General features: G+C 48.9%; 52 protein-coding genes and 1 pseudogene (3 of these 53 only partly in view). 18 read left to right on the top strand and 35 right to left on the bottom strand.

Annotated elements, in window-relative coordinates; all coding sequences use genetic code 11:
* Positions 1 to 4 carry the 5' portion of an NTP transferase domain-containing protein gene (locus B5M13_RS11855; protein WP_080055871.1) on the bottom strand. The gene continues 575 nt to the left of window position 1, outside the view, so 4 of the gene's 579 nt are visible here — the first part of the coding sequence; it begins with the start codon at positions 2 to 4; its stop codon lies beyond the left edge, outside the window.
* Positions 1 to 479 carry the 5' portion of a cyclic pyranopterin monophosphate synthase MoaC gene (gene moaC, locus B5M13_RS11850; RefSeq protein ID WP_080055870.1) on the bottom strand. It extends 4 nt beyond the left edge of the window, so only the first 479 of its 483 coding nucleotides appear in the window; the start codon lies at positions 477 to 479; the stop codon falls past the left edge of the window. The genes B5M13_RS11855 and moaC overlap by 8 nt, the downstream gene beginning before the upstream one ends.
* A gap of 126 nt (positions 480 to 605) precedes the next feature.
* Between moaC and B5M13_RS11845 the strand changes: the two genes are divergently transcribed.
* The gene (locus B5M13_RS11845) at positions 606 to 1,820 is read left to right on the top strand and encodes a molybdopterin molybdotransferase MoeA (protein WP_080055869.1); all 1,215 of its coding nucleotides are present in this window, start codon (positions 606 to 608) and stop codon (positions 1,818 to 1,820) included.
* A 48-nt stretch (positions 1,821 to 1,868) separates the two neighbouring features.
* Here B5M13_RS11845 and B5M13_RS11840 read toward each other — a convergent pair whose 3' ends face one another.
* The 4 genes from B5M13_RS11840 to B5M13_RS11825 form a co-directional block, all read right to left on the bottom strand.
* Entirely contained in the window at positions 1,869 to 3,149 is a 1,281-nt protein-coding gene (locus B5M13_RS11840) for a Pycsar system effector family protein (protein WP_080055868.1), read from the bottom strand.
* A 23-nt stretch (positions 3,150 to 3,172) separates the two neighbouring features.
* Positions 3,173 to 6,853: a BamA/TamA family outer membrane protein gene (locus B5M13_RS11835; RefSeq protein ID WP_080055867.1), complete on the bottom strand. Its 3,681-nt coding sequence runs from the start codon at positions 6,851 to 6,853 to the stop codon at positions 3,173 to 3,175.
* 15 nt (positions 6,854 to 6,868) lie between these two features.
* Entirely contained in the window at positions 6,869 to 9,196 is a 2,328-nt protein-coding gene (locus B5M13_RS11830) for a GAF domain-containing protein (protein WP_080055866.1), read from the bottom strand.
* A gap of 148 nt (positions 9,197 to 9,344) precedes the next feature.
* On the bottom strand, positions 9,345 to 9,968 hold the full coding sequence (locus B5M13_RS11825; RefSeq protein ID WP_080055865.1) for a TetR/AcrR family transcriptional regulator: 624 nt from the start codon (positions 9,966 to 9,968) through the stop codon (positions 9,345 to 9,347).
* A gap of 267 nt (positions 9,969 to 10,235) precedes the next feature.
* Here B5M13_RS11825 and B5M13_RS11820 point away from each other — a divergent pair, with 267 nt between their 5' ends.
* Positions 10,236 to 10,838 carry a DUF4254 domain-containing protein gene (locus tag B5M13_RS11820; protein WP_080055864.1) on the top strand — a complete coding sequence of 201 codons (603 nt, stop codon included), beginning with the start codon at positions 10,236 to 10,238 and terminating at the stop codon, positions 10,836 to 10,838.
* Between the two features lie 111 nt (positions 10,839 to 10,949).
* Positions 10,950 to 12,011 carry a glycosyltransferase family 9 protein gene (locus B5M13_RS11815; RefSeq protein WP_080055863.1) on the top strand — a complete coding sequence of 354 codons (1,062 nt, stop codon included), beginning with the start codon at positions 10,950 to 10,952 and terminating at the stop codon, positions 12,009 to 12,011.
* Positions 12,012 to 12,021: 10 nt separating this feature from the next.
* Here the strand turns inward: B5M13_RS11815 and B5M13_RS11810 are convergent, their stop codons facing one another.
* The 4 genes from B5M13_RS11810 to B5M13_RS11795 all read right to left on the bottom strand — a co-directional run bounded on the left by B5M13_RS11810 (position 12,022) and on the right by B5M13_RS11795 (position 18,529).
* Positions 12,022 to 13,014 (bottom strand): glycosyltransferase family 9 protein, encoded by a 993-nt coding sequence (locus tag B5M13_RS11810; protein ID WP_080055862.1) that lies wholly within the window; start codon positions 13,012 to 13,014, stop codon positions 12,022 to 12,024.
* Between the two features lie 72 nt (positions 13,015 to 13,086).
* On the bottom strand, positions 13,087 to 14,250 hold the full coding sequence (locus B5M13_RS11805; RefSeq protein ID WP_080055861.1) for a DUF4249 domain-containing protein: 1,164 nt from the start codon (positions 14,248 to 14,250) through the stop codon (positions 13,087 to 13,089).
* Complete coding sequence (locus B5M13_RS11800) at positions 14,250 to 16,658, bottom strand: TonB-dependent receptor (RefSeq protein ID WP_080055860.1); 2,409 nt, start codon at positions 16,656 to 16,658, stop codon at positions 14,250 to 14,252. The genes B5M13_RS11805 and B5M13_RS11800 overlap by 1 nt, the downstream gene beginning before the upstream one ends.
* Positions 16,659 to 16,798: 140 nt before the next feature.
* Positions 16,799 to 18,529 carry a helix-hairpin-helix domain-containing protein gene (locus B5M13_RS11795; RefSeq protein ID WP_080055859.1) on the bottom strand — a complete coding sequence of 577 codons (1,731 nt, stop codon included), beginning with the start codon at positions 18,527 to 18,529 and terminating at the stop codon, positions 16,799 to 16,801.
* Positions 18,530 to 18,655: 126 nt separating this feature from the next.
* On the opposite strand from B5M13_RS11795, the gene B5M13_RS11790 reads away from it, so the two are divergent.
* Positions 18,656 to 18,967, top strand: a complete 312-nt coding sequence (locus B5M13_RS11790; protein ID WP_245859960.1) for a 2TM domain-containing protein — start codon at positions 18,656 to 18,658, stop codon at positions 18,965 to 18,967.
* A 110-nt stretch (positions 18,968 to 19,077) separates the two neighbouring features.
* Here the strand turns inward: B5M13_RS11790 and B5M13_RS11785 are convergent, their stop codons facing one another.
* The 4 genes from B5M13_RS11785 to B5M13_RS11775 form a co-directional block, all read right to left on the bottom strand.
* Positions 19,078 to 19,644, bottom strand: coding sequence for a pentapeptide repeat-containing protein (locus tag B5M13_RS11785; protein ID WP_080055858.1), 567 nt, complete (start codon positions 19,642 to 19,644; stop codon positions 19,078 to 19,080).
* A gap of 11 nt (positions 19,645 to 19,655) precedes the next feature.
* Positions 19,656 to 20,450, bottom strand: coding sequence for a thymidylate synthase (locus B5M13_RS11780; RefSeq protein WP_080055857.1), 795 nt, complete (start codon positions 20,448 to 20,450; stop codon positions 19,656 to 19,658).
* A gap of 140 nt (positions 20,451 to 20,590) precedes the next feature.
* On the bottom strand, positions 20,591 to 20,758 hold the full coding sequence (locus tag B5M13_RS33710) for a hypothetical protein (RefSeq protein WP_170061120.1): 168 nt from the start codon (positions 20,756 to 20,758) through the stop codon (positions 20,591 to 20,593).
* An 82-nt stretch (positions 20,759 to 20,840) separates the two neighbouring features.
* Positions 20,841 to 21,302 carry an OsmC family protein gene (locus B5M13_RS11775; RefSeq protein ID WP_080055856.1) on the bottom strand — a complete coding sequence of 154 codons (462 nt, stop codon included), beginning with the start codon at positions 21,300 to 21,302 and terminating at the stop codon, positions 20,841 to 20,843.
* A 61-nt stretch (positions 21,303 to 21,363) separates the two neighbouring features.
* Here B5M13_RS11775 and B5M13_RS11770 point away from each other — a divergent pair, with 61 nt between their 5' ends.
* The gene (locus tag B5M13_RS11770) at positions 21,364 to 21,717 is read left to right on the top strand and encodes a hypothetical protein (RefSeq protein ID WP_080055855.1); all 354 of its coding nucleotides are present in this window, start codon (positions 21,364 to 21,366) and stop codon (positions 21,715 to 21,717) included.
* Between the two features lie 71 nt (positions 21,718 to 21,788).
* Here the strand turns inward: B5M13_RS11770 and B5M13_RS11765 are convergent, their stop codons facing one another.
* From B5M13_RS11765 to B5M13_RS11710, 12 genes are all read right to left on the bottom strand, one after another.
* Positions 21,789 to 23,288 (bottom strand): FGGY family carbohydrate kinase, encoded by a 1,500-nt coding sequence (locus B5M13_RS11765; protein WP_080055854.1) that lies wholly within the window; start codon positions 23,286 to 23,288, stop codon positions 21,789 to 21,791.
* Positions 23,289 to 23,383: 95 nt separating this feature from the next.
* Positions 23,384 to 24,364 carry an ABC transporter permease gene (locus B5M13_RS11760; RefSeq protein ID WP_080055853.1) on the bottom strand — a complete coding sequence of 327 codons (981 nt, stop codon included), beginning with the start codon at positions 24,362 to 24,364 and terminating at the stop codon, positions 23,384 to 23,386.
* Positions 24,365 to 24,437: 73 nt separating this feature from the next.
* Positions 24,438 to 25,961 (bottom strand): sugar ABC transporter ATP-binding protein, encoded by a 1,524-nt coding sequence (locus B5M13_RS11755; protein ID WP_080055852.1) that lies wholly within the window; start codon positions 25,959 to 25,961, stop codon positions 24,438 to 24,440.
* Entirely contained in the window at positions 25,955 to 26,719 is a 765-nt protein-coding gene (locus B5M13_RS11750; RefSeq protein ID WP_080055851.1) for a DUF2291 domain-containing protein, read from the bottom strand. Before B5M13_RS11750 ends, B5M13_RS11755 begins: the two co-directional genes overlap by 7 nt.
* A gap of 6 nt (positions 26,720 to 26,725) precedes the next feature.
* The gene (locus B5M13_RS11745; RefSeq protein WP_080059890.1) at positions 26,726 to 27,694 is read right to left on the bottom strand and encodes a D-ribose ABC transporter substrate-binding protein; all 969 of its coding nucleotides are present in this window, start codon (positions 27,692 to 27,694) and stop codon (positions 26,726 to 26,728) included.
* 97 nt (positions 27,695 to 27,791) lie between these two features.
* A complete protein-coding gene (locus tag B5M13_RS11740) occupies positions 27,792 to 29,204 on the bottom strand; it encodes a DUF1593 domain-containing protein (RefSeq protein ID WP_080055850.1) in 1,413 nt (470 codons plus the stop codon).
* Between the two features lie 25 nt (positions 29,205 to 29,229).
* Positions 29,230 to 30,669 carry a DUF1593 domain-containing protein gene (locus tag B5M13_RS11735; protein ID WP_080055849.1) on the bottom strand — a complete coding sequence of 480 codons (1,440 nt, stop codon included), beginning with the start codon at positions 30,667 to 30,669 and terminating at the stop codon, positions 29,230 to 29,232.
* Positions 30,670 to 30,760: 91 nt separating this feature from the next.
* Positions 30,761 to 31,741: a transketolase family protein gene (locus tag B5M13_RS11730; protein ID WP_080055848.1), complete on the bottom strand. Its 981-nt coding sequence runs from the start codon at positions 31,739 to 31,741 to the stop codon at positions 30,761 to 30,763.
* A gap of 111 nt (positions 31,742 to 31,852) precedes the next feature.
* Positions 31,853 to 32,878, bottom strand: a complete 1,026-nt coding sequence (locus B5M13_RS11725; RefSeq protein WP_155297237.1) for a nucleoside hydrolase — start codon at positions 32,876 to 32,878, stop codon at positions 31,853 to 31,855.
* Positions 32,879 to 33,077: 199 nt separating this feature from the next.
* Positions 33,078 to 33,887: a transketolase gene (locus B5M13_RS11720; RefSeq protein ID WP_080055846.1), complete on the bottom strand. Its 810-nt coding sequence runs from the start codon at positions 33,885 to 33,887 to the stop codon at positions 33,078 to 33,080.
* A gap of 71 nt (positions 33,888 to 33,958) precedes the next feature.
* Entirely contained in the window at positions 33,959 to 35,134 is a 1,176-nt protein-coding gene (locus B5M13_RS11715) for an esterase (protein ID WP_080055845.1), read from the bottom strand.
* A 39-nt stretch (positions 35,135 to 35,173) separates the two neighbouring features.
* Positions 35,174 to 36,592 (bottom strand): L-fucose/L-arabinose isomerase family protein, encoded by a 1,419-nt coding sequence (locus tag B5M13_RS11710; RefSeq protein WP_080055844.1) that lies wholly within the window; start codon positions 36,590 to 36,592, stop codon positions 35,174 to 35,176.
* Between the two features lie 581 nt (positions 36,593 to 37,173).
* Between B5M13_RS11710 and B5M13_RS11700 the strand changes: the two genes are divergently transcribed.
* Together B5M13_RS11700 and B5M13_RS11695 are read left to right on the top strand one after the other, a co-directional pair.
* Complete coding sequence (locus B5M13_RS11700; RefSeq protein WP_080055842.1) at positions 37,174 to 38,484, top strand: hypothetical protein; 1,311 nt, start codon at positions 37,174 to 37,176, stop codon at positions 38,482 to 38,484.
* Between the two features lie 345 nt (positions 38,485 to 38,829).
* Complete coding sequence (locus B5M13_RS11695) at positions 38,830 to 39,327, top strand: GrpB family protein (protein WP_080055841.1); 498 nt, start codon at positions 38,830 to 38,832, stop codon at positions 39,325 to 39,327.
* A 222-nt stretch (positions 39,328 to 39,549) separates the two neighbouring features.
* Here the strand turns inward: B5M13_RS11695 and B5M13_RS11690 are convergent, their stop codons facing one another.
* Complete coding sequence (locus tag B5M13_RS11690) at positions 39,550 to 40,500, bottom strand: helix-turn-helix transcriptional regulator (RefSeq protein WP_080055840.1); 951 nt, start codon at positions 40,498 to 40,500, stop codon at positions 39,550 to 39,552.
* A gap of 88 nt (positions 40,501 to 40,588) precedes the next feature.
* Here B5M13_RS11690 and B5M13_RS11685 point away from each other — a divergent pair, with 88 nt between their 5' ends.
* The 9 genes and pseudogenes from B5M13_RS11685 to B5M13_RS11645 all read left to right on the top strand — a co-directional run bounded on the left by B5M13_RS11685 (position 40,589) and on the right by B5M13_RS11645 (position 48,951).
* Positions 40,589 to 41,689, top strand: coding sequence for an FAD-dependent monooxygenase (locus B5M13_RS11685; RefSeq protein WP_080055839.1), 1,101 nt, complete (start codon positions 40,589 to 40,591; stop codon positions 41,687 to 41,689).
* 138 nt (positions 41,690 to 41,827) lie between these two features.
* On the top strand, positions 41,828 to 42,172 hold the full coding sequence (locus tag B5M13_RS11680) for a cupin domain-containing protein (protein WP_080055838.1): 345 nt from the start codon (positions 41,828 to 41,830) through the stop codon (positions 42,170 to 42,172).
* A 143-nt stretch (positions 42,173 to 42,315) separates the two neighbouring features.
* On the top strand, positions 42,316 to 43,218 hold the full coding sequence (locus tag B5M13_RS11675; protein ID WP_080055837.1) for an SDR family oxidoreductase: 903 nt from the start codon (positions 42,316 to 42,318) through the stop codon (positions 43,216 to 43,218).
* 164 nt (positions 43,219 to 43,382) lie between these two features.
* Positions 43,383 to 44,306, top strand: coding sequence for a helix-turn-helix domain-containing protein (locus tag B5M13_RS11670; protein WP_080055836.1), 924 nt, complete (start codon positions 43,383 to 43,385; stop codon positions 44,304 to 44,306).
* Between the two features lie 585 nt (positions 44,307 to 44,891).
* Positions 44,892 to 45,671, top strand: coding sequence for an SDR family oxidoreductase (locus B5M13_RS11665; RefSeq protein ID WP_080055835.1), 780 nt, complete (start codon positions 44,892 to 44,894; stop codon positions 45,669 to 45,671).
* 2 nt (positions 45,672 to 45,673) lie between these two features.
* A complete protein-coding gene (locus B5M13_RS11660; protein ID WP_080055834.1) occupies positions 45,674 to 46,033 on the top strand; it encodes a hypothetical protein in 360 nt (119 codons plus the stop codon).
* 6 nt (positions 46,034 to 46,039) lie between these two features.
* Positions 46,040 to 46,948 (top strand): annotated as a pseudogene (locus B5M13_RS11655) (helix-turn-helix domain-containing protein).
* Between the two features lie 132 nt (positions 46,949 to 47,080).
* A complete protein-coding gene (locus B5M13_RS11650) occupies positions 47,081 to 47,941 on the top strand; it encodes an SDR family NAD(P)-dependent oxidoreductase (protein ID WP_080055833.1) in 861 nt (286 codons plus the stop codon).
* Between the two features lie 71 nt (positions 47,942 to 48,012).
* The gene (locus tag B5M13_RS11645) at positions 48,013 to 48,951 is read left to right on the top strand and encodes a helix-turn-helix domain-containing protein (protein ID WP_080055832.1); all 939 of its coding nucleotides are present in this window, start codon (positions 48,013 to 48,015) and stop codon (positions 48,949 to 48,951) included.
* 275 nt (positions 48,952 to 49,226) lie between these two features.
* On the opposite strand, the gene B5M13_RS11640 is transcribed toward B5M13_RS11645, so the two are convergent.
* The 8 genes from B5M13_RS11640 to B5M13_RS11605 all read right to left on the bottom strand — a co-directional run bounded on the left by B5M13_RS11640 (position 49,227) and on the right by B5M13_RS11605 (position 55,764).
* On the bottom strand, positions 49,227 to 49,784 hold the full coding sequence (locus B5M13_RS11640) for a DUF4136 domain-containing protein (protein ID WP_080055831.1): 558 nt from the start codon (positions 49,782 to 49,784) through the stop codon (positions 49,227 to 49,229).
* Positions 49,785 to 50,065: 281 nt separating this feature from the next.
* A complete protein-coding gene (locus B5M13_RS11635; RefSeq protein WP_245859959.1) occupies positions 50,066 to 50,272 on the bottom strand; it encodes a hypothetical protein in 207 nt (68 codons plus the stop codon).
* Positions 50,273 to 50,365: 93 nt separating this feature from the next.
* On the bottom strand, positions 50,366 to 50,767 hold the full coding sequence (locus B5M13_RS11630) for a hypothetical protein (protein ID WP_080055830.1): 402 nt from the start codon (positions 50,765 to 50,767) through the stop codon (positions 50,366 to 50,368).
* A 38-nt stretch (positions 50,768 to 50,805) separates the two neighbouring features.
* Positions 50,806 to 51,849, bottom strand: coding sequence for an AI-2E family transporter (locus B5M13_RS11625; RefSeq protein ID WP_080055829.1), 1,044 nt, complete (start codon positions 51,847 to 51,849; stop codon positions 50,806 to 50,808).
* A 197-nt stretch (positions 51,850 to 52,046) separates the two neighbouring features.
* A complete protein-coding gene (locus B5M13_RS11620) occupies positions 52,047 to 52,607 on the bottom strand; it encodes a hypothetical protein (protein WP_080055828.1) in 561 nt (186 codons plus the stop codon).
* A 199-nt stretch (positions 52,608 to 52,806) separates the two neighbouring features.
* Positions 52,807 to 54,138 (bottom strand): DUF2254 domain-containing protein, encoded by a 1,332-nt coding sequence (locus tag B5M13_RS11615; protein WP_080055827.1) that lies wholly within the window; start codon positions 54,136 to 54,138, stop codon positions 52,807 to 52,809.
* A 201-nt stretch (positions 54,139 to 54,339) separates the two neighbouring features.
* Entirely contained in the window at positions 54,340 to 54,927 is a 588-nt protein-coding gene (locus B5M13_RS11610) for a TetR/AcrR family transcriptional regulator (RefSeq protein ID WP_080055826.1), read from the bottom strand.
* A 78-nt stretch (positions 54,928 to 55,005) separates the two neighbouring features.
* Positions 55,006 to 55,764 carry a glucose 1-dehydrogenase gene (locus B5M13_RS11605; protein ID WP_080055825.1) on the bottom strand — a complete coding sequence of 253 codons (759 nt, stop codon included), beginning with the start codon at positions 55,762 to 55,764 and terminating at the stop codon, positions 55,006 to 55,008.
* 336 nt (positions 55,765 to 56,100) lie between these two features.
* Between B5M13_RS11605 and B5M13_RS11600 the strand changes: the two genes are divergently transcribed.
* Together B5M13_RS11600 and ppsA are read left to right on the top strand one after the other, a co-directional pair.
* Positions 56,101 to 56,553, top strand: coding sequence for a MarR family winged helix-turn-helix transcriptional regulator (locus tag B5M13_RS11600; protein ID WP_080055824.1), 453 nt, complete (start codon positions 56,101 to 56,103; stop codon positions 56,551 to 56,553).
* Between the two features lie 74 nt (positions 56,554 to 56,627).
* Positions 56,628 to 57,671: the 5' portion of a phosphoenolpyruvate synthase gene (ppsA, locus tag B5M13_RS11595; RefSeq protein ID WP_080055823.1), read on the top strand. Its footprint extends 1,584 nt past the window's final position; only the first 1,044 of its 2,628 coding nucleotides appear in the window; the start codon lies at positions 56,628 to 56,630; the stop codon falls past the right edge of the window.

The following is a 57,671-nucleotide window of genomic DNA, read 5'->3' as shown; positions in this document are numbered from 1 at the left end:
TCACGTCGAAAGTCTCGTTTACCGCCCGTTTTTTCCATGAGCCTGGTTTCCTTGATCACAATGTCGTGCGAGAAGGCTTTACACATATCATAGATTGTCAAAGCCGCTACCGATGCCCCAACCAGCGCTTCCATCTCAACTCCGGTTTTTCCCTCGGTCGACACCAGACAGTCCACAATGGCATCAGTCCCTTCGGTGGTTATGGTTATCTGGCAGTTATCGAGCCCCAGTGAATGACAGAGCGGGATTAGCACATCTGTCCGTTTAGCGGCCATCGTCCCAGCAATAATCGCCGTTTGAAAAACGGGGCCTTTTTTGGTTGTAATCTCTGTTCCGGTCGATCCTGACGGAGCTAGATGCTGCATAATATCAGGTCCAAGCACCACAATACTGCGAGCACGGGCCGTTCGACGCGAGACGGTTTTACCGCCCACATCAACCATAGCGGGATTTCCTTCGGCGTTAAGGTGCGAAAACATAACTAAATGGATAATGTGACAATGAGTAATGGGTCATGTAAAGGTACAAATAGAGGAACCGTATTAGGCATTTTCATTGTACATTGTCCAATATTCATAGTTCATTCTCCATTATTCATTGCCCCCATGCTTTCTGTTGCCGAAGCCTTTGCCGTTACTCAACAACACCTGCTTACGCTGCCTACCGAGGCTGTTTCGCTAAACGATTCGTTAGGGCGCGTACTGCGCGAACCGGTGTATGTCGACCGTGACTTTCCACCATTCAATCGCGTATCGATGGATGGCATTGGGATTGCGTATGCCGCTTATGCTTCCGGTCAACGAACCTTCACGATTATCGGACAGCAATTTGCCGGTCAGCCCCAGCAAACCCTATCTGATCCAACAGCCTGCCTGGAGGTGATGACGGGAGCCATGCTACCTGCGGGAATCGATACAGTTGTTCGGTATGAAGATATAACCGTATCGAACGGTCAGGCCACGGTTACGATTGACGATGCAATCTTAGGACAACACGTCCACGTCCAGGCTGTCGACCGTCGGACGGGCGATGAATTGCTGCCTGTAGGAACTCGGCTGAGTCCATCCGCCATTGCCGTAGCCGCTTCGGTTGGAAAAGCAACGATTGTCGTTTCTACGCTTCCCCGCGTGGCACTCATTTCAACCGGCGATGAACTGGTCGATGTGGGAGCCACACCCCTCCCCCATCAGATACGCCGGTCGAATACCTACATGCTGCGGGCGGCTCTTACTTCGCTCGGCATTTCGGCTACCCTACATCACATTATCGATGATGAATACCAATTACAGACGGCCATTCAGGCGTTATTGGCGAACAATGACGTTCTGATTCTGAGCGGGGGTGTATCGGCCGGGAAAGCCGATTTTGTACCGGATGTACTGGCGCGACTGGGTATTCAGAAGCATTTTCATAAAATTGAACAACGACCGGGCAAGCCACTCTGGTTCGGAACCTCGTCAGCCGATATGGTCTATCCGAATCGAACCGTTTTTGCTCTTCCCGGCAACCCCGTTTCGACCGTTTTATGTGCGTATCGGTATGTTATTCCCTACCTTAGGGCATCGCTTGGGCTAGGCCCGGCTCCTGTACACTATGCCCAGCTCGCTCAACCCATTGTTTTCAAACCAGCCATCACCTATTTCCTACCTGTCCGGCTTACTTCTGAACCTGACGGACGAACAATGGCTCATCCGCTACCCGGTTCTGGCTCTGCCGATTTTGCCAATCTGTTAGCCGCCGATGGTTTTATGGAACTACCTTCCGACCGATCAGAGTTTGGGGCTGGTGAAGCCTTCCAGGTATGGCCGACATCTGTATAGCAAAACTTCCCGAACGGAGTAATCTTTCGGGAAGTTTACATTTGATGCTTACTTTTTAATGAAAAACACAACCAGAAAGGCCAGAATAGAAATGATGAACCCAAACATAAATATGTTATAAGCTACCCGTAGTAGTTTGTATTTTTTAGCCAGCACCAGCCCCAGATAGTATATATCTCGGGCCATTGAGTTGTAGAGATACGAACTGTCATTCATCAATTGCTGGATACCCCATTCATACTCGCCCAGGCTCATCTGGTAAAAATTACCAAAAAATAGTAGATTTCCTTTACCCTGCTCAATGTCACTATGACTAAAGGTGCCATGACTGACGTTGGGCCGGGTAGTCAGGATGGCAAACACGATGGTTAGTACCGACGTAATTAAAAATAAGGTGGTAGGAACCATCAGGTAGGGATTCTCCTCGATCCGGCGCGGTAATACTGATACAACCACCGATACCATAATCGAATTGACCGAGATCATAATATTGGCTTTGCTGTCGGCAATTTCGCTTAGTCGCATGTGATTGGTCGATGTTGTCCGAAACATGGTTTCGATACCACGTTCTGAACGTTTGTCCTTGTCCTTATCTTTTTTCTTTTCCTTTGGTTCTTTCCAACTCAATGACTCTACTCCTGACGGCTCGTTCGTATCAGGAGTGGGCTGCTCAGCAACAACGGCAGGTTCTTTCGGGGTGTTTTTTTCATGCTTAGCCTCCTTGCCCGCAGCCTTTTCAGCTTGTTTTTCCAACAACTGACGCAGGTTCTCAGCCTGTCCGATCCCCAGTCTCTCCTGGGCATAGTCGGTGAAGTAGCGATGACTTTCGAGCAGGGAAATGTTCTGTTGTCGCCAAACTTTCCCCGGAATCTCCATACCCGTCCGGTTTTCCTGTTCTTTTCGAAGCCGTTTCTGGTAATCAGGATAATCTTCGCTACCCAGGTGAAACAGGTCGGCATCGCACAGTATTTTTTCCAGTTGACTGGAAGGTGATTGCGGCATTTTAGTGGCCTGAATGCAGGCCTGAACATTCCCGATAACCTCTGTCGAAACACCCAGCTTTGTTAAAAAATCAGCAGCTAATCCGGCACTACGCTCCTCATGCCCACTGGATGGCCCGGTCAGATTCCCCAGGTCGTGCAACCAGGCCGCTACCATTACCGTCGTATAGTCCGACTCCGACAGTTTATAAAATCGCGCCATTTGATCGACAGCCTGCACAACCTCCTGCGTATGTTCCCGATTGTGATAGGTAAAATCAGGGCTTAGGTGGTCAGCAAAAAAATGAGTAGCGTAGATTTCGGTCTGTGTTAAAAGGTCAGGAACCATCGGGTTAAAGTTTTTCGGTAAAATCAGAATCGGAAACCGAGCGACACGTAAGGTAAGGTTGATTCGTCGGAAAAACCAATGGAGGCTGTTATTGTAAGTAATTGAGCTGGATTCATATAGAGTCCTGCACCATAGCCGTCGTGCCAGCGATGCGACGACTCCCCGTTGAGCCACACCCGCCCCACATCGTTGAACGCTAGTAAGCCTACACTGGCTGGAAACAGAAAAGACCGAAAACTGAACAGCTTCAGCCGGGCTTCGATGTTATGATAGATCAGGTGATTTCCCGCAAATCGATAGGTCCGGAATCCGCGCAGATTATCCTGGCCACCCAGGTACAGCAACTGGTAAAATGCCGGATTTCCGTACGTTAACCCACCACCAATTCGGTTGGAAATGACAAGGCGGGCGGCTGGGCTGAAGCTGGTATAGACACTCAGATCCGTTCGAAATTGCAGCAGGTTATTGCTTTGTTCGTCGAATCCCTGCAGAGCCAGGATCGTCGTATTCCAGTGTAAACCCCGCGAAGGCTGTACGGGATTATTCCGGTTGTTGATCAATAGCCCAGCCTGTAGCCCTACGTAGCTCTCCTGCTGCAGAAAACGTTCCTGAGGAAGCAAATCGGCCAGGTACTTCTCAATAAATCGACCGCCATTATCGCCTCGATTGAGACTGAAATGCTGAAAAACTGGCCCCACCGACAGTTCCATATGATTGCCGGTTTCGGGCTTCAGCAAGGCAGCAACGTTAATCAGATCATAGCGGGTACGATAATAGCGAATCGAATGACTTTTATCGTAGACCGTTTCGTTGCCGGGGCCGAAAAAGTTGGTTACGTTGTCGGGGGCTTTCGAAAAGGCACTGAGCCATAGGTCATTTTTGCCAATCAGGTCCGTGAACATACCGTCGTATTTAATCGACATGGCTTCGGTAGCCAGTGAGCGAGTAATCATCAGACGATTCATAGCCGCATAGGGTGTTTTGCGAAACCCCTGTTTGATCCACTGCACACCCGCACCCAGAATCAGCCCATCGTCCGGGTTAAAGCCGATGGTTGCTAACGGGGCTACCCGATCATACTTGAAGGCATGCGGGTCGTACTGGTTGACTGTTTTGTCGGTCGAACGACGATCAACTAGTTTACCCGCTTCAGGCAGTACATTGGCTTCGGTACGTGCGTCATAGATTCGTGGTTTTCCTGGCTGTCCTGCTACGGTAAATACATCTTCGCCTTTCCCACCGATAAGCCGCACCCGAATATGAGCAGGCTGGGTACCAACAACCTCAAACCGATCATCGCCTTTACGACCGTACAACCGGACCTCGTCCGTTACGCGTCCATCAAACTCCCGACGATACAGTGGCGAATCGTCTACCCCATTTCGGGTGATTTTAAAGACGGAAACCGTCAGCTTATTGTCGGGCAGGTGTTCGATGCGAAACAATTCGGCCTTATCCGAACCGGGAATATCGACCGCTTTGGCTAAAAAGCGATAATAGGTTAACCCTTCTTTCAAAAGCCATTCCCGCCGAATTTTTAGCGTTTCCAGCAATTTCTGTCCGTTTTTTTTCTGGGATGCTTCGGGCAACTGCCGGATGGCCTGTTCCAGTACTCCGTCCGTTAAGGCATCGTGCAGTTTTTTTAGCTCCACTGTCCAATCCTGTTCGGTCAGACCGTGTAAAAACAGCCGGTCGAAATAGCGGCCATTGAACATAAATCCATTTACATTCGGCAACCTGGCTGTAAACCCCTGAAATTTAGGCTGTATCCAAGGCAGTGAACCGATTGTTGGCAGGAGTCCGTTTGCCCGAAAAAACACCTGGTCACGGTCGCGGGGAATGGGGTAATAGAGCTTGCCTTTATCCTGTTTTCGACTTCCCCAGCGCCATTGATCTTCGTGACGGTCCCAATCGCCCATGAACAAATCGAGCATTCGCGCCCGCAATACCGCCTTTTCATCGACCCGATTGTCGTTATCTTTTTCCAGTGCATCCAGCACTTTGGGTGTACTGACCGATTTATTATCCCCGGGGCTTCGCTCTTCGAACAGGTACACACTATTACCAAAATCGGCCTGATAAATCCCCAGAGCAGGGTCGTCGGGTAGATACACCACACGAGGATTAGCATGGGGTACCCCAGCCGCCTGCGCCAGAATAGGTACGGCTAAGGGAGCGAACGGGTAGCCAGCCGATATTTCATCCTGCAAGACATCTTTGGCAATGGTCTGCTGTAAGACACGAGGCAGTGCTTTGGCGGGGTCTTTCTGAATACTTCGTAATACCCATTCTCGTCCGCTAGAGTCCTCGATTCGTAGCGATTTGGTTTGGAAACCTCCCCCACGCTGTAAAATTTTGAATCCGCCCATCGTACGTCTGATATCGAAAACCGGCAACTTCACGGTCGAAGCCCACTCCGTCCGGTAATTCGTACCCAGCAACCAGCGATGAACACGCCCAACACGTTCGTATTCAGGCGCAATGGCTACCTGTACGCTATCGGGCCAGTTGGGCCGTTGCCCGTTTGCTGTTACGGTATCGACTTTCGTTGGAACTGTAAACAACGTAGCGGTATGCGCTTCATTAGCCTTTGCCTGTTCATCGACGGTATAAAAAGTAGCATTCAGCTTACCATTAGCCAGTAAGTCCAGTACAACATACCCCCAATCGCTGCTGACAAACTGAGCCAGTTTACCCCGCTTTACCCGTTCACGGTTTATACCTGATCCACTCACAATATAGTTACGCGCCCCATCCACAATGTGCTGCAAGGCATGGTCATGCCCGGCTACGAACACCACATTTGGGGCAGGCGCCATAGCCCGCTCGAATGCTTTCACCATCAGTTGATAACTGGGATTGGACAGGTCCTGAATATTACCGAACACACCCCGCACCAACGGATAAATGGAGCCGATTACGGGTAAGGGAATATACAATCCCGACGAAAACTCCGTGAGCGGAAAAATGTGCTGCTTCAGCGTATAGTAACCACCGTGAATACCATAGCTACGCATGGGATGGTGCGTTGCCAGAATGATTCCTTTGCCCTTATTCCGGTAGGCGATATCCGACAGGCGGGCCAACACTTCGTCCTCACTCTTGCAGGCGCAGTCCGACTCAACACCCGGTTTGGTATACGGATGCAGCCACCACTGCGTATCGACTACTACCAGCACCAGATTAGCCCCCAGAGGAATTTCCTCCGGTCCGGGACAACCGCCCGATGGTACCATTCGAATGTTAGGAGCCTGTAAACTATCCAGCCATTCGCCCTGTCGTTTGATGCGTTCCCAACCATCCGGCCGCCCCTTCGACCAGTCGTGATTGCCCGGAATAAAGAGTACCTTTCCAGCTTTACCCAATCCAGGCCGGGCCAATCCAGGCCGGGCCTGATACGCCAGCACAGCAACAAGTGAATCATAACCAGGACTGCCTTTCTCGGGAAGTCCGTAGGTGTACACATTATCGCCCAGATACAGCAGCGTTGTGCGGGAATCGTTCAGGTCGTAGCGGCTGGATACGGCATCCACAACTGGGTTTTTACCGTTTCGTAAACGCCCGGCATCGCCAATCAGGATCACCCGCTGCCGGATCGAATCGCCAGCCGGAGCTGTCTTTACCTGTGCGTACGTTGAGATAACACTACTACAAAGGCATAGTAGACCCACCAGCCCATACCCTGCTTTTTGTACTCGTTTCATGGTTCTGGACTGTCGTTACGCCTTGTAATTGATACCCACCCGAAGTGCTTTCAGGTTAAACACACCCTGCAGGGGTTGCAGATTGAGGAATTCTATCTCCGGTTTCAAATCGCCACTCACCTGTAACCGTTCGATTTGTGCGATGTAATCACCAATTTCAGAGATATGGCTATAGACCAGCGCGATGGTGTCGGGTTGGGTCAGCCGTTGGCCGGTCCCTTCTACCAACGCTTTGTCGATCCGCTTTTTAACGACCTCATACCGAATGCTATAGGACCCTTCCACATCGAATCGGCGTTCGTCCTGCCGGAACCCAATATCGACCGGATGGGCATGCGCCAGAATGAGTTGCGTCGTTTTCAGGGGTAAAGGGAGCTCTGGAATCAGCTTCTGCGTCAGCCGGGCCGTTTTCACCATCGACGACAATTGCCACTCGATCAACTGCCGATGAATCGGACGTGCAAACGGTTTATCGGGAGCAATAGACTGACCAATGTAGATCGTATACTCGGTGCCATCGGTACGATAGCGTTCAAAGTAGTGCGGATAGATCGTCTGTAGCTGTTTTTCCTCCTGATTAATATAATCGTTTACAGTTGTGTTGAGTTTGTCCATGGTCAGCTCATACCGTTTCAACGCCCGGTTAAACAACCCGGTCATGGGGTCGATTTGCGCAAAATAAGCTTCCAGCTCAGGCAATAATGGATGATGCTCCTGCATAAGCTGACGCAGATACGGATTGATGGTATTGACCAGAAAGAGACCTATCTCCTGCTCATCCTCAGCAGCCATTCCCTCTTGTAGCCGTTTCTGACAGGCATAGTTTTCGAGCCGGAGTTGTTCGGGTCGCTCCTGCTGTGGAGGGAAATGGGCATGCATAAAAATAGCTTCCACGGCCAGTAACTGATCGGCTAAATCCTGCCGCACCGACTTGTGCCGTTCAACCGACGAATTCCGAATATCGATGGCCCCATAGAGCGGATACACCTGTTCGAACCGTACGGGGGACAGTTGCTCCGTTGAATCGCCCGATCGGCTACGTCGTAGTTCTTCCCAGGCTTCTTTATAAAACCGCCACGCGACGGCAGGTTGCAACGACGTGAACTTCGTCCGAACCAACTGCTCAATTTCAGCCTTGAACTGATTTAGTTGATAGCGGAGCAGTTCCTGCACCAGCGGCTTAATGCGCTCGATGATCTTCAACACTTTATCGTCGAAGGCATCGGGCTGCGAACTAGCCATTTCCAGAATCCCTAACTCTTCGTTGGCCATCACGATGGGGTACACCAGCAAACTCCGAATATTCTGTTCGGTCAACGCCTTAGTCTTCGCTTCGGGCAACCCTTGTAGACCCGCAAATACATACGGCACCGGATTCTTCATTAATTTAGCTGCCAGCACTTGTGTATCCGGGTCATTAAACTCATCCATCGGATTGACCGCATTCCGCATAAAAATGCTGCGTTGCTTTCCTTCGGGGTGGTGAACAAAATGTCCGTTTATTTGCGGCAGCGGCATCAGACTAATCTGCAGATCCGGTCGTCCGCACAGGTTCCGCATCGCCGTTTCGAACCGACGGTAAATCACCGGCTCCGTATCCGACTGAAGGTGCACAAACACATCCTCCAACTGTCGGATAGTTTCCGTTTCGGTAATGTCTTCGATCCGAAAAAAAGAAAACCCTTCGAATGTAAATCGGTCCAGCGGCAGGGCGTCGTTTCCTTGCGGCAACGGCCCCAGCCCATTGGCAAAATCAACCCAGGCCGACTGTAGTGGCGGTAATTCGCCTTCGACGCGGGGTTCGAAAAACGACGCATCGACTTCCATCTGGTAGTAGCGCATCAAGCCGTCCTGCTCCTTTTCAAAATGCATGGTCGGCCCGCAGGCTTCATTGGTTTTGATTCCGTAACACCTGTCGAGAATGAGCTGGTAGAGGTAAAATTTCTTTTTCTCCCATTGAATTTGATCAGGCGCTTTATGCAGAAACTCTGGCACCTGCCGAATCAAGGCTTCAAAAGCCGATGAGTAGTAAAAAAACGTGAGCGGCAACGGGAGCCCAAACGCAAACGGGATTGGTCGAGTTTGCGAGAGTGGGAGCATCGCCATACTCACCAACTGAAATAACTCCGTCAACTGCGCTTCGCTCAATCGAAGTTCCGGAGAGTCGGTCAGCGCATCTGCTGCCATAAATCGGTCGATCAGATACGTATACAGCCGGGATAGTTCCGTAGCGGAGGAGAATTTTTGTTGCTGTGCTTTCAGAAACGCCACAAAGGGTCGAAACGAAAGCCGAAAATCAACCGGCAGATCAACAACCGGCGGAACGGTAAAAATTGCTTCCATAGAGGATGTATGGTTGCGAACCAGACGTTTGTACACACTAGCCGGGTTCGGTTCATTGACTGAGTTGGCGCTAAACCTGTCTGATCGTATACGACGACACCATTCAGCATTGGAAATTCATAGAATCGGGTGGATTAAACACTAAAAATCAGACACTTTCAAAGGCAAATAAATAGCTGGTAATCATGTCGATAACGATGTCTTTGTGCCGATTGGCAAAAGCCTCAAACGCGTCTTCGCTCATGTGCCAGATTCGGATATGCATCGCCTTACTGACAAACAGGAATTGAATATTGGCCACAATCATTACCGTAAGGTGCATGGCTTCGATAGGGCGAATGTGCCCAAGTGCCGCTTCCCGGCGAAGCTGTTCATCAAATACGGATTGCTGAAATTGCTTCCGAGCCTCTACAGCATTGGCCATACGTTCGGGATTCCGATGAATCTCGTTCATGACAAAAATGCTGAGACTGGGGTTGTTCTTCATCAGTTGAAAATCATGCTCGACTAGCTCTGCGATTTTCTCGCGCAATCCAATCGGCTTGTTCAGGATGCGGAACATTCCTTCAAAAAACAACTGGATCAGCTCATCGAAAATGCTGATAAACAGCTTTTCCTTACTGCGAAAGTAGTAGTTGGTCAGGGCGATATTGATTCCAGCGGCATCAGCAATGTCTCGTGAGGTAGTACCGTCATACCCTTTCTCCAGAAAGACCTGGCGGGCGGCTTCCCGAATTCGCTCTTCTGTATTTTTTGAGGGGCTACAACGCATTATCGTACTGGTTAATAGGTCAGGGCAAGAGAGCTAAGAATTTCAAAGTCTGTTTTAAACAAACGTTTAAATTTTAAGGAAAGGTTCATTTCTGCCAGTCGTAAGGATTGATGGTTGATTTTATCCGCAGACGGCACGTTGACTCCCCATAAGCCCACTCCTGGAGGCCATTAGTAAGTCGTTGTGACGGGTTGTTCGGTTGCACCTGTTGTCTGCTGCTGGGCATAACCCACGAAAAGCTGTATCTTTGTACTTGATTGATTGCTTATGAACGCCACTTTTGCTACTACCATTTTTCGCCAGAGTATTCAGGACTATCACCTGACCGATCAGGTCGATACGCCTATCAACAACCCCTATTCAATCAACGATGTCGCGTATCTGCTGTACCAGAAAAACTGGATCGATACCGTCCAATGGCATCTTGAAGACATTATTCGCAGCCCAACGATTAGCCCAAGCGAGTTAGTAGCGATCAAACGCCGAATCGACCAGTCGAACCAGGACCGTACGGATACAGTAGAACTGATTGATAGCTGGTTCTCAGACCTTTTTGCTGACATTACCCCCAAATCGTCGGCCCGAATGAATTCTGAAACACCGGCCTGGCTCCTTGACCGCATGTCGATCCTCCAATTGAAGCTTTACCACTTCAACGAGCAAGTCGACCGCCCGGATGTATCAGACGAACACCGCCAGAAAGCGCAACAGAAACTAGCTGTGCTCCTTGAACAGGAAACAGATCTGGCCCGCTGCTTCGACGAGCTTCTGGAAGATATTCAGAAAGGAGACCGGTATATGAAAGTGTACCGACAAATGAAAATGTACAACGACCCAACGCTGAATCCGATACTTTACGGACAAGCGTAAGTTATAGGATGTATGATATAGGGTATAAGATGTAAGTCGGATGAGCATGACTTGATACTGGTTCATACACCATACTTCATACATCCTATAACTTATAGCCTATACTACACATTGAAAAAGAGTCTGCTCCTGCTTCGGTTTTCGGCTATGGGCGATGTAGCCTTACTAACTCCTGTCATTCAGGCGTTTACATTTCGCTATCCCGACGTAGGTATTACCCTGGTAACCCGGCAGAAATTTGCCGTTTTTTTTGCCCAGTTTCCGAACGTACGTGTGGTTGGGGCTGATTTCGATGGCCGACACAAGGGATTGAAAGGTCTGGTTCAACTATTTACTGAACTCCGTGCACTAGGGCCATTCGATGCCCTGATCGATGCCCATCAGAATTTGCGTTCTGGTGTCCTAAAAGCTCTTTTCCAGGCAGTTGGCACGCCCTCAGCAACCATCGATAAAGGGCGAAGCGAAAAAAAGGAACTGACCCGAAAGGAGGGCAAAATACGTCGTCAACTTCTACATACTGTTGAACGCTACGCCCAGGTTTTCGACATGGCCGGGTTTGCTCTCCAACCTGCAAACCAATTCCGGTTCCAACCCGTAGCCTCGGCCAACGACGAACTGAACTCTTTCCTGAACCAACAATCGATTCCGTCTGGCACACGTTGGTTAGGCATTGCGCCTTTTGCGCAACATGAACAAAAGATGTGGCCATTCGAACGGTTAGCTCCTTTACTCAACCAACTGTATACAGACACACCGGTTACTGTTTTTCTGTTTGGAGGTGGCTCACAGGAAATCGTTCAACTGAAAACACTACAGCAACAATACCAACAAGCCATTCTGGTAGCAGGGAAACTCGGTCTGGCAGCTGAACTGATGCTCATCCAACGGTTGAATGGAATGCTGTGTATGGATTCGGGCAATATGCACCTGGCGGCCCTAAGCGGTGTACCTGTTCTCTCAATCTGGGGTGCTACGCATCCTGATGCAGGTTTTGGCCCCTGGGGGCAGGGGGATGAAGCCATTCTGCAAGTTTCTACCAATGTACTTCCCTGCCGACCTTGTTCTGTTTTTGGTAATAAGCCTTGCTGGCGTGGTGACTTAGCCTGCCTCCACCTGATTACAGTAGAGGCAGTCGCCGATCGGGTAAAACAGATGCTTAACCCGATCGATTAGTTAACATGCCCTAAAAATTCTTCTTTATCCGCAGTTCTTTTACCTCGAAATCGAACGAAAGGTTATTCATGCACTTGAAGTGCTTCATAGGACAAGTGCCCGAGCTAGCCGTTGTGCAGGGGCGACAGGGCAGGCCAAGCGTTTCGAGCCGAACGTGCGGAGTTTTATACGGATAATAGCCAAATTGAGGAGTAGTGCTACCCCAAATTGAATAGACTTTTTTACGAAAGGCAGCCGCTATATGCATTAGCCCAGTATCATGGCTAAATACAACCCGCGCCCGCTGAATAAGTGATGCCGATTGATTCAGGTTGTAATGGCCACAGGCGTTATAAATCTGCCGTTCACCAATCGCCTTAACGATCTGGTCACCAATTTTACGATCGTTTTTATCGCCCAGAAGCACAATGGGGTAATTGATTTTCAGGCACAACTCAATCATCCGTAACACAGGCAACCGACACGTTGGACTCTGGCCACCAATGGCATATGCAACAAAGTCGTGCTGGTGCGTTTCGGGAAGCCAATCGATTTCGACCTCATCCTTGTACGGGATAAAGTAATTCAGGCCCCGACCATCGTTCTCAACACCAAGTGGCAGAACCGTCGCCATGTACCGATCTACGATGTGCTGCTCCGTCATGGCGTTGATCTTCCATCGCACGTACAACCACTGTCGGAACGTCTGCTTTTCAACGCTAAAGGAACGACACCCTACAGCTACTTTGATCAGGCTGGTCAGAAACGTATTTTGCAGGTCGATTATATAATCGAATTGCTCAGCCCGAAGCTCCTGAATCAGCGCGTACAGGTTCCCATCGTAATAATGATGACCAGTAAGGTAGGGATTGTAATCGATAATAGCTTGATACGACTGCCTGGTACAAAAATGCAGTTCGACCTGAGAGAGCTGACGCTTCAGACAACGCACAACAGGACTCGTCAGCACAACATCGCCGATTGAAGAAAGCTGTAAAATCAATAGTTTAACCGGGCGAGTCATGCTGTTGTCATTTGCACAAAAATATCTGATTTATACGAAGTCACCAAACCGGTTGCTAAGTCAAATATGGCCTTAAAACTGCCACCAGCGCGGTTGATTAGGCGTCCGATATAAACTATTCTCGCATACTACACAGTTTGAAGGAATGGGAATATTGACCGGTGGATCGGCGTCGGGTGGCCCTTGCCCGCTGCTTCTGTCAATATTGATATACTGTTCCGAAAGTCCGGTAGCACCGAAGTACCCATACACCATGGTCGTCGGATCATTCACGCAATGCAGATTACTGGGAGCCGAGGCAGGAGCCGCATCAAACAAACCACCCGTATTATTCACCAGGCCGCGAACACTTTTCCAGAAATCATACGCTCCCTTACTCAACGACTGCTGCTGGATTTCCAGATAATACTTACTTTTTGATTTATACGGCACGCGCATAATAAACTGGCGACTGATGGACTGCCCGTTAATATTGGCATCTGAGGTTACATTAATACAATTGTAACAGCGGGTAATATCCCAGCAATTTGAGCAACAGCCTAAGCCTGTCACGGTATTCGTATTGGGCACTTCTCGCTTGTAACAGACAGCCGTGAATTCATAATGAGTCCAGTCCCACCGATAGAAGTTCCCCGCAGCTTCCGGGTCTTTCGTGTCCAGGTATACATTCCATCCCTGTCGTTTTGCCAGACTGCTCGTTCCGGGTTCAACCGTATACTCGTAATATACTTTCTGAATGGGTGGTGCAGCCGTCAATACTTCGGGCTCCGATTCGTATTTTTTTCCTGCTTTTGTTTGAATGGTTAGTTTATAACTACGCCCTACTACCCCCTTGATACCCGTCGCCGATGTCATATAGACTCCACCCGAACTCTGCTCTTTCAGCACCTCCTGATTACCCTGATTATCCGAAATGGTCACAGTAGCGCCCGTTTCGAGTAGGTTCAGGCTTTTATACGAATAATCGGCTGTCCGGGTCAGTTTAACCATATAAGGCCCTGGCTGATCGGTAATTTGCCCCTCTACCACAAGCGAAGCCGGGATACTGACCGCATCGGGCTGGAACTCTGTTACGCAGGAAGCCACGAATATCAGCCAAAAGAAAGAGCGAACGAGTGAATGAGTGAACGAGCGAAGGGCTGAAACACCCGCAAAAACCATTCGGCAGGTCTTCACGCTTTCGCTCATGTGCTCTTTCAAGGTCCGTTGCGGCACTCTTTGAAAATATCGTTTCATCAGAATTTGAAATTATAGGTCAGAGATGGAAACGCGGTGCCGAAAATGGATAGTTTATACGCATCACTTGCCGAAGCCGGGCTTAGCTTATAAAAAATGGAATACGCATTTTTATGGGCGTATACATTGTATACCGAAAATACCCAGCTACTCTGATTCCGCTTTTTCTTTTCTGGGTTTTGCTCAAACGTCATGGAGAAATCAAGGCGATGATAATCCGGTACGCGTTGCTGATTTCGGTCCAGGTAAATAGGTACCTGTGCGCCCCCAATACGGGAAATTGCTGCGGGCTGCGTAGTCGGCCTTCCGGTGCTGTACGTAAAATTGAGCGACATACTGAACCAGGTTGTCGGTCGATGCGTGGCCAGAATATTGATCGTGTGAGGCTTATCGTAATTGGCCGGATACGGATTGCCGTTGTTCACCCGTTCGCTGGCAAAAGGGCTGTCCATAGTCAGGAAGGTTCGGGCAAAGGTGTAGCTCATAAAGCCCGTCCAGCGTCCCTTATTTTTCCGTAACAGGCCTTCCAGTCCATAAGCCTGGCCACTTCCCTGCACAATCTGGGTTTCAACAGCCTGGGCCAGTTGAAGTTCAGCCCCGTCCCGATAGTCGATGGCATTAGTTAGGGTTTTGTAATACACCTCTCCCGAAACTTCGAACGCGTTGTCGGGTGTATTCCGAAAATACCCCAGTGACCATTGATCAGCAATAACGGGTTTGGTGTAGAGATCGCTCAGGTGCCAGCGCGATGTAGGCAGGGCTGCCGTAGTATTGGTTACCTGCTGAATATACTGCCGTAAACGACTGTAGCCCGCTTTAATCGATTTCCCCTCGCCTACCGACCACCGAAGTGCCAGTCGGGGCTCCAGCCCCCCCATTGTATTGTAAATTTTACCAGCTCCGTACGTCTTTGTCGACGTTACGTTTTCGTCTTGACGCGGGCCATTTTCCTGGTACGTTCGTATGGAAGCCGGTCCCCGATTCAGCAGCGTAGAATACCGCAACCCGGCAATGAGCGATACGTCGGTATTCAGTTTCCATTCATCCTGAATGTAAGCGGCCAGTTCATACGCCTGCTCCCGAGCGATGTCGATCGGCAGAATATTGGAGTATGGACCCGGAATACGCGTATTCGGCTGGATGGAATAATCGATGGCACTAACACCAACCTGCCACTGGTGGGTCTCATTCGGTGTATAGGTCAGATCGGATTTGATTTGCCGATGCCAAACGCCCGATTTTAAATCAAATGCATTGGCCGAATCAGGCACCGACAAATCGGCCTTATAATGGCTAAAAATGACTGATGTAGCCAGGTTCAATTGCTTACTCATAAAGTAATTCCAGCGAACCGAGCCAGTCATTGTCTGGTAATTGAACTTCGTCGACGACGCATTGATCTCCTGACCCGACAGCGAATCGGATGCCAGCTTGAACACATCCGTACTGACATAGCCCGTAAATGTGATCGTATTTTTCTCGCTGGGCTGGTACTTAAGCTTGGTCGTTATATCGTAAAAATTAGCCGTTGTACCGCGTAGATTGGGAGGAGCCAGTTTAAAAAGAAAGTCGTTGAATGAAGCCCGAACAGCAGCTAGAAACGACAGTTTATTCTTGACGATAGGGCCTTCTACACCCAGGCGGCTCGAAATAAGGCCAATGCCGCCATTAACTCCCCACTTCTGGGCATCAGGCTCTTTGATTCTCACATCCAGCACCGACGATGCTCTGCCTCCGTAGGCTGCCGCCACACCACCCCGATTCAGGGTTACCTCGCGCACGACGTCGGGGTTGAATACCGAGAAAAATCCCATTAGGTGCCCCGAATTGAATACCGGCGCATCATCGAACAAAATTAGATTCTGATCCGTGCTTCCTCCGCGCACGTTGAAACCGGGAGCCCCTTCGCCTACCGTTGTAACGCCAGGCAACAACAGCAGACTCCGCACAACATCGACCTCCCCCATCAGTGGCGGAATCCGTCGGATACTTCGGATGGTCAGTTGCGACACCCCCATCTCGACCTTGCGCACATTACGGTCGGGGGCTTCGCTCGTCACGACAACTTCCTCCAGGTCTTTGGAGTCATCTTCCATCATCACTTCGCGAAAAAGGGTACTGTTCAGCACGATTGTATCCTGACGCGATCGATAGCCTACATGGGAAAACCGCAAAACGTACTTGCCGGGCGAGAGTTGTACGGTGTAGAAGCCATCCTTGGCGGTTACGTAGCCTTTCGATACATTCAGTACAACGATGTTTACCCCCTGAATGGGCTTGCCGGTTTTGGCATCCTTTACATAACCCGTAGCCGAAAAGGTAGCAGAAGCATTGGTGTTTGGCCTTTGCTGGGCAAAAGCCCCGTTGAGTATACAATAGAAAACGAATAGTACAGGTAATAACCGCATAGAGCCGGGTTTAGGATGCGCAGGATAGAATCAGATTATTTATCGGGGAACCTTACAAACATAAAGAGCTAATTCGCTGAATTTACCCTCTTTACGTCCTTATTAACTGATAATTAATCCTAAACGGCCCTGCCTTTCCCCTACTTACGCAGCCGCTCCCGACGCTGTTGCAGATAGTCAGTCATTTCCTGAAGCGTCAGCGCATTAAACGTCATGGCTTTTGTCAGGCCCCCTTTCCGGCCAACAGCTACTCCGTAATGCATATCCAGTAAGCCCGCCAGATCATGTGCGTCGGGGTTGATGCTTAACATCACTCCCTGCTGCATGGCGTAGTCGATCCAGCGCCAGTCGATGTCGAGTCGGTAGGGGTTGGCGTTGATTTCAATAACAACATTATGCTCAGCGCAGGCATCGATGATGGCCCGGTGATCGATGGGGTATCCCTCACGGGCGAGCAACAAACGGCCTGTTGGGTGGCCCAGAATGGTTGTGTATGGATTTTCGATAGCCTTCAACAAACGCGTGGTGGCTTTTTCGAGCGACATGGTCAGGGTTTGGTGCACCGAAGCGACGACATAATCAAACGTAGCCAGGGTAGCGTCGTCATAATCCAGTGAGCCATCGCCCAGAATATCGGATTCGATGCCTTTGAAAATGCGAAAATCAGCCCCAAAACTGGCATTGAGCTGATCAATTTCGGCCTGCTGCTGCCGGACCCGATCAGCATCGAGGCCATTGGCATACGAAGCCGTTTTGGAATGATCGGCAATACCGAAATACGTCAGGCCCAATTCACGGCAGTAAGCGGCCATATCGGCGATTGATTGCTTTCCATCCGACCAGGTACTGTGGTTATGAAGGGTTCCGCGCAGGTCATCCCAGGTTACCAGTTCATCAACCTGATGTTTAGCCGCCCAGCGAAACGCAAAGGCATCCTCCCGCATCTCAGGGACGATATACGGCAATCCGGCACGGGCGTAAATAGCTTTCTCCAGCTCATCCGTTTCACCTGTTGCGACTTCTGATAATACGCTGGCATAGGCCACCTGCAACAGCGACGCTCCCCCCGATCCAACCTGCTGCAAATGCGATTCGGTAGCCGTTTGAATGAACAACTGTCGGTTCATCTGCTCGGCCGGATACAGGAGTAACTCAACCTGCACATCAAAACCAGCGAGCTTTCCACGCCAGACGAATGGCGACGACTCCGGCTGATTCTGCTCCAGATTGGGAAAGTTTTGCAGGGTCAGCATGGCCGAAAGTGGGTCGTTAGTTTGTACAAGCAGTTGCACCGTATCCACCTCCTGTGCTTTCCGGCGGACCTGGCCACTGATTTCAATCCGCTCAAAGTGGGTCGATAGCTGGTCGTATAATAGCTTTGCGATCAGGGCCGCTTTGTCCATACGAACCTTACCCTGTTGTTCCTGTAAGAATTCCAGAGCCGCCAGAATTTTCTCCTGCGTACTGGCCCCGAAGCCTTTGATCTTGGCGATCTCACCACTTTCACCCGCCTGTTGCAGGTCACGCAGGTTATCGATGCCCAATTCACGCCAGAGCGTTCGTACCTTCTTAACTCCCAGGCCTTTAATACGAAACATATCCAGTACCCCTTCCGGTGTTTGGGCCATCAGTTCGTCTAGCTCTGTCAGGCGGCCCGTTTCGGCAATTTCCCGAATTTTCTGAGCAACCGACTTGCCTACTCCCTGCAATTTGACCAACTCCTCAACGGGCAAATTGGCTAAATCGGCGGTCGATTTATCAAGATTGAACGCGGCTGTCTGATACGACCGGGTTTTAAATGCATCGCGGTCATGGAGTTCCATTAATCGGCCCGTCAGTTCGAGCAGATCAACGATTTCGGAATTAGTCATACAAAAAGGGCAATTTACTCCGCAAGTTAGGCAATCGGTCAGATTTCAGCAGCGCTTCGGACGTAGCCAGCCTACCTTTACCCCATCAAAACCAATTAACCGATTCAACCTTACGATATAAATAACATGATGGAACCGACTCAATCTAAATCCGAATACGATCCTTATCTGTGGAAACAAGCCAAAGCTCGTGCTGGTTTTCAGATGCACCTGCGTTCTTATTTCATCATCAATGCCGGTTTATGGCTAATCTGGATTGTCAGTAATGTTTCGATCCAGTCGTTTACGCGCTTTGGCTATCTATTTCCCTGGCCTATTTTCCCGATGCTGGGTTGGGGCATTGGCCTGGCCTCCCACTATTTCCATGTGTATCATGGTGGCAGCGAACGGTCGATGATTGAAAAAGAATACCAGAAGCTGGTACGGCAACAGGGGTAGACTTTCCCGAAAGCTCAAGAAGGTATCTGAATGAGTGAGGACAGGTTCTTAAATCTGACTCCACGATGAGAGTCGAACTGCACGTTAAGCGTTCGACTCACTTGTGTTGCTCAATGGTTAATCACGAGGCCATACTTTGTGAGCAGTCCTGGCAGATTGTGAAGCGAGAAACGTGCCTTTTTGAGTTTATTTTCTTCAGGGTCAATCACCAGATTGTATGAACTGGAAAAATCAACCTGTGTCAGATCATTACCTTCGAACTTGGTCAGTTCCAGATTACAGTTTGTAAAGATGGTTGCGGCCAATTCACAGTTTAGAAAAAAGGCTTCCCGTATCGAGCAATCGATAAACGAAGCCTTTTTTAATTTCCGGTTCAGAAAAACGGTGTAATCGAGTTGACACGCCTGAAAATCGGCATGAAAACCAAAAGGGTTGCACACCCCAAAATCAACGTGGGCAAGCTGACAATTCGAGAACCGAACATCGTAGAGCTTTGTGTTTTTCAATTGAACCCGCGTCAGGTTACAGGCTTCAAACCGACAATCAACAAAGCTGGCATGGCTGAGCATGGCCTGGGTTAAATCCAGCTTTCTGAACGTGCACTGCTCAAACTCATGCCCAGACCACTGTTCAACTACCTTCGTCAGTGGGTCAAAAATCTGATCGTAGTATTCCATTTGCCCGAATGCTAAACGGCTACCGGAGCTTTAATAGCTGGATAGGGATTGTAGTTTTCGAGCGTAAAATCGCCGTAACTGAAGTCAAAAATAGTCGTTACGGCGGGGTTCAGGCGCATGGTTGGCAACGGGCGGGGTTCACGGGAAAGTTGCGTTTCGACCTGCTCCAGATGGTTCAGGTACAGGTGTGTATCTCCGCCTGTCCAGATAAATTCGTGGGCAATATAGCCGCACTCCTGCGCGATCATCATGGTCAACAGGGCGTAGCTGGCGATATTGAACGGAACACCCAGAAAGACGTCGGCACTACGCTGATACAGTTGGCAGGATAATTTTCCATCGGCCACATAAAACTGCATCAGCAAGTGGCAGGGGGGTAAAGCCATACTCGGCACATCGGCGGGATTCCAGGCTGAAATAATCATCCGCCGGGAATCGGGCGAGTTTTTAAGTTGCTTCAGCACTTCCTGCAACTGATCGATGACTCGTCCGTCGGGAGCGGCCCAGCTTCGCCATTGTTTGCCATATACAGGCCCCAAGTCGCCGTTTTCGTCAGCCCATTCGTCCCAGATCGATACGCCATTGTCTTTCAGGTACTTGATGTTCGTATCGCCCTTAATAAACCACAGCAGTTCATGAATAATGGATTTGGTATGAACCTTTTTGGTGGTCAGGAGTGGGAAGCCATCTTCCAGATTGAAACGCATCTGATACCCAAACACGCTAAGGGTGCCGGTGCCGGTGCGGTCTGTTTTGCGCGTGCCATGCTGAAGAATATGGCGAAGGAGGTCGTGGTACTGTTGCATAATCAAAAGTCGGAAGTCGGAAGGGATAAGTCAACCGTTAGGCAAAAATAAACCCCTCAGCCAACGAAGGCGAGGGGTTTATTTTTAGGCATTGGCTGCGCGTCATTCGGTCTTTACAGTTTGTGCGAACAATCGTTAGTTTAGGCCTGTGCTTTTTTCATGCAGCAGGCATGGCTACCTTTATCGCACGATTTTTCACAGTTTTCCGATTTCGCCTTTTTGGCTTTTTTCTCTTTACGAATTTCTCCGGCGAACGAAACAGTAGTCAGGGTGGTTAGCAGGGCCAACCCGAGCAGGGCTTTTTTCATGGTCAATGTAGTTTAGCAAGGTTTAATGCGATAACGCATCTTTCTCAATTTTATGCAAAAACTACGCCATTGCGTTGAAAAATCACTCCTGAATGTCAAAAGAGTAAGTAATATCGGCAGAGGGGCGAAACTGAGCCGTTGCGGAGCAATACTTATCCATCGACAGGTCGATAGCCCGTTTTACCTTATCCGTATCGAGTTTGCCTTTCAATAAGTACGTAATATGTATTTTGCGGAATGGAGCTGGATGGGCATCTTTTTCACGCATCCCATCGACCTTCAGCCGGAAATCTTCGATCACATACTTTTGTTTTTGCAGAATCAGAATAACGTCGATAGCGGTACAGCCGGCCAGTCCCATCAGCAGCATTTCCATAGGTCGGGCTCCAGCATTATGTCCGCCGATATCAGTAGCCGCGTCTATATGCTGGGCAACTCCCGATTTGCCGATGGCTTCAAAATGGAAAGCATCATCGACACGCACCAGTTCGATCTGCATTGTGTTAAATTCCTGAGTAGCAGTAACGGGTTGTGAATCAAGCATTGTCTTTTTTGCGTTTATAAGCTAAAGTGTTTATATTCACCATCTCAAAGTAAATAAAACCATGTCCGAAAAATTCACCGACGATCTTTTCGATCTTAAAAATGACCGACGGTTAAGCGTCTACTTATACCGGGCAGGGTTCGGAGCCTGGTTGCTTTACATTGTTTCGGGCGCACGGTTTATGCAGTCGGTGAGTATGTATCGAACAGATTTCGGGGTGTTCTCGTTCTTTCTGATGGTTATGGGTTTGTCGGCATCTATGATTTATGATTACCATCACCATCGAGCCGAGTTCGATCAGAAGAAAAAATGGCTGGCCATCAGTTATTTAGTTCTGGCTGCACTGGTTTATTTTTTCATTCTTAACAACGAACCTATTAGCCTGAGCCATCTTTTCGGGAAAGGTTTATTTTAATTCTGCTTCATATAGAACACAGATTGTTATAATGATTATGATTTACACAGATCATAACAATCCGCATTCCATTATTCCTTGAGAGCAGCCTGCCAGCCTGCATACGCTTTTTCTACAGCCGACCGTTCGACATTGGGCGTTATGGAAACTTTACCCGCGTTTAATGTCTGTAAATGATCTAGGTTTTTAAACAGTCCGGTTTTCAGGCCAGCCAGATAAGCCGCTCCCAAAGCCGATACATCAGGCATGTCGCGGTTAACGACCGGCTTCCCAAGTAGATCAGTCAGGAACTGTACAACAAACTGATTGGCACTGATTCCACCGTGTACCATCAGTTCGTTCAACGTTATTCCGGTATCCTGCTCCATCGCTACTATTACATCGTTGATCTGATAGGGAATGGATTCCAGAGCCGCTCTGACTACATGATTTTTCGTTGAACCGAACGTCAGCCCGGAGATCGACGCTTTGCGGGACATTTGCCAGTGAGGAGCCCCTAATCCGCTAAATGCCGGAATGATATACACCCCACCATTGTCGGGTACAGCCATTGCCATCGCTTCTGTTTCTCGGCTTTCGGCAAATAATCCCAAGCTGTTTTTTAGCCATTCGATGGTAGCGCCACAGGTGACGATCACCCCTTCCAGGGCATAGTCTACCGAACGTCGGCCCGGCCGCTCTTCAGTGCTCCAGCAAATGGTTGTAACCATACCCTGTTGCGATGTAATAGGCTCCTCTCCGATATTCATCATGATCGAGCAGCCCGTTCCTAATGTAGCTTTTGCCGTTCCCGGTGCAAAACAACCTTCGCCAAAGGCGGCCGCGTGCGAATCGCCTATCAGGCTGGTAATGGGTAAGGTATGATCAAATAAACCATTGAAATTCGATTTTCCGAAAAAGGCCGAAGATGGTTTGGGCTCAGGCAGATTCAGCTTCGAGAGCCCAAACGCAGCGAGCAGTTCCAGATCCCAGCTTAACGTGTGCAGGTTAAAAAACAACGTTCGGGATGCGTTGGTATAATCGGTAAGGTAGTGCTGGCCGTTGGTCAGTTTGTAAAGCAGCCACGTATCGACCGTACCAAAGTACGCCTTTCCGGCATCGACGGCCTGCCGAACCTTCTCGTCATTCTCGTATAGCCAGATCAGTTTGGTTCCCGAAAAGTAAGGGTCAATAAATAGCCCGGTTTTTTCCTGAATGCGTTGCTCCAGCCCTTCTGCTTTCAATCGCTCACAGACTTGAATAGAGCGTTTACATTGCCAGACAATTGCATTATAGAGTGGAACACCTGTGTCATCCCAAACGACAAATGTTTCGCGCTGATTGGAAATACCACAGGCGCTGATAGCTTTTAGATCACCGCCTTGAGCCGCAAAACTCCCGATGCATTTTCCCACCGAAATGAGTACATTTCGGAATAAATCTTCCGGGCCCTGCTCAACGAATCCATCGGCCAAATAGTTGGTTATCAACGGCTCCGAAGCCCGCGCGACTACCTGCCCGTTCTGGTCAAACAAAAGCGTTTTGGTACTGCTGGTTCCCTGGTCAATGGCCAGAATGTAGGAATTGGTCATTTAACTTAATGAATAATGGATAATGAATAACGTAAAATGAATAATGAAGCGAATAGACGGATTCCCCAATCACATTATCCATTGTTCATTTTACATTATTCATTTTTCTCTGTTCGCTTATCGATGATTACGGCCAGCAGGATGACGAACCCTTTTACGACCTGTTGCCAGAAAGGTGATACATTCAGAAGGACCAGGCCGTTGTTCAGAACACCAATGATAATAGCGCCCTGCACCGTACCGAGTATACTACCCCGGCCACCCGAAAGGGAGGTTCCGCCAATGACGACTGCCGCTATGGAATCGAGTTCATAACTTGTTCCGGCGTTGGGCTGGGCCGAATCCAGTCGCGAGGTTACGAGTAGGCCCCCAATAGCTGCTAATCCTCCGGCAATGGTGTATACGGCTATTTTGATCCTTTCAATATTCACGCCCGACAACCGGGCTGCGCTTTCGCTCCCACCGATGGCGTAGATATAGCGCCCTAACCGGGTTTTATTGGTGACCAGCACGGCCGTGGTGACAATAAGGCCCGATAACCAGACCGGAACTGGAATACCCAAAAACCAGCCTGTTCCCAGGAACGTAAACGAGTCGCCAAGGCCCGTAATCGGAAACCCTTCCGTCCAGAGCATGGTCAGGCCACGGGCAATGGTCAGCATCGCCAGTGTGGCTACAAAGGGCGGCAATTTGAAGCGTGTAATAGCCCAGCCATTGAACCACCCCAGCGCCGAACCCGTCAGGATGCCAGCCAGTATTGCTCCCAATAAAGTAAAACCAATGTATAAATTGGCCGACTGAATGGGAATACCGTTACGCAGAAGGCCAGCCGTAATTGCCCCCGACAGAGCCAAAACGGAACCTACTGACAGGTCTATACCCGCTGTCAGCACTACCAGCGTCATGCCCGTTGATATGCATACATTGACCGAAATCTGCCGGAGTACGTTCCAGAAATTGGCTACGGTCAGGAATTTATCCGATAGAAGACTGATTCCCAGGCAAAGAATAAACAGAGCAATCAGCGATTGGAATCGCGTCAGGAAAGGTCGGTAGGTAGTTGCGGTTAGCTGCATAAGTTAAAGGGTGAAAGAGCGAAAGAGTGAAAGAGTGAAAGAGTGAAAGAGTGAATAAAGTCATTTCGCTCAATCACTCTTTCACTCTTTCACTCATTGATTTTGGTATTGCAGCCTTCAGGATTACATCTTCCGATGCATCCTGTACGGCCATGTCGGCGGTTATGACGCCTTCGCTCATGACCAGAACCCGGTCCGAAATGGCCAGGATTTCGGGCAGTTCCGACGAAACCACCAGAATCCCCATGCCTTCATCGGCCAATTGCAGAATGAGCTTGTAAATTTCGTTTTTGGCATTTACGTCGATACCCCGTGTGGGTTCGTCGAGCATCAGCAACTTTGGGTTTGTCGCCAGCCATTTCGACAGGACAATTTTCTGCTGATTACCACCACTCAGATTTTTGGCTGTCTGCCTTTCCGAAGGCGTTTTAATCCGTAAATCGGCTATGTATTTTTTGGCCAGCGTGGTTTCTTTAACCTGACTCAGCAAACCAGCCTGTTCAATTTTTTCGAGGGCGGTCAGGCTGATGTTCATTTGTACATCCATATCCAGCACCAGTCCGTCTTTTTTGCGATCTTCTGGCACTAGCGCCATGCCGAACCGAATTGCATCGACCGGAGTTTTCGGCAGAATCGACTTTCCATCGAGGTATACGGTTCCCGAACAACGCTTTGGATGAAGCCCAAAAAGAGATTCCAATAGCTCCGTTCGTCCGGCACCCATCAGCCCAAACAGCCCGACCACTTCACCCCGCCCTACGCTGAACGAGATATTTTTAAGCTGATTTTCCTGCACATGGGTTGGGTGTTTCAGGCACAGGTTTTCGACTGACAGCAACGGATCAAAAGCCTGACCCGTCGTTTTCCGGCGAATCGTATTAATGTCGCGACCCACCATCTTCCGAATAAGTGTATCGTGGTCAATGCCGTGCATACTACCCGATTCAATGGATTTACCATCACGTAGAACAACATAGTGGTCAGCAATGGTAAACAGTTCGTCCAGTTTGTGTGAGATATAAACAATAGCTTTGTTTTCCTTCCGCAGATCGTCGATAATCGTGAACAGAACCACTACCTCGCTCTCGCTGATCGCTGATGTCGGCTCATCCATAATAATCACGTCCGACTCAACGAGCAACGCTTTTGCCATTTCAACCACCTGCTGCTGACCCACTTTCAGTTCAGACACCCGTGATTCAGGATCGATTGGCAGTTTGAGTCTGGCCAGTAACTCCTGCGTTTTGATCCGCATCGCGTTCTTGTCGAGCGTACCCCAGCGCGTGGTGATTTCGCGACCCAGAAAGATGTTTTCCGTGATAGTCAGATACGGAATCAGATTCAGTTCCTGGTGGATAATAGCAATGCCACAAGCCTGCGCATCGCGAATGGAGTTGAACCGAACAAGCTCCCCCTTGAACCGAATTTGTCCTTCGTAATCCGGGTAAACGCCCGACAGAATTTTCATCAGCGTGGATTTCCCGGCTCCGTTCTCACCGATTACGGCGGTTACTGCGCCTGCCCGAAACTCCAGACAAACCCCGTCCAGCGCTGTTACACCCGCAAATCGTTTGGTGATATTTTCGGCTATTAACATGGTTTTGGATGCAGAGTGCAGGGGGCAGGATGCGTGGGGTGTGGAGCAAGGCGCAAGGAATATGGGGCGTGGAGCAGAGGGCCTATGCTGATAGACAGAGACTTTACCCCCCGCTCCTGGCTACCTGTACCCAGCTTTACCACAATCGGAATCACCTCTATAGTCTCCAGATGCAAATGCGCTTTGTTTAGTTCGATGGCACCGACGAAGTTGATTGTTGCCCCCGGTTTAGCGTTTGCTTTCAGGGGTGGCACAACCTTGTTTCGGATAATCGTATTCAGTTCGGCCGATACATTGTTGAGGTCCATTGTATTATCGAATTCCGTAATCTGGATCAGGCCGGAGGCATCGCGGGCGGCATTTCCGAAAATGTACTCCGTCGCCAGCTTAACCGATTTGCCTGAAGGCAGTAAAACGGTGATGTCGTTGTCGCCAACAGCTGTTACGTTGCCCGTTCCTTTCACCAGAAAATAGCGGATGTTGCCAATGCCCAGTGCGTGCGAGTAGGTCTCGAATGCCTTCTCCTTATCGGTTTTTAACAATGAAATAAGCACGTCGAACTCAGTAGCTTTTGCTGTTGTGGGCAGGAGCTTGTTGGTCCAGAATGTACCGGCGTAGGAAGCCGCGTCAAATGGCTGACCAGCATTGGGCCCTGTCGATGCTTTTACTTCGTCCAGTCGTTTGAAATAGACCGAGTTATAAGCTACAACCGCCAGCAGAACGAGTAGCATGGTGTATTTCAGTGCGTTTTTCGGCATCGTTGGTCAGGATTTTTTAGTGGCCGGATAATCCTTGATGTTCTCCTGGTCAATCAGCTCGACGGCCACGGGTATCTTTTTAGCGAAGTCGCGTTTACCCTTGAAGTACTCATCAGCAAACTGGGCGGCTGTTTTGGCCATCGTCTGGGGCGATTGCAGTCCGGTTGCCTTGATCTTTCCATCGCGGATGGAATTCATCACATCGTCGGCCCCGTCGAAGCCAAACACACCCACATCGTTAGCTTTGCCAGCCGCTACCAACGCCTGATACGCACCCATAGCCATCGCATCGTTTCCGCAGAAAACCGCATTGATGTCGGGATGGGCCTGAAGAATGGACTCCAGTACTTCCATTGCCTTATTCCGGTCGAAATCGGCGCTTTGCTGGGCCACCATCTTAAAATTCTTGTACTGATCAACCACGCTATGAAAGCCTTTCGAGCGGTTCCAGGTGTTGTTGTCACCCACTAATCCCAGAATCTCAACGTAGTTGATCGGTGTGTTTGCCGCTTTGGCGCGTAAGGTCTGAACGAAGTACTTGCCAATAGCCACGCAGCCCGAATAGTTGTCGGACAGAATCTGGCAGGTTGCCGCCCTGGGCGAATTGACTTCCCGGTCCATACAGAACACGGGTATACCGGCTTCAATAGCTTTGCGTGCGTTGACAATGGAGCCGTCGGAATCAGTCGGATTCAGCAGAATAGCGCTGAATCCCGACACGATGGCATTCTCAAAGTGATCGCTTTCGAGGGCCGTGTTGTTCTGCGAATCGAAGATTTTGGTTTCGTACCCTAAGGCTTTGGCTTCGGCAGCCGCTGTTTCGGCCAGTACCACAAACCACGGATTGTTGAGCGTCGACACGATGACGGCTACCTTCTTTGGGCCATTAGCGTCCGTTTTACTCGTACAGCTTCCTGCCAGCAGCAGCAGGAGTAGCAGGACGAATAAGCGACTGTATGTGAGTAAATTATTCATATAGTTTAGTTTTTTTGTCATTCCGACGATAGGAGGAATCTCAAGTCTGAGTAATAGTCAAGTTTGAGATTCCTCCTATCGTCGGAATGACAAAATGCTACGGCATTACCGTTACGATAACGCGCTGGTATCGAGTCAATGACGGTGTTCCGGTATCAGTCACGGCCAGGATAACGTGAAATGTTTCGGGCTTTGTCACGCTTGGTGCCATGATGAAGGCATTTTTTTTCAGTTTATCCTGTATCTCCAACGCCCGACTACTTTCGAACGTACCCGGTTCACGGTAATAAATCCATTCGTAAGTCAATGGATTACCATCAGGGTCCGTAGAGCCGTCTGCGCTCAGCATAACCTTTTCACCGCTTTTTGCCCGCACCTGATTTGGATGACCTAATTTGGCAATAGGCGGATGATTGGCCTCTTTGTAGGGCTTGATAGTCCAGTCGATGCGGGCAGCAAAATCGTGTTGATACGCTTTCCGCCACCGCCAGATCGTTGCTTTATTACTGGTGTACCAACCACTGTCTACACCCATCACTTCATCCTCGACATCGGACCAGAACGGGCGGGTTTCGGGCTCGTAAAACCACTTGCGCATACGGGGTGTATAGAACTCGTAACGGCCACCCCAACTGCCATAATTCGGATGTTCAGGGTCGCTTAAGCCATTGTCGATCAGAAACAAAAACGTCGGTGTATCGCCTTCCATCAGGAATTTTGTAAACGGATGTTCGGCCCCCAGCGCCCCGTGATTTTTACGGATGTTTTCGTCAAGCCAGGGGTTATCGACCAGACTAAAATCTGCCCCCTGGAACCGCCCGTGAAATTTATCGCCACTGATTCCGCTCCATGTAGCCTGATGATAGGCGCCCCCGGCATGAAAACCGGGGCTGGCAATGTAAAACAGATTCGGAAAGGTTTTCCGAAGCCAGGGGCCCGTATCGTCCTGGTCGGAAATGGTATAGACCCGGAGTTTGGCCACAAATTTCTCGACATCGTCGGGCGCACGCGTTTGCCGGACTTTCCAGAGCGCCTGCGCCAGACAGTTGGCTCCTCCCCACACCGGAATCCAGACAGGTCGATCATCGTTTTTATCGACAACCGAAATAATCCATTCCGAGCCTTCCGAATCTTTCCCCGGCCCAACGGCACCCATGCCGAAATTAGGGTAACCCGACTTGATGACACTGGTCAGGTACTGCGTTTCGGGATAGCCTTTTTCGTGCAGCAATAAATTCGACCGGACCTTCCCGTAGGCCGTTACAATCTGTCTGATCCGCTCCGGAGCCACCCGATCTTTCTGATGAACCGAGGTAGTGGCAATCAGCCCCTCTACATCCCATTGATTGGCATACGTCAGGAAACGAACCATCGACTGGGCATCATCAGGTTCATTTTCGATATCCGTCAGCACCAGCACCCGTAATTTTTGCCCGGCTTGTTGAGCCTGACTTGGCAGAGTTGGCAGTCCGAGCAGCAGGAGCCAGATAACTAGATAAGCAGCTTTCATGAGGTTTAGTCGTATTGGGTTCACGCTACGGAACAACGGTAACAATGACTCGTTTGTACCGCGTTAAGGCGGGTGTGCCTTTGTCGGTCACTTTCAGGATGAAATGAATGGTCTGCGGACTGGTTACTTTAGGAGCGATTGGGCGAGCTTCGTAGATGTTCGTGACAAAATTTTCGTATAAAATAACACCCTGGTACGTTCCCACTTCGGGATATTGCATCCAACGAAAACTCATCGAATCGCCGTCGGGGTCGGTAGAGTCGGACGCCCGCAGGTAAAACATCTCTCCCGATTTCACGGTCAGATTTTCGGGATGCGACAAACGGGGCACAGGTGGGTGATTCGCTTCCTTGTACGATTTGGTACACCAGTCCATCCGGGCGGCAAAATCATTCTGAAATTCAGTACGCCAACGCCAGATGGTAGCCATCGTGCTTTTTGCTGGCTTTGGCCCACTGGTTGAAGGAGTTGTCATAAAGGTTCTTGGGGTTAAGACCGAATCGGCCGCATTGGTCCAGATGGGTCGCGTTTCAGGCTCTTCGGCGGGTGCGCTGGCGGGCTTGTTCCGACTGGGCACTAGTCTAGGCTGTTGCAGAACATACCGTCCTCCCCAACCACCCCAGTCGGGATGCTCTGGTGCATTCAGTCCATTAGGGATCAGATTCAGAAAAGAGGGTGTATCCCCTTCCATACCAAAGGCCACGTCGGGATACATCGCGCCTAGTGGCCCATGCCCCTGTTGAATGTTTTCGGCTAACCACGCATCACTGACATACTCCGGGCGCGTGCCGGGTTCGTTGGTGTTGATACCGCGCCAGGTAGCAAATTCATAACCATAACCGGGACTGACGACATAAAACACGCTTGGAAAGGTCTTACGAATCCAGGGGCCACTATCGTCCTGATCCGAAATGGTATATACGCGAAGTTTGCGGTAAAGCTGTTCCGCCTGCTCTGGCGCTCGGCTCTTCTGAATGGTCCAGAGGGCCTGTGCCAGCGTATTGACGCCCCCCCATGCCGACACCCATAGAGGTCGACTGTCGGGCTTTTCCAGTTGCCGGATTATCCACGACGATCCTTCTGAGTCTTTACCGTCGCCCACTCCACCCATGCCATACACGGGCAATCCTTTCTTAATAAGGGCTTTCAGCGCCTGCGCCGTTGGGTAACCTGGTTCATGTTTCAGCAAATTGGGTTGCACCTTCCCGTAGGCATCCACAATCCGATGAATGGTTTCGGGAGCTACCCGTTTTTGCAGGTGAATGGAGGTTGTCGCCACCAACCCTTCAATGTCCAGTTGATTGGCATAGGTGAGCAGGCGAACCAGCGATTCCGAATCATCCGGTTCATTTTCAATGTCGGTCAGAATCAGTACCCGCTGTTTATTTTTCGGTGACTGGCCATGGCTGGACGAAGGTAAACTCGCCAACAGGCATAGAGCGATTAAGCAAAGAATATGTTTCATGTATGGTTTAGGATAATTTGTAGAGACGCGATACCTCGCGTCTCCTGACCGGATGGTTGCTGTCGCCAATGAGACGCCAGGTATGGCGTCTCTACAGATCCAACAAGATCTGTGCTTCGTTCGTAATGCCTTCTTCGGATAAACCGTAATGGTTGAAAATTTCAATCTGCGAGCCTGTAACCGTGTATTCATCAGGAATACCCATGATTCTGAACCGATTACGAAAACCATTCTGGATCAGAAAAGACGCACAGGCTTCGCCCAACCCTCCGAATACACTATGTTCTTCCACCGTCAGGATGGGACATCCTTTGGCCGCAACTGTCGCCAGTAGATCATAATCCAGTGGTTTGATAGTATGCATGCTGATTACCGTTGTCTTGATGTCGTGCAGGGCTTCCAGTTTATGAGCCGCCAGCAGAGCCGGATAGACCGTTTCGCCAGTTGCGATCAGTACCAGATCGTCGCCCTGGTTGATGATTCGCCCTTTACCAAATGCAAACGCCTGATTCGCTTCCGATAGCAAGGGCATGGGCTTTTTGCCAAATCGAATGTAAATCGGATGGTCGAGTTCGGCCGCTTGCCGGATAGCCTGTTCGGTCTCGAAATTATCGGCGGGGGCAACCACCATCAGGTTATGAACCGCCCGCAAGGCCGCAAAATCGTGTAGGCTGTGGTGGGTCGATCCCAAAGCCCCATAGCTCACCCCGGCGCTTATGCCGATCAGTTTTACCGGATTATCGGAGTAGGCCACGTCGGTTTTGATCTGCTCGAACGACCGTGCCGTCAGGAAACAAGCGGGCGAAACGGCAAATACCTTCTTACCCGTTGAAGCCAGACCAGCGGCAACTCCCACCAGGTTTTGTTCAGCAATGCCGATTTCGATGTGCTGTGCTGGGTACTTCTGTCCGAATGGCCCCAGTTTACCCGAACCCCGCGAATCGCTGGTCACCACCAGAATTTGCCGGTCGGTACTGGCCAGTTCCTGGAGCGTATTCGAAAATACATCCAGATTGGCCCGGTCCACGTCTGGAAGGGCTTTTTTATCGACTACTGTACTTACTTCTCCCATGGTTGTATTTTATTTCTCACCGCGAGGACGCAAAGAATTGATTGTTAAAGTTTTATACCCTTGCATCTTTGCGTCCTCGCGGTTCATTGAACGTAACTTAGCCTTCTGTCCCTAATGCCTATTCAATAGCTCTAGCTTGGCGAAAAAATCAGCAAACATCAGGTTCGTATCCAGTTGGGTATACACCCGAATCGGCCTACCAGCGTGGTTGTGGACATAGGTTCCTGCCTGATTGATGCGGGGTGCCTGCCGAACAACGTACTGACTCGACGAGGGGTCGGGCTCAAACGACGACTGTAGCGCTGTAAGCAGCACCAGCGGACTATCGCCCAGAATGTAGGTTTCACCAATGTTGATAAACTTCTGAATACGATCCATTAGGACCTCCAGGGTTTCACTCAGGTAAGCGCCAATTTTGCCCTGTGGCTTCACCTTCGTCAGCAATTGGGCATACGACAACAGGCACTGTCGATACACATTTCGCGGGATTTGCCACAAACGCAAGGCCGACCGGTTAAATACGACTCGTGCTGCTGCCTGATCGATGTTCAGGTTGTACTCAACTTCCGAATAACCCGGTGGCGGAAGAGCCAGATCACTGTATTCAGGGCCACCAATCCAGATGAGTGTCAGTTTGTCGGCAATCCGCGAATCGGTCAGGGCAGCCGACGCGATTTCAGTGAGTCCTGCTCCGCAAACCACGTAAAGTGGCGTTTTAGTATCGGTCCGTAAGGCTTCCTGAATGATGAAACTGACAGCTTCATTTTTAACGGGCGTACTGTCGTTCACCATCGCCGTATTCGATCCGGCAAAGACAGGAATAGCCTTCGTCACATTCATGGCCTGGAGCACTTCCTTTGCTTTTTTAGCCGCATTATCGGCCTGGGTCTTCGAACGATCAAACCCATCGTTTACATGGAGATGAGAGCCGATAATAGCCCGAATTTCTACCGAGGGCGACATCAGCAAATGAGCCAGTTGAAATAGTCCGTCAGGATCACCACTAAAATCGTTGTCAACAATGACCCGCATTCGAGGCTCCACACCCGCCAATCCTTTCGACTGCCCAAAGACAGTTAATTGGACTATCAGGCCGAGGATCAAGCTCAGGCCGGTAAGTCTTCGAAAAAAAATCATACAGTCTACTTGTTTAATGTATTTGACAAGTTTCGGTTAAACTCGTTTTTGTCATTTCGACCGTAGGGAGAAATCCCAAGCTGATTGATAATGGAAATTTGAGATTTCTCCCTACGGTCGAAATGACAAAAACACGTTAATCAAGCGTAAAACGAGAACGTTCAGCGGTCTACTGGTCGGTTTTTTATTCATCAATTGCTCATTCACTCAATTCCACCAGCGCCTGCTCGTACTGTTCTTTATTGGGTACACCGTGGTGCCACTTGAGCTGGTTTTCCATGTAGCTGACACCCTTACCTTTTATGGTATGGGCAATGATCACACTGGGCTTGCCGGGTTCGAACGGTAATTCATTAAACGCGTCGATCAGTTGGCCGAAATCATGCCCGTCAATTTCCCGGACAGCCCAGCCAAACGCATCAAATTTTTTATCGAGAGGGTCGGTGCTACACACGTCGGCAGTGGGTGCCGTGATTTGAAGGCCATTTTTATCGACGATGGCGCAGAGGTTATCGAGCTTATACTGAGCCGCCAGCAGTGCCGCTTCCCAGTTTGATCCTTCGGGTAATTCCCCATCACCCAGCAACGTAAAGACCCGAAATGGTTTTTCATCCAGTTTAGCTGAAATGGCCGTACCAACACTCAGCGATAGCCCATGCCCAAGCGATCCTGTATTCTGCTCGATACCGGCAATTTTTTTGGTTGGATGTCCGATGTAGTGCGATTTGTAGCGGCAAAGCGTTTCCAGATCCGATTCGGGGAAGAAACCCCGGTCGGCCAGCACTACGTAAAGGGCCTCAACCGTATGCCCTTTACTCTGAATGTATCGATCGCGGTCAGGCGATTTGGCGGTTTCGGGGCTAACATTCAGAACGTTGTTGTAGAGTACATTCAGGATGTCGATACAGGACAAACTCCCCCCCGTATGACCGGCATTTGCCCCTACAATATATTTCAGTATCGTTCGGCGGTATTGCACCGATTTCTGCGCTAATTCACTGATAGTCATACCTATTAAAATCACTTATTTCGTACCGTATTAATCAACCCTGATCGCTTTGGAGTTAGTAGGTAACGGGACTATTTGAAAAGCTTAGGCGCTAATTCCGTTAGATACAGCCGCCAGTTAACCCACGTATGGCCACCTTCACTTTCCCGATAGGTGTAGGGTAAGCCGATCTGATCGTACAAAGCCCGTAGCTTTGTGACGCTAGCATACAGGAAGTCATCTTTCCCGCAGCCAATCCAGTAGAGTTTGGGTTTAGCCTGTTTCAGTGCGTTGAGTTGTTTGATATGCTCCTCCTTATTGTAGTTCCGGGCATTTGGCCCGTCGAAAAGGCCCATGCTCATCACACCGATATAACTAAATGTGCCAGGGTTGGCATTGGTAATCTGCTGCGTATGATAACCGCCCATCGACAGACCGGCAATCGCCCGGTGTGCCGGGTCTGCGATAACCCGATAGTTTGCTTCAACGAATGGAATCACATCCTTCATCAGACTGGCTTCAAACTTTCCGCTAGTCATCGCCTGAACACCCGACGGGCTGTTGGTAGCCGCGTTGGCAAAAGCGGGTCGCTCGCCCGGAGCAGCCGCCACACTGGGCACGCCATTCGTTATCACAACAATCATCGGTTCTGCCTTGCCAGCCGCGATCAGGTTATCCAGAATATAGTTAGTCCGCCCCCGGCTGACCCAGCCCTCTTCGTCACCACCGGCCCCATGAAACAGATACAGCACCGGATATTTTTTCCCACTTTTCTCGTAGCCGGGTGGGGTGTAAATCTCCATCCGTCGATCCATCCCTATTGTCGGCGAGGGGTACCAAACGGCCGACAAAACTCCATGCGGCACCGGCTGTACATCATAGAGTTGTGTTAGCGGCCCTGGCAACATCAGCCGACTTTCGATATACGAGCCGTCGCGGGTAGCAATGGTATTGACGGGGTCGAGAATAGAAATTCCATCGACAATAAAGCGGTACTCATACATATCGGCCGGCAATGGTCCCACCTTCGTTTCGAACAGACTCGAATCTTTAGGCGTCATCTCGATGGTATTCCGTAAATCCTTCAGCCAGGTCCCAAACAATCGGACCGATTTAGCATTGGGTGCTTTAATGCGAAAAATCACCGAGTTATCGGGCCGTATTTCGGGCGACACTACAGGATTTGGGCGTTGCTGCGCCCACGAACCAGCAATTAGCCCAACGTACATCAGGCCGATCAGCGCAGTAAGGGTTAGAGTAGGTTTCATTGTATAGCGGTTAAGAGGGGGGGCATCAGGCAAGTACGATCAATGCTTGTATACGTCCCAGCCCATGTAGTTGCGCATGGCTTCCTCCAGAATTCCGGCAGTTTTGGACGCATTCATAACGACATGGTGTTCGAACCCGTTTCGACAGACGTACTGCATCAGCCCTTGTAGGTTATCGATCTGCGCCACCGCCCGGTTGCCGAACGTGTTCAACGGATCGTTGGTCAGAACGCCTTCGCCGATGTAGGCTTTCATTACCCCTTTCGGGTCATCGGTGCTTATGCGTCCATAGGTCAGCGGGTTAGCGGGGGTACGACCGGCCAACGCCCCATAGGTATTTTCTTCGCCTACGGTTGTACCGAGAATGGGGGCCGTACTGATTTCGATGTCGGGCAGGAACGACTTGGCCCAGTTGCCGCAGTGGAACAGCACGCATTTGTTTTCGTCGTCAGCATAGTTGTTGTTCCAGTCGACCAGGGCGCTGGGTGAACCCGAAGCCAGTTGCATGGCATACATGCTGAGTGTGCCCGTTACATCGACCTCGCAGGCACTGGGGAGCATATTCTCGCTCATGATGCTCATGCTGGTACAGACGTTACAACCGTAGTTTTGCTGAAGCGAGGTCCAGCATTGAATGGCCGTAGCGTCCAGGGCGTGTTCCTGCATGAAATCGTTCAGCACTACGTCCAGCTTAGCAATCTGTATCAGTTTATCATCGGGCGTGCGGCCCGTGGGCGTATAGGCTTTGATGGCGTCAAGTCGATCTTTTACCGACTGATCGGCAGCCGTCAGTTTATTGGCATTGCCCAGAATATGCGACAGGTCGATAGTCACTACCGAAATCCCGTTACGCTGGAGGATTTTCTCACTGTACCGAACTGTATTAAAGGCTCCCGGACGTGCGCCAACGGCCCCAATCCGAACATTCCGAAGCCCTTTTACGACCCGGCATACCGCCATAAAGTTTTTCAGGTCGGCTTCAAAGCTGGGGTCGGATGGGTGGACAACGTGCTTGGTAGTCAGCGAGTAGTTGATCCCGAATTGGTAAAGGTTGTTACAAACTGAAATTTTGCCACACCACGCATCCCGCCGACGGGCTACATCCATTCGACTCAGATCATCGGGATACGCCTGAATTAACACGGGCACATCCAGTCGAGCAAGTTTCAGGGTTTCGGCTACACCTTTTTCATCCCCGAAGTTGGGCAGAACAACCAGAACGCCCATAATCGTGTCGGCATGTTTGCGAAACAGTTCGGCACATTTCTGCGCTTCCTGAAACGTTTCAACACCACCCAGTTTGGTAGCCGTTTCATCCAGCATAATGGGATTGACGCCCACTTTCTGAAAAACGTCCAGCAGATCGGAGCGGCACTCGCCAACGAGTTTGTCGGGGAAGAAGTCCCGGTTTCCAATAATAACACCTAAAGAGATGGGGGTACCTGTTTTTACGCTCATGGTTGATTCAAAAATTCATTGGCTGATATAGTTAAGAATCTAATTCTGAACCGGGCCAACCCAAACAAAATTAAAAGCAAATAAAAGAAAATAAAAGAAATTTATCAAAAATACAAAGAACCCAACCAGTAGAGTTTCTCAGCCGATTACCCGAATACATAGGTAATTAAGGCTTTAATTTCAATCAAGATATATTACATAAGTCCTATAAGGGCTCAATTTGATATAACAAACGTAATTATTTTTTATAACCCACCTGTATATTGTACAAAAACACCCAAGAAATTTTCGTTTACTTTCTAAATGAGACCTACTTTTATCTTCTATTTCGATTGCATCACTGTTTCCATGAAAAAGGTTCTTGCGATTGCCTGTCTATTTTTGTTCCTTAGTTCACCCAATCCAGACCCATCTGCAAACAAGCAGAAATTCGTTTAGCCAATCGCTCCAATTCAATCCAGCAAACAGTCAATTGGCGTTTATAATCATACAGTTGATACAGGTCATTCTTAACGAAGGCCGGTTCGGGAGGCAATTTTGTCCTGTCAATCGACATACAACCCCTAACTGGCTTCTTTGTCATGAAACGATTTCACCTACTTCCATTACTGCTTACTGGCTTGCTGGCCTGTAGTGAACCCAATACCAATATTGCGCCAATCGATCCATCTCCAGATAACCCTTCAGGTTCTGCGGGAGGGCTACAGACTGAAGTGGGCGCTCCCACTGGGGCCGCCATTTCGCAAACCATTGGCCCGGATGGCGGTACCCTAACCACCTCCGATGGTAAATTAAAACTGACCATTCCGGCGGGTGCCCTCGCTTCCTCGACCACTATTAGCGCACAACCCGTTGAAAACAAAGCTCCCGGTGGCACGGGCACGGCTTACGCACTCAGTGTAGCCGCTGCACAGGGTCGGCTGAGCGCCGAGGTCCCGCTACTGACCGAAGCGCAATTAACCTTAACCTACACCGCCGATGACGTTGACGGATCGGTCCCCGAAGCTTTGGGGGTAGCCTATCAGGATAAGAACGGTGTGTGGCAGGGACAACGAAAAGTAAAACTCGATCAAACCCATAAGACCGTAACTGTATCCATCGATCGCCTGGCACCGTATGCATTCTACGAGCAGTTTGAACTTCGCACCGATAAACGAGTGCTGGCCCCAGGCGAGCAGACGCAGCTAACCGTCTATTATCAGGAAGGAGCCACTGACAATCCTGCTGTAGATTTGGTGCCACTTACCCCCGTGAAGGTAGTATCAGCCAGTCGGCTGGTACGCTGGACCATCAACGGCGTAACCGACGGAACCGTCAAGGGCGACAACTATGGTAACGTAGGGCAAATCACCGAAGACCGAACGCTGGCTAAAGCTAGCTATGACGCTCCCATCCGCGAACCGGATACCAATCCCGTAATGATCGGGGCTGAACTGGATGTGCAACCTTTTGGACGAGTTACAGTAGTACAGTCTATCCGGGTAGAATCGGCGGCACGCTTAAGTGTGGGCGGAGCAATAGATAACAACCCCAATGTCGCACTCTCAATCATGGGTAATAAGCTCATGGGAACTCTTGTATCTGCCTCACCCACAGGCCTCCCATTTGTCTCCTTTATCATCGACGATTTTCGGGGAAAAGGTACGTATAACTTCCCTAAAGACGGCCCTAATCATACTATTGCAGCAGGAACATCTGGCGAGGGCTACGCACATGGATACTATAAACCGTATAGTACGGAGTGGGTGTCGGGCAACATCATGGTAACCATTACCGAATACAGTGGTGCCGGAAAACCTATACGCGGGACTTTAGCGGGTACTTATTACAAAGAAATAACCCCAATCAGTGTATCGGCCCGTTTCCAGGGCGTTCCTTCGGTCATTCCTTAGTCGACGGAGGCTTATCATTGATAAACGATCGAGGAAGGTACTATCACAGAGCCAGTTGGAAACTATAAAGTTGCTCATCCGCAACCCGGTTGTCAATGAACGGATCATTTTTTCCAGATAAGCCTAAACATTGTAGTGCTTGTTTTGTATAGTTGCCTACCAGGCCTATTACAAAACAGGCATTGCCGTTCATGGTGGAAACCAAAAGGCAAACAGCTATTTTCAAAACGTATACATGAGATAGCAGCCTGATTGAGCTTAAACAGTACGCTCACCAGTGTCAAAATATTCTTACTGTACGTATATCCAAACGACCGCGCAAGCTCAGGAAAAACTAGTGCAAAAATGGAATTAATAAAGCTGCAAAAACACGACGACCAATGGGCGTCAATTTTCAATCTGGAGCAACAGAAGCTTTTTAACGTACTGGCGCAGCAGGTCGATAACATTCACCACGTAGGTAGTACAGCGGTTCCCGACTTAATGGCAAAACCGATTATTGACATCGCTATAGAAGCCAGTACATTTCCTCCCTCACAGACCATTATTGACCAACTTGCCACAATCGACTATATATATAAAGGAGAAGCAGGTATTGAAGGCCGGCATTGGTTCATAAAAGGGAATCCAAGACAATTCAATCTTCACTATTGCTCCATCCAATCTGAGGTTGTAAAAAATCAACTGAAACTACGAGACAAACTAATCGAGAACGAATCGTTTCGACGAGAATATGAACGCATAAAACGCAAAAATCTCAAAAATAAAGACATCGATAGCCCAGAATACGCGCTAGCGAAATCGGATTTCATTCAAAAAGTCATCCCTTCCAACAACGGCTAACCCTATGCCGAAGTCCAGACCGCGACTATCATTGTCGAATCAGTCAGGTTTATAGACAAACCGGAAAATTTGATCTGTATACAGCCCAAAACCGCTTTTGCCCATTTCGAAAGTTGCCTATCCACCAGGCGTCAAACATCCGTAACCGTAAGCTGTTAAGACTAAAATCGACAATGTCCACTGGCATTTCAGAAGTACTTTAATGGATTCGTGATAGCCTCTTTATGTCAGTTTACTGTATTTCTTGGGCTTTATACCTATATGCTTTTCAAACACTTTTGAAAAATGGCTAAGGTTTTCAAAGCCCATTTTATAACCTGCTTCCGATACAGAGCAGTTTTCATCGCGGATGAGCCGGGCAGCTTCCTTCATTCGCAGATACTGATAGTAATCATAAATACCCATACCGAAAATCTGCGTAAAGAGATGGCGCATTTTTAACTCGTTCATTCCGGCAATCTGCTTCAATTCAGCGATTGTACTGGGTTGATTCAGCGAGGAAACTAATTTGTCGCGCACGTTATATATGGCCTGTATGTCTTTGTCACTGAGTTTTTGATGAACCGATTTTTCACGCCTACTCAGGCTTCGAAACAGATAAAACAACAGTTCCATCGCTTTTAGTCTGTACTGATAACTTTTCAAAACTGGCGGTTCTTCCTTTTGTACCAGTTCATTTACGGTTCGGATAATATCATCCGTCATAAATTCTTCAATCAAAAAATTAGTATCACCAGCAAACAGATATTGAAACGCTTCGGCGTCTTCACTTAGAAAACTCTTCAGGTAATCGGCACTGATAAATATAGAAACCACGTTCACATGCGCATCTTTTTCGAAAACACTGGTGTGTGGTAGCGTTGACGGAAACACGCGCACGTAAGGAGGTTTTTCCGGCCTTTTTAGCGTTCTTTTTTCATCCGTTGGGTCATTGTAATCAAATAGGTTATGAAAGAAAAATCGAATACTGTTGTCGATGTATTTCGGTGGTGTCGTAAGCCGTGAAAACGTTTTCCTGACCACATACGAAGCAATAAACATTGCCAGGTCGGGCAAAAACGTGACGCTTTTCTGATACTGTACCTCCACATTTTGAATTATCTGCTCGCCAATATCGTAGCCGATTTTATTTACAAACTGAATAAAGCGCTGCTTATCTTCTTCTGTCAACATAAAGTTTTACGGTTATTTTTAGTAGTTATAGCGTTATTTTATGCGTAAAAATACAATCACATTTGCTTTATCGAAACCAATAAACGTCATGAAGAAGAAGCAAGTGTTGATATCAGGAGCCAGCATAGCTGGGCTAACTTTAGCCTATTGGCTCAACAAATACGGTTACCGGGTAACTATCGTCGAAATTTCGTCAGGATTAAGGCGCGGGGGTTCACCCATCGATGTGCGGGGCGAAGCGCTGGACGTTGCCCGACAAATGGGTATTTTGGAGAAGATTAAAGCGAATGAATTTGTGCATACCGATGTACTCGTAAATGCTCAAAATGAAACACTAGCCACATTTTCGTTAAATACGCAAACCGAATACCTTGGTGATATTGAACTTCATCGCGATGATCTGGTGGATATACTTTACGAGAATATACCAACCCATGAGGTCGAATGTCTTTTCGAAAACAGAATTGAGAAATTAATTCAGCAGGAAAACGAGATTGAGATTGGGTTTAAAAACGGCGAGAGCCGAACATTTGATTTTGTTTTTGGTGCAGATGGCACCCACTCATCCGTCAGAAAAATGGCTTTTGGCAACGAAGAAAATTACTCAAAATTTTTTGGAGAGTACTTTGCCATTGTTGAGGTGCCAGACCTGAAGCCCAACAAACCTAATTCGGGCACTATATACAATGAACCGGGCAAAATGGCAGCTATTTATCCGTTTAAAAATACGGTAAACGCTTTTCTTGTTTTCAGATCGCCCAAGCTAAATTTTGACTACAGAAATCAAGCGCAGCACAAACAAACTCTGAAAGAGACGTTTAAAAATAGCGCATGGCGAATTCCTGAAATTTTAGACGCCATGATTCATTCCGACAATCTGTATTTTGATGAAGTTTGCCAAATCCATATGCCGACCTGGACAAACGGACGGGTTGCCCTCCTTGGCGATGCCGCGCATGCAGCTAGTTTTCATACCGGAATGGGCACAAGCCTGGCCATGCAGGGCGCAACGATTTTGGCCAAAGAGCTTCACGAAACGGATAATTACGAAACGGCGTTTGCGAACTACAACGAAACATACCGACCGGTTGTGGAAAGTGTGCAAGCAAGGATCACCCGAGGAATGAATTATTTGGTACCCGAAACGGAAGAGGGTATTCAGGCGTTTATTCAACGATTCAAAAAATAAGGCCGATATCAGAAAAAGCCATGCCGCCCCGCTATAATCGTGGACGAGCCGTTGATATAGGACTGATTAGAAATTAGCGTAGCTATCAACAGCTAAAAGCCGTTGACTTACGTTTATCCCTACTAACTAAATAGCTCTATGAAGGCGCTCCCCCTCACCACCCTGGATACCGGTAAACTAATCCAATCGGTGACGACAAACTATGCGAATTTTCCGGTCGCTGAAGTGAATGACCATGTCGTCAGGTTGAGCGTGATGACCGAGCCTTATTTCTGGCATTATCACCCCAACTCCGATGAGACGTTTATGACGGTGGAAGGCGTTTTAATCATTGAACTGGAAACCGAAACGATTGAGTTATTACCCGGCCAGCTCTTTACGATTCCTAAAAACGTTGCCCACCGAACCCGACCCAAGGGCGAACGGTCGGTCAACATCACCTTCGAACATAGCCAGATTGAAACGGTACAGGTTGATCGGTAGGTGCTTAGTCTTACGCTTTTACCAATCAGTAGATGATCTCATTTTTACAAATCATTTTTCGGTTACAACAACCTGCGTTTCGGCTACGCCTTCCGAACGATGGCGACTGAACTTTGTGACACCAAAAAGCAAAGAACAGTATCATGAACGTATTCGTAACAGGCGCAACCGGATTTATTGGATCGGCCGTCGTAAAAGAATTGATTGCAGCCGGACATCAGGTAACGGGACTCGCCCGCTCGGAAGCGGCAGCCCAGAAACTCCTATCGTTCGGCGTGACACCCCACCCCGGCGACTTAACCGATCTGGACAGTCTGAAAGCCGGAGTTACTGCGGCAGATGGCGTTATCCACCTGGGTTTTATCCACGATTTTACCCGCTTTGCGGACGTGTGTGCCATCGACAAAACGGTTATCGAAACCATGGGTCAGGCCCTACTGGGCACCGACAAGCCGTTTGTAGTCACCTCCGGCACAGCCGTAATCAATGGGAACGAGTTGCTGACCGAAGATATGCGCTTACAAGGGACCACTCACAATCCGCGTTCGGCTACCGAACTGGCGGTGGATGTCGTGGCGGCTCAGGGCATTCGCGTATCAGTCGTAAGACTGTCGCCTTCAGTGCATGGCGAGGGTGATGCGTATGGCTTCGTCCCTATCCTTATCAATCTGGCCCGGCAACATGGGAAAGTAGCCGTTATCAACGGAGGGTCCAATGTGTGGCCAGGTGTCCACCGACTGGATGCCGCCCGACTCTATAGGCTGGCACTGGAAAAGGAAGCACCCAGCGGTACCCGGTACCACGCGGTGGCCGATCAGGGAGTATCGACGCGCCAGATCGCGGAGGCCATTGCTGCAAAACTCAATCTACCAGTTGTATCGCTGACGTTTGAAGAAGCACCGTCCTATTTTGGCTGGTTCCAGCATTTTGCGTCCTTCAATAACCCGTCGTCCAGTGCCATCACACAAGCAATGCTGGACTGGCACCCTACCCACCCAAGCCTGATGGACGACTTGCGGGGCGATGTGTATTTTCCTGCGCAGTAGTACTGGCATTTTCTGTCATCCCGACGGCAGGAGGGATCTTCGGTAGAACGTTTTTTTAGTTCATTACCGAAGATCCCTCCTGCCGTCGGGATGACAGAAAATCTAACCGAATATCCAGTCGACAATCTCAGTTTTATCTATCATTCACTTGCTATCTTTAAGCTATGAACAGCCTGGGGCCTCACCGGATCAAGACCATTACCGAGTTTCACCACTTGCGGGAGCTACCGAAGCCGAAGCATCCACTCATCAGTATTGTTCATTTTGATACGTTTAAAAAACGGCTGGGAAAAGGCGTTGAACACCTGGTGTTCGACTTTTATACTATTTCGCTGAAGCGGGGAATGAACCATACGTACAAATACGGCCAGCAAACGTATCAGTACGATTTCAACGATGGCGTGATGTTTTTCATGGCCCCAAACCAGGTGTTCAGCGTTCAGTTCGATGAAGATACCCGAGGACCGTCTGGCTGGATGCTCCTGATCCATCCCGATTTTCTGTGGAATACCTCGCTGGCATCGACCAGTAAGAAGTACGCTTTTTTCGACTACACGGTCAACGAAGCGCTGTTTTTGTCGGAAGCTGAAGAGCAGAAAATGAACCAGATCATCCGCATCATCGACGACGAATACCAGGACAGGATCGATGCGTTTAGTCAGTCCATCATTGTATCGCAGCTGGAAACGCTGCTGCACTACTCCGACCGTTTCTACCAGCGACAGTTTATTACCCGCCAAAAGGTAAACCACGAGATTCTGGAGCGGCTGGAAATTATCCTGAACGAGTATATCAACAGCGAAAAGCTCATGCTGCAAGGGCTGCCTTCGGTGCAGTATATTGCAGAAAATCTGCACGTTTCGCCCGGTTACCTGCGTAGTCTGCTGAAACAACTGACCGGCCAATCGACGCAGCAAATGATCCACGAAAAGGTGATCGAAAAAGCGAAAGAACGCCTATCCACCACTCATCTGTCGGTTTCAGAAATCGCCTATGAACTGGGGTTCGAACAGCCGCAGTCCTTCAGCCGATTATTCAAAAGCAAGACCCACCAAAGCCCATTGGAATTTCGGGAGCGGTTTAACTAAGGTCGATCGATGGTTGTGTAGAGGCTATTCAACCTTTTTGTCATGCCGAGGAACGAGGCATCTTCGGAAGCGCCGATGAATAATCAGAGTCCAAAAATGCCTCGTTCCTCGGCATGACAAAAAGGCTACTGGCACGAACATCTACACAGGTTCTATTTATCCATACGTAAGGATGAAGGGGCTCCCCTAATCCGTAAACGCGAAAAAAATCGGTGATGGTATGAAAGTTAGGAATCCGGGCCATTGCGCAACGAAACTTGTTACCAGTTAGGCATTCAGGCTGGATTGTTTACCCTCGTTAAGTTATAAAAATTAGGGAGCGCCTGGTTTAGACACTAATCGCGGGTAGAATTTCGCAATTCCTCACCAGAATCCAGCTAGTTCACAAATCGCTGGTTCATCTCCGTTTTGTCGACAGAAAACCTGTCGCCCCCGGCAGCTTACTAACTAGCTTCCCGTTAACTATATCTTCTCCAGAAGGGGTTACATTTACCATTTAACTTTTGACTACAGCAAAAGTCGCTTTGGCTACGTCGGTGTCTGGCTGCGTGCAGACCTTTGTCTCATCAACCAATACGGCAAAAAATGGACTTAAAAAATAGCACTGTACTCATCACGGGCGGCACCAGCGGTATCGGTCTGGAGCTGGTAAAACAACTTACCGAACTCGGTACAACTCTCATCATAACGGGCCGCAACCCTGATGCTTTACTCCGAACAAAGGATCAGTTCCCCAACGTATACACGGTTCAGAGCGATGTCAGTAAATCTGGCGATATCAAACAGTTGTACAACGAGGTTACCAGACAATTTCCAGCCCTCAATATCGTCGTCAACAATGCCGGAGCCATGCGGCTGATTGACCTGCAAGACCGTTCGATGGACCTGGAAAATATTACCCGCGAAATCGATACCAACCTGTCGGGAACGATCCAGATGGTACATCAATTTCTTCCTCATCTGCTGAAACAAACCTCAGCTGCCATCGTCAATGTTTCATCGGGCATTGCCTTTATGCCCTACTCGTCGGCTCCCATTTACAGTGCAACCAAAGCTGGCGTTCGGGCCTATACGCAAGCCCTGCGATTGCAGTTGGAAGATACGAATGTAAAGGTGTTTGAAATGATACCACCGGGTGTAAACACCAACCTGCAAAACGACTGGGCCGTACAGCCTAATCCAGCTATGATGATGGACGTAGATAAGATGGTACATGTGGTGGTAAAAGCCCTCAAAAACGATACCTTAGAGATCAAGCCGTTTCTGATCAATGTCATCAAGGCAATGAGCCGAATTGCACCCGGCCAGATGATCAAATTCGGCCACCGGGAATTTGGAAAACTTAAAGCACAAACCAACGGATAGTCATGGTAAAAAATATCATTGCCTTAGTATTACTGGCCGTGTCGGTCGTTCTGGCATTCAAACACGGTTGGGACACGTTCAATTATCGAAACCATCCCGAATCAATGAAAATGATGCATGAACTCGGTATCAGCGAATCGATAGTTCCATTCTTCGGGGGTTTAACAATTCTGATAGGGGTTCTGCTGCTCATTCCGCAAACCTTTTTCCTCGGCAATGTGCTGAATGCCATGTCGATATTGCTTATCATGGCATTAGCGGTGAGAGCCGGTCATTTTAGCATGGTCCTGATGGAAATTCCGTTTTTAATCATGCCGCTAGTCATGATCTGGCTGCGTTATCCGTTCGTCAAAAACGTCTGATACGATATGGCGCCCCTGAAAATAAAAACCATACCCGAAGCCCATCGTATATTGGGCTTACCCGCTCCCGAACACCCCCTCATCAGCCTGTTGAACTACGCCGACCTGAAGATGCCCGACTTCACCGGCGAGCTGAGTGCGCTGTTCGACTTCTATTATATATCGCTAAAAAAAGGGTTTACGAACAAACTTTTTTACGGGCAACAGACCTACGATTTCGACGAAGGCATGCTCTATTTTGTAGCCCCCAATCAGATTCTGCGCGGTGCCGGTCCCGAACCGGACGATGATTTGTCGGGTTGGATTCTGCTCATCCATCCCGATTTCCTGTGGGGCACGTCCCTGGCCAAGACCATCAGGAAGTATGAATTTTTTAGCTATACCGTACACGAAGCGCTGTTTCTGTCCGACAAAGAAAAATCAATCGTGAATGGCATTGTCGCAAACATTCAAACGGAGTATCAGAACAACATTGACACGTTCAGTCAGAACATTATCATTTCGCACCTTGAAACCTTACTCAACTACGCCGAACGCTTTTATCAACGCCAGTTCCTGACCCGAAAAAAAACCAATCATCAGGTACTCGACCGACTGGAATAACTGATGACGGATTATTTCAACAACGAAGCGTTGTTTTCCAAAGGATTGCCTACGGTGCAGTATATTTCCGACAACCTGAACATTTCCCAAAGCTACCTGAGAGGGTTACTGAAAACATTAACTGGCCTGAGTACGCAGCAATACATTCACGAGAAACTGATCGAAAAAGCAAAGGAGCAGCTTTCCACCACTCAATTATCCGTTTCAGAAATTGCGTACGAACTGGGTTTTGAGCATCCGCAATCGTTCAGTAAATTATTTAAGGAGAAGACCAACCAAACCCCACTGGCCTTTCGGGAGCAGTTTAACTGATGCCTTTTGGTGATTCAAGAATAGACACAGAAACCAACCCGCAAATTGACTACAACGAACCGCAATTAGACTACATTCCCTGGCGGGCACCTGCTGACCTTTGTACTATCGTTTATTTAAGTGAAAATAATCATGGTACAACAAGAGAAAAATGCAGTCAATAGCGGCAATAAAGCAGAAAAAGTATGGTTCATCACCGGGTCTTCCAGAGGGTTTGGGCGAGTATGGACCGAAGCGGCCCTGCAACGGGGGGATAAAGTAGCGGCCACCGCCCGCAACGTCGAAAGCCTGGCCGACCTGAACGAGAAATACGGTGATCGCGTATTGACATTGGCCTTAGATGTGACCAATGCCGACCAGGTAAAATCGGCCGTTGATACAGCGCATGCCCATTTTGGCAGACTGGATATTGTTTTCAATAATGCCGGTTACTCGCTGATCGGAACCATTGAAGAAGCCTCCGCCGATAACATCCGGGCACTGTACGATACCAATGTGTTAGGGCCCGTTTCGGTTATTCAGGCTGCTTTGCCGCTATTGCGCAAACAAGGTAAAGGGCACATTCTGGGCACATCCAGTTCGTTAGGGCACGTCACGTATCCGGTCATTGGCTATTACTGTTCGTCGAAATGGGCGTTCGAAGCCATTCACGAAAGTCTGGCAGCGGAGGTCAAGCCATTTGGCATCGACGTGACCATTATTGAACCTGGAGCCTATGCCACGGAGTTTGGTAGTCAGGACTCGTTGAAGTTTGCGGATAGTCTCCCGGTTTACGATGACTTTAAAGCGGCCTTTTTCGGCAGCCTTCGGGCGTTGGAACGCGGCAATCCTGAAGCCACACCCGAAGCGATCTTCAGCGTAGTCGATACCCCAAATCCGCCTTTGCGGCTGTTTCTGGGAAGTCATACATTACCAGAAGTTCGTAAGGCGTATGCCCAACGCATAGCAACCTGGGAAGCCTGGGCAAGTATTTCGAATGCGGCCCAAGGGTAATTCGACATTTGTCATCCCGACCGGGACGCGTAGTCGCAGGAGGGATGACAAAATAGTTGTACCATTGATTCATGAAAAAAGCAGAAACCGCCCCCATACGATTTGAATCGCTGTCCGAAGCCTCAAAAGCTACCGGGCTTCCGGCTCCGTTGCACCCCTTGATCACGCTGTTCAACGGTGTCGACCAGCCATTGGAAGGTTCAGAACCCTTACCCAGGCATGTGCTGAGCTTTTACAAAATCTCGTTTCGGCCTTATTTGGGAGGTATCCTGCGGTATGGCCAGACTCATTTCGATTACAACGAGGGCGGATTATTTTTTGCAGCTCCCAACCAGCTTATCGGCAGTAGCGACGATGAAACCAGTAATGGTGAGAAAAGGTGTACCAATCAGCAGATTTCGTTGCTGATCCATCCCGATTTTCTGCTCAACTACCCGCTTGCCGAAAAAATCAGGCAGTATACTTTTTTCTCGTACTCTGTTCAGGAAGCCCTTCACCTGTCGGACAAGGAAAAAGAGGTTATTCTGGCCCTTTTCCGAAATCTGGAAGAAGAATTACACAACCGGCTCGACGAGTTCAGTCAGGATGTGATCATTTCCCAGATCGAGCTGTTGCTAAGCTACGCCCATCGCTTTTATAAACGGCAATTCATTACCCGAAAGCCTGTTCACCATACGGTATTAGAAAATCTGGATACGATTCTGAACACTTATTTTGATGGACTCAATTCACTGGAAAAGGGCATTCCCACCGTTCAATACCTCGCCGACCAACTGCACCTCTCTTCGGGCTATTTAAGTGATCTGCTACGTTCGCTAACCGGCCTGAACACGCAGCAGCTGATCCACGAAAAACTAATCGAAAAAGCCAAAGAAAAGCTCTCCACAACCAGCTTATCCGTCAGCGAAATCGCTTATGAACTGGGCTTCGAGCACCCACAATCGTTCAGCAAACTATTCAAGGAAAAGACCCGGCAAACACCGCTCGCGTTTCGGGAACAGTTTAATTAATAAACTGCTTGCGGAGGTTGATCAGAAACCAGTACCTGTTTTAACTTGTAATCGTACTTTACCCCAACCCCTTTAGGCAGGATTGTTAAGTTCCGCCGTATTCCCCAGCTCCCTAAAGGAGGAGCGGTTCACGCCAAACATTCTCCCCCTTTAAGGGGCTGGGGGAAAATTTGGTTAAAACCCGATGTGGCCAGAGCATTTAACAGCCCTGCTCTAAAGGTGGTGACTGAATAAACTGACAGCCTGATTGTTCAGACACCAGGGAACGCCCAATTTTAATAGGCATCGGCCCGAGACGAATACTTCTCAAAAATCAAATTTATGGCCTGTTTAATTTTATTCTGGTCGCGATCAAACCCATTCGTGTTTGTCAGACCTGAAGCCAGACCACGCCATACGACCTGCCCAGTTTTAGTTTCTACAAGGTTGATGATAAGACTTCCGGCTTTCACCTCAAAGGTTGATTCATCGTCGGGTTGACGTACTTCATTGGCTCCAAAATATGTTGTTCCATAGCCAGTATAGCCTTTGATCGAAACGGGCTTCTCAAACACCCGAAAATTGACCAGAAGATCGGGATGTTGCCGAGTGTATTTATAGCCCCGGCCATCCATCGCAAACCGAACGGCATTTCGAATCCTATCTTTTAATTCCAGGTCATTCAAAAAATAAAACCCCGGATCGAGTTTGCTATCCACCTGGGAGGCCCAGCCATAAGTCTTGTACTTACTGAAATCGATATTGAGTTTTTTGTCGGCTTCCACCGTTACGTCCTGAGCCCAAAGCGAGCTGGCTGTCAATAGCAGAGTTGTGGCAATAAGTAGTGCTTTCATACGTGTTGAGTTTAATTGTTCAGTGGCAAAGCTCCTGATTTGGATTTAGAGCCTACTTAAAGTCTTCTTAGAATTAGCTTAGAAACAGCTAATTAGATCCTCCATGAGTCTTTTCTGAGCCTTTTGCTGGGCGGACATGTACGAAAATTGATCAAAAAGAAACGGTGACTCCCTTACTGGCGGAAGCCACCGTTTACTCTTATCTCCTGGTCCTTAACCATTCGTTTAGGTCCAGGTCGGATTGTCTTTGTCTGATTTATCGTCCAGGTTTCGATTGGGGTTTATTGTAGATCATTTTCACCTGGCTCATCCGACCCAGGCAAATGACTATTTCCCAATTCGTCATTCTGTAGCTTCTGCATGGCTACATCCTCAGCCGGTAATTCGTTACTGACCCCACTGTGACCTTCTGCCGACTGGTTTTCCAGGCCATCGGGTGAACTGGCTTTTTTCGCCCGGATAATGTTTTCTTCATTCTGCGTTTTCATACTGTTTACCAGGTTTAAAGCTGGCTGAGCTAACCGCTAAAAATCGCTCCTATGGACCGAAGCAGCTTCCTCAACCAGTTTCGAAAACTCTCCTTATTGTTTAGTTGTTAAAATGATCTGCCCTTCTGGATTTGTGATATCAGCCTTATCTTCAGCCGTAATAAAGATTTCATTCGGCTTGGCTACCGATGTGGTAGTCAGTTCTGCATCAAGTGTTTTGCCAGATGGCATTAACTGGCCTAGCTTTCGGACGACCGAGTTATCTGATTCCATCCAGACCAGATATAGGTTTCTGGCAGGAGTGAGTTTCTGGGGATCAGCCAGATTGGACACCCTAAGGTGTGTTAAGTAATTCTTGTTTTCGTCTTTCGTTACATCTATCTTGCCATTCGCGGCCGGAACAATGGTAGAGGTAACAAAACTCATTTTAGGTGTACAGGCGTTAAGCATTCCAGCCATAATCAGTCCTGTTGCGATATGTTTGATTGTTTTCATTTCGTTGAGATTTATATATTGATTTATTGAAACCTGGTTTACGTTTTCAGTTCCAGCCGGTCTTTTACATAAAGTTCCTCGACACAAACCAGCAGTACAGCAATTAACGGGGAAGCAAATAATACACCGACCAGCCCGACTAAAACCCCAAGTAAGACCTGTCCAAAGAGCAACAGCGCTGGTGGAACCGACACAAACCGCTTGTCGAGCATAGGGGTCAGGATGTAACCTTCCAGCGATTGAACCCCCATATAGAGCGCCATCACATACAGTAGGTAATTCGTGCCCTGTGGCATAGCAACCAGCAAGGCGGGTACCAACGCAATGTAAGGTCCCAGATTCGGGATAAAATTCAGCACACCAGCCATGATTCCCAATACAATAGCAAATGGGATTCCTAACAAGGCCAGTCCAACACCAGTAACTAACCCAACCACTGTCATTGTAATGGTGCGGCTTATAAACCAATTTTTTAGCGTTGTATAGCACTGGTCCATCACGCCCAGCAGCCGGCCGCGATACGATGGACTAAACAACCGAACGAAGCCACGGCGGTAATTGTCGGGGGCAGAGGCCAGATAAATACCCGCAATCACTACAATCAGCACGTTGGCCAGTCCACCGAGCGTTCCGGAAACTACACCGGTTATCTGCGATAATACCCCACGCCCCGGTCCGCCTGCACTCAGCAGCTGACCGGGTTGGTCTGGGATACCTTCCAGCACCTTTCGCCCTAATTCGGTCTGCGAGAGGTTATCTCTAAGCCGAATCACTGACTGCGGCAATGATTTGGCCAATTCGTCGGCCTGTCGACTAACCGTTGGAGCCAGTGCCCAGATTGTACCACCTATAAGCACTACCAGTATTATCATAACCAGGCCCACCGACAGGCTATACGATAAAGACACGTTTCGTCTAACAAAGTGGCTTAAGCCGCTGATGACAACGGCAACCGTAATGCTTCCAAAAACCAGAAAGAAAAAGCTGGCAGCATAGCCTATAAGCCCAAAAAGAGCAACTAGCAGCAGGGCAATAAACGTGGCCGTAACCACACGACGAGAAAAGGTAAGTGTCCGTTTCATGATAGTTCTGGGATTGTTCTACACTGATCACCCACCTGTATCTGATCGTGCACATTTTCCAAACTGGCTGCTGCCTTTCCTAGAGCCGAACTGCTGGTTCGTCTGATCGCGTGTAACCGTCCGCATGGCATCAACGGGGATCATCAAATTGCCAGACGGCAGCGTAAGAACGCAAGACTTATGGAGAAACAGACTTCCTACTGAGCATTCAGTGAATCAGGCAAAATAGGCGAAGGTTTGTAAAACATAACCAGCGTTCCTAAACGACTATTAGGGCCATTAACAGGCGCCGATAGCTCATAGAGCTGTTTATTACTGAAATAAACAGCCTGTTGTTCAAGCAAGTAAGCTGGGTAACGACTGGCAAAAGCAATTCCCTGATTTTTCTTATTGGTTGACATGGTGACGTTTCCGGCCGGATCGACCAGTAGCACTTCCTGAACTCCCCGATCTTTAACCAGCGTATTGAAATACTCGTTGATTTCGCCCGATTTGTTCTGCAACATGGCATTACGAATAGCCCATACGAACGTTTTCATACCGAACTGAAGTTGCTGGCGGTCGCTGATCAATTGATTTTCCTGTACTACTGTCTGCAACTGCGTACGCTGGCGTATAGTCTCCTGGTTCAACTGAACATTTCGGTACAGTAAATACCCTATTCCAAGCGCCAGAAGAACAACAATCCCATACAGGAGCAGGGTTATTCTGGAGACTGACGTTGCTTTTTCCTGAGTTACATGCGTATTGATAGCCATAATTCACGTGGTTAGGTTAAACATGTATAGCCCAACAGAGCTACTTTTCAGCCGTTTTATTGGCTGGTTATTAACTTAACAAACGCCGTAAAAATTAGGCAAAGCTTAGGCTACGCTTAGAATCTGGTTAGAAAGTAAGCTGGAGAGGAGTAATCCCTGTAGATTTTTCAACTAGGCACTTTCTTTGCCGGAAGTACCTTTAAGCCCACGTTTTCATCAAAATAGCATACAGACTGTGTACCTGTTGTTTTTCATAATCAGTAGCCAGTGTCTGATCAGCATACTGAACTAGCAGATCGGCCTGTTCGCGCAGGACTGGCTTGCTGTCTTCGGAGCAAACCGCTTCATTGACCAGCGCAAGTGCCCTCAGCAACCGACGTAATACGGCATGGTTACCCCTGGCATTGATACGGGGTAGATCAAAAGCCAGACGGATGTAATCTGCAAAGTCCGCACTGCGAACCAACACCCGCAAATGCTGTCCGTCGGAACGTAACCGGGCCGGAAACTCGCGCTGAGCCAGATGCTCACAGATTGCTCCCAGGTAGTCGATGGCCATAATAGCCGTAGTGGTATCATTAATACCCGGAGAAAGGGCTTTTAACGCAATGTCGACTAGTTGTTGAATACCAAAAGCTACGTCCTGTTCTACATTGCGATGCCTTCCTATGCTAATATACTCCATCAGGCTATCAGGCCAGTCTGCTTCCATAGGATCAGGGCGTTCCATCCCACTACGTACGGAAAAGAGTACAGTACCCTCCCCCACAAAAGCACCCATTTCTTTTTCGACACGCAAAACAACCCGATTGCTGATCGCCCAGTTGAGCAGCCCATCGGTATTAATCAGTTGAAGATAGCCCGATTTGTTTGTCGGTACCGGATGCCAGCCCGTCTGTTCATCGGCATACTGGAGTGCCGCTTCCGCTTTCTTCGGATCATCGATGGGTTCACCAAGCTGATCAGGGAACAAATCAGCAATGGCTTTAGTCGTTTCGTGGAAAATATGTTGGACGATGGTTCCGGTCTGGAGTGATTCAGCAATATGATGAATAAAAAAGATTAGCGCTGCCACACCCCCCAGTGCTAGTATAAGTCCTGTCAAGACGGCAGTGGATGGCACGAACTTAACTTCGTCTGTACCACGAATGGTGCCCAGTACGATCAGGCAATAGGCAAATACACCCACAAAATAACCCATCACGAACTGATTGACCCGGTCACGCATGAAGTTACGTAATACGCGGGGAGAATATTGGCTACTAACCTGTGAAATGGTCGATAAGGTTAGGGAAAAAGCCAGCGTCGCTACCGTCAGCATGGAACCGGCAATGGCTGCCAGCATACCTCTTGCCCCATCAGCACCTGTGCCGAACAGAAGTGGAAATCGCTTTTCGCCCTGCCAACTCGTGTGGGCATCAAACTCAACCAAACCATACGCCAATCCAAAAGAAGCAAGTAACAGTAAGCCCGGTAGGAACCAAAGCGATTCACGAAGTTGCTGCCAATAATGGACAAAGCGGGTAGGCATGAATTGATGGTTTAAGGATATAGACCAAACCAGCCAGCGGACGAATAGTTATCCTATTTCCCGGCTAATAGGTAGACGAACCATTGATTTCCAGCCTATTGCCCCTGCAACTAGTTACTAATCAACTTCCGTTTGCCATTAAACCCACAAGAAAACGAAGCCAGCTATACCCTGATACATCGATTCAGATGCCCAGGCTCATCAGCTAACTTTTAAGGCAGCCAGACTCACATCCACAATATCGTCGAACATGCGTTTATCCGTATCAAATTTGACGGTAACGCGTAACCCGTTCAGGGCGTTAAAAACAAACCTCGCTAACGACTGAGCCGAGTGTTTCGTAGAAAATAAGCCCCGCTCCTGCCCTATGGCTATGGCCTGCGTAATGGCCTTTTCTGTATCGACCATAATTCCATACACAATCGATGCGATTTCTGGGTCTGTGGGGGCCATCTCTACGGCCGAATTAACCATAAAGCACCCTTTTGAACAGGTATCATTCAGGGCATCATCTTTGACCGTGGTAAATACATCCCGGATATATTGCTCCATATCGCTGGCCGACTCCAGCCCGTTGAGTACGGGATCGATCCGCTCTTCCCGGTATAATTTCAGGGCTTTTACAAACAGCGAATGTTTGTCGCCAAACGTATCGTACAAGCTCGAACGGCTGATGTTCAGCCCGTCTACTAAATCCTGCGCCGACGTGGCGTTATATCCCTTTTCCCAAAACAAATTCATGGCTTTGTTCAGGATAAGCGCTTCGTCAAACAATTTTGTTCTTGCCATAAAAAACCTTTGTGAAGAGGATTTCCTTCACAAAGGTAGAACATTGGAATGGTCGTTCCAGTTTATGACAAAAAAAATTTACACTCTAAACGGCTCATTTACAGAAGCCGCTCCGTCAATCACGTACTCGCTGCCCGAAATAAAGGAAGCATCATCGGAAGCCAGGAAAACCGCCAGCTTTGCCACTTCGGCTGGATGACCATAGCGTTTAAACGGCATTTTGTTTTTGGTAAACGCAATCATGTCCGCCGTAAAAGCCCCGTTTCCTTTATGGAAGATCTCGGTTTCGGTCATGGCTGGGGCAATGGTATTGACCCGAATTTTTCGGGGGGCCAGCTCGATGGCAGCCGTTCGGCTGTACGCGGTGAGTGCGGCTTTGCTGGCTGCGTATACCGCCGTTCCCATACCAACGACAAACGCACTAACGGAGGTGACATTAATAACGGAAGCGCCTTCGGCCAGGATGGGGATAAACTTCTCTATGGTGAAAATGGCCCCTTTCAGGTTGATATTCGAGATATAGTCGAAGCCCTTTTCGGTAATCTGTCCTACTGGCTCCATAAAATTAACCCCGGCGTTGACGACCAGTACATCGACCCGACCATACCGTGCCTTTACCGTTTCGACCAGTGCTTCTGTATCGCTAATGCTGGACGCGTCCGAACGAATACCGATGGCCTTATCGCCTAGTTTTTTTACCGCTTCATCAATGGCCTGCTGGTTTCGTCCGGTGATAATGACGCTGGCCCCTTCTGCAATAAATTGTTGGGCGGTAGCAAAACCAATCCCCGAATTTCCGCCGGTAATCACGGCGATCTTATTACTCAGTCTACTCATTTTTTCGTCAATTTAGATTCAATACTGGAACAATCGTTCCGCAAACATAAACATAACGGAACGATTGTTCCAAATAAATTTAAAAAAATCGACTGTTTAACATTTCCTTAATCGAGTCATAATTAGATTTTGTCATCCCGACGGAGGAGGGATCTCCGGGTGAGCTTATTAAGCCGTCAATCTCCGAAAATCCCTCCTCCGTCGGGATGACAAAAAAGCTATTAAATAGACAGGTTCAAATTATGGGCACATCCGGTAGGCTCTTACCTATGAGTAGTGAATTTTCAATTTATCCAATTATCTTTACAACTAAGATATTTAGACAATAAGATATAAATGACTAACGATGCTGTTAAAACCACAAGAAAACTTAGCCAGCTATATGCCTACACCTCCATTCAGATGCACGAAGCCGTGGCCCGTAAAGCTGGAATTTCGGGTACGGATCATAAATACCTCGGCTTCCTGATCGAGAAAGGGCAAATGACCGCGGGTGAACTGGCCACGTTGACGGGTCTGACAACGGGAGCCGTGACGGGCTTAATCGACCGATTTGAAAAGAAAGGACTGGTAAGCCGCCGATTTGCCCCCGACGACCGACGGAAGGTCTTTATTGCGCCAAACACCGAAGCGATCATGGCGTTGCTGGAACCCCTTTACCGAGACTTCCGCAGCCAGTCGCAACAGCTTCTGGCTTCCTTTTCGGACGAGGAGCGCACTATCATTGACACCTACTTTACAAAAGCCATTGCCCTGATGAATGAAATGATTGAATGGTTGAATGATTGACTTGTCGATTGACAGAGTGAAACACATACAGTACTCAATACAATCATTCAACCATTCAATCATTCGACCCTTACATGAACCCTTACACGCTTGATTTTCAATCCATAGACAAAACAAAGCTCAACGTTGTTGGTGGCAAAGGGGCTAATCTGGGAGAGTTGTCCCGGATCACGGGCATAAACGTACCCGCAGGCTTTTGCGTGACGACGGAAGCCTATAATGAGGTTGTGGCGCAGGATGAAACCGTTCATTCACTGCTCAATCAACTGGCGCTGCTGGACATACACAAGCGGAATGAGATCAGTACACTCAGCGCCGAACTCCGCGCGGCTATCGCAGCCATTCCCATTCCCCAGGCTATGGCCGAAGCGATTACGGAACACCTCAAAATGTTTGGTGAACAGGAGGCTTATGCGGTACGGTCCAGCGCCACCGCCGAGGATTTGCCTACCGCTTCCTTTGCCGGTCAGCAGGATACGTATCTGAATATCATCGGAGAAGAAGCTATTTTACGACATATCAGTAAATGCTGGGCATCGCTATTCACGGAGCGGGCCGTAACCTACCGCATTCAGCATGGCTTCGACCACCGCAACGTCCGGCTGGCGGTGGTGGTTCAGAAGATGGTTTTTCCCCAGACAGCGGGCGTTCTGTTTACCGCCGACCCCATTTCAGGTAACCGCAAGGTCGTATCCATCGACGCCAGTTTCGGACTTGGTGAAGCCTTGGTCGCGGGTCTGGTCAATGCCGATACGTATAAAGTGCGCCATGGCGAACTAATTGAAAAGAACGTTTCTACTAAGAAACTGGCTATTTATGCTACCGATACGGGGGGCACAACCGAACAAGCCATTGACGTAGAACAACAAAACCAGCCAGCGCTGAGCGACGAGCAGATTTTGCAGTTAGAACGCATTGGCCGTACGATTGAAACCCATTTCGGCCAGCCGCAGGACATCGAATGGTGTCTGGTGGGTCATTCAGTTTACGTTGTCCAGAGTCGGCCAATCACGACTTTATTTCCCCTCCCGGAAGGAGCCGACGAAGGCCCCCATGTGTATGTATCGGTTGGGCACCAGCAAATGATGACCGATGCCATGAAGCCGTTGGGTATCGCC

It is taken from the genome of Spirosoma aerolatum (genome assembly GCF_002056795.1).
Taxonomy (GTDB): Bacteria; Bacteroidota; Bacteroidia; order Cytophagales; family Spirosomataceae; genus Spirosoma; species Spirosoma aerolatum.
The sequence above is the reverse complement of the archived record's forward strand: the minus strand, read 5'-3'. Positions and strand labels throughout refer to the sequence as shown.

Excerpts from the sequence above, each read along its gene's own strand:
- B5M13_RS11795 (WP_080055859.1), bottom strand. The coding sequence starts at position 18,529 with ATGACTAATTCCGAAATCGTTGATCTGCTCGAACTGACGGGCCGATTA.
- B5M13_RS11785 (WP_080055858.1), bottom strand. The coding sequence starts at position 19,644 with ATGGAATACTACGATCAGATTTTTGACCCACTGACGAAGGTAGTTGAA.
- B5M13_RS11675 (WP_080055837.1), top strand. The coding sequence starts at position 42,316 with ATGAACGTATTCGTAACAGGCGCAACCGGATTTATTGGATCGGCCGTC.
- B5M13_RS11635 (WP_245859959.1), bottom strand. The coding sequence starts at position 50,272 with ATGAAAACGCAGAATGAAGAAAACATTATCCGGGCGAAAAAAGCCAGT.
- B5M13_RS11745 (WP_080059890.1), bottom strand. The coding sequence starts at position 27,694 with ATGAATAATTTACTCACATACAGTCGCTTATTCGTCCTGCTACTCCTG.
- B5M13_RS11620 (WP_080055828.1), bottom strand. The coding sequence starts at position 52,607 with ATGGCTATCAATACGCATGTAACTCAGGAAAAAGCAACGTCAGTCTCC.
- B5M13_RS11720 (WP_080055846.1), bottom strand. The coding sequence starts at position 33,887 with ATGACTATCAGTGAATTAGCGCAGAAATCGGTGCAATACCGCCGAACG.
- B5M13_RS11640 (WP_080055831.1), bottom strand. The coding sequence starts at position 49,784 with ATGAAAGCACTACTTATTGCCACAACTCTGCTATTGACAGCCAGCTCG.
- B5M13_RS11670 (WP_080055836.1), top strand. The coding sequence starts at position 43,383 with ATGAACAGCCTGGGGCCTCACCGGATCAAGACCATTACCGAGTTTCAC.
- B5M13_RS11765 (WP_080055854.1), bottom strand. The coding sequence starts at position 23,288 with ATGACCAATTCCTACATTCTGGCCATTGACCAGGGAACCAGCAGTACC.
- B5M13_RS11645 (WP_080055832.1), top strand. The coding sequence starts at position 48,013 with ATGAAAAAAGCAGAAACCGCCCCCATACGATTTGAATCGCTGTCCGAA.
- B5M13_RS33710 (WP_170061120.1), bottom strand. The coding sequence starts at position 20,758 with ATGAAAAAAGCCCTGCTCGGGTTGGCCCTGCTAACCACCCTGACTACT.
- B5M13_RS11680 (WP_080055838.1), top strand. The coding sequence starts at position 41,828 with ATGAAGGCGCTCCCCCTCACCACCCTGGATACCGGTAAACTAATCCAA.
- B5M13_RS11800 (WP_080055860.1), bottom strand. The coding sequence starts at position 16,658 with ATGCGGTTATTACCTGTACTATTCGTTTTCTATTGTATACTCAACGGG.
- B5M13_RS11630 (WP_080055830.1), bottom strand. The coding sequence starts at position 50,767 with ATGAAAACAATCAAACATATCGCAACAGGACTGATTATGGCTGGAATG.
- B5M13_RS11600 (WP_080055824.1), top strand. The coding sequence starts at position 56,101 with ATGACTAACGATGCTGTTAAAACCACAAGAAAACTTAGCCAGCTATAT.
- B5M13_RS11715 (WP_080055845.1), bottom strand. The coding sequence starts at position 35,134 with ATGAAACCTACTCTAACCCTTACTGCGCTGATCGGCCTGATGTACGTT.
- B5M13_RS11760 (WP_080055853.1), bottom strand. The coding sequence starts at position 24,364 with ATGCAGCTAACCGCAACTACCTACCGACCTTTCCTGACGCGATTCCAA.
- B5M13_RS11690 (WP_080055840.1), bottom strand. The coding sequence starts at position 40,500 with ATGTTGACAGAAGAAGATAAGCAGCGCTTTATTCAGTTTGTAAATAAA.
- B5M13_RS11820 (WP_080055864.1), top strand. The coding sequence starts at position 10,236 with ATGAACGCCACTTTTGCTACTACCATTTTTCGCCAGAGTATTCAGGAC.
- B5M13_RS11650 (WP_080055833.1), top strand. The coding sequence starts at position 47,081 with ATGGTACAACAAGAGAAAAATGCAGTCAATAGCGGCAATAAAGCAGAA.
- B5M13_RS11730 (WP_080055848.1), bottom strand. The coding sequence starts at position 31,741 with ATGGGAGAAGTAAGTACAGTAGTCGATAAAAAAGCCCTTCCAGACGTG.
- B5M13_RS11695 (WP_080055841.1), top strand. The coding sequence starts at position 38,830 with ATGGAATTAATAAAGCTGCAAAAACACGACGACCAATGGGCGTCAATT.
- B5M13_RS11660 (WP_080055834.1), top strand. The coding sequence starts at position 45,674 with ATGGTAAAAAATATCATTGCCTTAGTATTACTGGCCGTGTCGGTCGTT.
- B5M13_RS11775 (WP_080055856.1), bottom strand. The coding sequence starts at position 21,302 with ATGCTTGATTCACAACCCGTTACTGCTACTCAGGAATTTAACACAATG.
- B5M13_RS11665 (WP_080055835.1), top strand. The coding sequence starts at position 44,892 with ATGGACTTAAAAAATAGCACTGTACTCATCACGGGCGGCACCAGCGGT.
- B5M13_RS11740 (WP_080055850.1), bottom strand. The coding sequence starts at position 29,204 with ATGAAAGCTGCTTATCTAGTTATCTGGCTCCTGCTGCTCGGACTGCCA.
- B5M13_RS11840 (WP_080055868.1), bottom strand. The coding sequence starts at position 3,149 with ATGGTTCCTGACCTTTTAACACAGACCGAAATCTACGCTACTCATTTT.
- B5M13_RS11835 (WP_080055867.1), bottom strand. The coding sequence starts at position 6,853 with ATGAAACGAGTACAAAAAGCAGGGTATGGGCTGGTGGGTCTACTATGC.
- B5M13_RS11625 (WP_080055829.1), bottom strand. The coding sequence starts at position 51,849 with ATGAAACGGACACTTACCTTTTCTCGTCGTGTGGTTACGGCCACGTTT.
- B5M13_RS11710 (WP_080055844.1), bottom strand. The coding sequence starts at position 36,592 with ATGAGCGTAAAAACAGGTACCCCCATCTCTTTAGGTGTTATTATTGGA.
- B5M13_RS11845 (WP_080055869.1), top strand. The coding sequence starts at position 606 with ATGCTTTCTGTTGCCGAAGCCTTTGCCGTTACTCAACAACACCTGCTT.
- B5M13_RS11610 (WP_080055826.1), bottom strand. The coding sequence starts at position 54,927 with ATGGCAAGAACAAAATTGTTTGACGAAGCGCTTATCCTGAACAAAGCC.
- B5M13_RS11755 (WP_080055852.1), bottom strand. The coding sequence starts at position 25,961 with ATGTTAATAGCCGAAAATATCACCAAACGATTTGCGGGTGTAACAGCG.
- B5M13_RS11685 (WP_080055839.1), top strand. The coding sequence starts at position 40,589 with ATGAAGAAGAAGCAAGTGTTGATATCAGGAGCCAGCATAGCTGGGCTA.
- B5M13_RS11700 (WP_080055842.1), top strand. The coding sequence starts at position 37,174 with ATGAAACGATTTCACCTACTTCCATTACTGCTTACTGGCTTGCTGGCC.
- B5M13_RS11805 (WP_080055861.1), bottom strand. The coding sequence starts at position 14,250 with ATGAAACGATATTTTCAAAGAGTGCCGCAACGGACCTTGAAAGAGCAC.
- B5M13_RS11750 (WP_080055851.1), bottom strand. The coding sequence starts at position 26,719 with ATGCCGAAAAACGCACTGAAATACACCATGCTACTCGTTCTGCTGGCG.
- B5M13_RS11725 (WP_155297237.1), bottom strand. The coding sequence starts at position 32,878 with ATGATTTTTTTTCGAAGACTTACCGGCCTGAGCTTGATCCTCGGCCTG.
- B5M13_RS11790 (WP_245859960.1), top strand. The coding sequence starts at position 18,656 with ATGATGGAACCGACTCAATCTAAATCCGAATACGATCCTTATCTGTGG.
- B5M13_RS11615 (WP_080055827.1), bottom strand. The coding sequence starts at position 54,138 with ATGCCTACCCGCTTTGTCCATTATTGGCAGCAACTTCGTGAATCGCTT.
- B5M13_RS11770 (WP_080055855.1), top strand. The coding sequence starts at position 21,364 with ATGTCCGAAAAATTCACCGACGATCTTTTCGATCTTAAAAATGACCGA.
- B5M13_RS11735 (WP_080055849.1), bottom strand. The coding sequence starts at position 30,669 with ATGAAACATATTCTTTGCTTAATCGCTCTATGCCTGTTGGCGAGTTTA.
- B5M13_RS11605 (WP_080055825.1), bottom strand. The coding sequence starts at position 55,764 with ATGAGTAGACTGAGTAATAAGATCGCCGTGATTACCGGCGGAAATTCG.
- B5M13_RS11810 (WP_080055862.1), bottom strand. The coding sequence starts at position 13,014 with ATGACTCGCCCGGTTAAACTATTGATTTTACAGCTTTCTTCAATCGGC.
- B5M13_RS11825 (WP_080055865.1), bottom strand. The coding sequence starts at position 9,968 with ATGCGTTGTAGCCCCTCAAAAAATACAGAAGAGCGAATTCGGGAAGCC.
- B5M13_RS11830 (WP_080055866.1), bottom strand. The coding sequence starts at position 9,196 with ATGGAAGCAATTTTTACCGTTCCGCCGGTTGTTGATCTGCCGGTTGAT.
- B5M13_RS11780 (WP_080055857.1), bottom strand. The coding sequence starts at position 20,450 with ATGCAACAGTACCACGACCTCCTTCGCCATATTCTTCAGCATGGCACG.